This is a genomic window from Streptomyces sp. CC0208 (assembly GCF_003443735.1).
Taxonomy (GTDB): domain Bacteria; phylum Actinomycetota; class Actinomycetes; order Streptomycetales; family Streptomycetaceae; genus Streptomyces; species Streptomyces sviceus.
On sequence record NZ_CP031969.1, the window covers coordinates 4,499,852 to 4,557,210 of the forward strand.

Annotated in this window: 50 protein-coding genes, 1 tRNA gene and 1 riboswitch (2 of these 52 running past the window's edge); of the genes, 21 read left to right on the forward strand and 30 right to left on the reverse strand. The window is 70.1% G+C overall.

The genetic code is table 11. The features are described from left to right. Both D1369_RS20615 and D1369_RS20620 read left to right on the forward strand, forming a co-directional pair. Positions 1-323, forward strand: the 3' portion of a protein-coding gene (locus D1369_RS20615; protein ID WP_007383246.1) for an HAD-IB family phosphatase. 310 nt of this gene lie to the left of the window's left edge; 323 of the gene's 633 nt are visible here — the last part of the coding sequence; its start codon lies beyond the left edge, outside the window; its stop codon occupies positions 321-323. 281 nt (positions 324-604) lie between these two features. Then, positions 605-2,272: a globin domain-containing protein gene (locus D1369_RS20620; RefSeq protein WP_237557642.1), complete on the forward strand. Its 1,668-nt coding sequence runs from the start codon at positions 605-607 to the stop codon at positions 2,270-2,272. A gap of 12 nt (positions 2,273-2,284) precedes the next feature. Here D1369_RS20620 and D1369_RS20625 read toward each other — a convergent pair whose 3' ends face one another. The 5 genes from D1369_RS20625 to D1369_RS20645 all read right to left on the reverse strand — a co-directional run bounded on the left by D1369_RS20625 (position 2,285) and on the right by D1369_RS20645 (position 6,054). Further along, entirely contained in the window at positions 2,285-2,767 is a 483-nt protein-coding gene (locus D1369_RS20625; protein ID WP_028808004.1) for an NUDIX hydrolase, read from the reverse strand. 88 nt (positions 2,768-2,855) lie between these two features. Further along, positions 2,856-3,794, reverse strand: coding sequence for a LysR family transcriptional regulator (locus tag D1369_RS20630; protein WP_007383243.1), 939 nt, complete (start codon positions 3,792-3,794; stop codon positions 2,856-2,858). A 248-nt stretch (positions 3,795-4,042) separates the two neighbouring features. After that, on the reverse strand, positions 4,043-5,182 hold the full coding sequence (locus tag D1369_RS20635) for a cystathionine gamma-lyase (RefSeq protein WP_007383242.1): 1,140 nt from the start codon (positions 5,180-5,182) through the stop codon (positions 4,043-4,045). Beyond that, the gene (locus D1369_RS20640) at positions 5,179-5,670 is read right to left on the reverse strand and encodes a low molecular weight protein-tyrosine-phosphatase (protein ID WP_007383241.1); all 492 of its coding nucleotides are present in this window, start codon (positions 5,668-5,670) and stop codon (positions 5,179-5,181) included. The genes D1369_RS20635 and D1369_RS20640 overlap by 4 nt, the downstream gene beginning before the upstream one ends. A gap of 6 nt (positions 5,671-5,676) precedes the next feature. Next, entirely contained in the window at positions 5,677-6,054 is a 378-nt protein-coding gene (locus D1369_RS20645; protein ID WP_007383240.1) for a phage holin family protein, read from the reverse strand. Between the two features lie 58 nt (positions 6,055-6,112). Here D1369_RS20645 and D1369_RS20650 point away from each other — a divergent pair, with 58 nt between their 5' ends. From D1369_RS20650 to D1369_RS20665, 4 genes are all read left to right on the forward strand, one after another. Next, positions 6,113-6,430, forward strand: coding sequence for a cupin domain-containing protein (locus D1369_RS20650; RefSeq protein WP_007383239.1), 318 nt, complete (start codon positions 6,113-6,115; stop codon positions 6,428-6,430). A gap of 158 nt (positions 6,431-6,588) precedes the next feature. Then, positions 6,589-6,801: a DUF5326 family protein gene (locus tag D1369_RS20655; RefSeq protein ID WP_020119530.1), complete on the forward strand. Its 213-nt coding sequence runs from the start codon at positions 6,589-6,591 to the stop codon at positions 6,799-6,801. A gap of 582 nt (positions 6,802-7,383) precedes the next feature. Further along, on the forward strand, positions 7,384-8,121 hold the full coding sequence (locus tag D1369_RS20660) for an IclR family transcriptional regulator C-terminal domain-containing protein (RefSeq protein ID WP_007383237.1): 738 nt from the start codon (positions 7,384-7,386) through the stop codon (positions 8,119-8,121). 97 nt (positions 8,122-8,218) lie between these two features. Next, a complete protein-coding gene (locus tag D1369_RS20665; RefSeq protein WP_007383236.1) occupies positions 8,219-8,656 on the forward strand; it encodes an SsgA family sporulation/cell division regulator in 438 nt (145 codons plus the stop codon). A gap of 366 nt (positions 8,657-9,022) precedes the next feature. On the opposite strand, the gene D1369_RS20670 is transcribed toward D1369_RS20665, so the two are convergent. Continuing rightward, the gene (locus tag D1369_RS20670) at positions 9,023-10,612 is read right to left on the reverse strand and encodes a YibE/F family protein (protein WP_007383235.1); all 1,590 of its coding nucleotides are present in this window, start codon (positions 10,610-10,612) and stop codon (positions 9,023-9,025) included. 287 nt (positions 10,613-10,899) lie between these two features. Next, a riboswitch (TPP riboswitch) is annotated at positions 10,900-11,089 on the forward strand. Between D1369_RS20670 and thiC the strand changes: the two genes are divergently transcribed. Beyond that, positions 11,082-12,881, forward strand: a complete 1,800-nt coding sequence (gene thiC / locus D1369_RS20675; RefSeq protein WP_007383234.1) for a phosphomethylpyrimidine synthase ThiC — start codon at positions 11,082-11,084, stop codon at positions 12,879-12,881. It overlaps the preceding riboswitch by 8 nt. A gap of 94 nt (positions 12,882-12,975) precedes the next feature. Here thiC and D1369_RS20680 read toward each other — a convergent pair whose 3' ends face one another. The 3 genes from D1369_RS20680 to D1369_RS20690 all read right to left on the reverse strand — a co-directional run bounded on the left by D1369_RS20680 (position 12,976) and on the right by D1369_RS20690 (position 16,420). Continuing rightward, positions 12,976-13,848: a membrane protein gene (locus tag D1369_RS20680; protein WP_037900743.1), complete on the reverse strand. Its 873-nt coding sequence runs from the start codon at positions 13,846-13,848 to the stop codon at positions 12,976-12,978. A gap of 193 nt (positions 13,849-14,041) precedes the next feature. Next, positions 14,042-15,106 carry a metallophosphoesterase gene (locus D1369_RS20685; RefSeq protein WP_007383232.1) on the reverse strand — a complete coding sequence of 355 codons (1,065 nt, stop codon included), beginning with the start codon at positions 15,104-15,106 and terminating at the stop codon, positions 14,042-14,044. Positions 15,107-15,307: 201 nt separating this feature from the next. Beyond that, the gene (locus tag D1369_RS20690) at positions 15,308-16,420 is read right to left on the reverse strand and encodes a LacI family DNA-binding transcriptional regulator (protein WP_007383231.1); all 1,113 of its coding nucleotides are present in this window, start codon (positions 16,418-16,420) and stop codon (positions 15,308-15,310) included. Positions 16,421-16,843: 423 nt separating this feature from the next. Here D1369_RS20690 and hisC point away from each other — a divergent pair, with 423 nt between their 5' ends. The 5 genes from hisC (at position 16,844) to D1369_RS20715 (ending at position 25,303) form a co-directional block, all read left to right on the forward strand. Beyond that, entirely contained in the window at positions 16,844-17,923 is a 1,080-nt protein-coding gene (gene hisC / locus D1369_RS20695; RefSeq protein ID WP_007383230.1) for a histidinol-phosphate transaminase, read from the forward strand. A 154-nt stretch (positions 17,924-18,077) separates the two neighbouring features. Continuing rightward, positions 18,078-19,586 carry a cytochrome ubiquinol oxidase subunit I gene (locus tag D1369_RS20700; protein ID WP_007383229.1) on the forward strand — a complete coding sequence of 503 codons (1,509 nt, stop codon included), beginning with the start codon at positions 18,078-18,080 and terminating at the stop codon, positions 19,584-19,586. Between the two features lie 18 nt (positions 19,587-19,604). After that, positions 19,605-20,609, forward strand: coding sequence for a cytochrome d ubiquinol oxidase subunit II (gene cydB, locus D1369_RS20705; protein WP_007383228.1), 1,005 nt, complete (start codon positions 19,605-19,607; stop codon positions 20,607-20,609). 12 nt (positions 20,610-20,621) lie between these two features. Beyond that, positions 20,622-24,110, forward strand: coding sequence for a thiol reductant ABC exporter subunit CydD (gene cydD / locus D1369_RS20710; protein ID WP_037900741.1), 3,489 nt, complete (start codon positions 20,622-20,624; stop codon positions 24,108-24,110). Between the two features lie 128 nt (positions 24,111-24,238). Further along, positions 24,239-25,303, forward strand: coding sequence for a M23 family metallopeptidase (locus D1369_RS20715; protein WP_007383226.1), 1,065 nt, complete (start codon positions 24,239-24,241; stop codon positions 25,301-25,303). A 12-nt stretch (positions 25,304-25,315) separates the two neighbouring features. On the opposite strand, the gene D1369_RS20720 is transcribed toward D1369_RS20715, so the two are convergent. The 8 genes from D1369_RS20720 to D1369_RS20755 form a co-directional block, all read right to left on the reverse strand. Next, positions 25,316-26,182 carry an HAD family hydrolase gene (locus tag D1369_RS20720; protein ID WP_037900738.1) on the reverse strand — a complete coding sequence of 289 codons (867 nt, stop codon included), beginning with the start codon at positions 26,180-26,182 and terminating at the stop codon, positions 25,316-25,318. A 102-nt stretch (positions 26,183-26,284) separates the two neighbouring features. Next, a complete protein-coding gene (locus D1369_RS20725) occupies positions 26,285-27,187 on the reverse strand; it encodes an LLM class flavin-dependent oxidoreductase (RefSeq protein WP_037900737.1) in 903 nt (300 codons plus the stop codon). Between the two features lie 52 nt (positions 27,188-27,239). Next, positions 27,240-27,695: a hypothetical protein gene (locus D1369_RS20730; RefSeq protein ID WP_007383223.1), complete on the reverse strand. Its 456-nt coding sequence runs from the start codon at positions 27,693-27,695 to the stop codon at positions 27,240-27,242. A 24-nt stretch (positions 27,696-27,719) separates the two neighbouring features. Next, positions 27,720-28,292 carry an RNA 2'-phosphotransferase gene (locus D1369_RS20735; RefSeq protein WP_007383222.1) on the reverse strand — a complete coding sequence of 191 codons (573 nt, stop codon included), beginning with the start codon at positions 28,290-28,292 and terminating at the stop codon, positions 27,720-27,722. Positions 28,293-28,414: 122 nt separating this feature from the next. Further along, the gene (locus tag D1369_RS20740; protein ID WP_007383221.1) at positions 28,415-29,353 is read right to left on the reverse strand and encodes a MerR family transcriptional regulator; all 939 of its coding nucleotides are present in this window, start codon (positions 29,351-29,353) and stop codon (positions 28,415-28,417) included. Beyond that, positions 29,350-30,219, reverse strand: a complete 870-nt coding sequence (locus tag D1369_RS20745; RefSeq protein ID WP_037903459.1) for a metal-dependent hydrolase — start codon at positions 30,217-30,219, stop codon at positions 29,350-29,352. The genes D1369_RS20740 and D1369_RS20745 overlap by 4 nt, the downstream gene beginning before the upstream one ends. Beyond that, a complete protein-coding gene (locus D1369_RS20750; protein WP_118082559.1) occupies positions 30,216-31,973 on the reverse strand; it encodes an SDR family oxidoreductase in 1,758 nt (585 codons plus the stop codon). The genes D1369_RS20745 and D1369_RS20750 overlap by 4 nt, the downstream gene beginning before the upstream one ends. Further along, a complete protein-coding gene (locus D1369_RS20755) occupies positions 31,970-32,812 on the reverse strand; it encodes a M24 family metallopeptidase (protein WP_007383220.1) in 843 nt (280 codons plus the stop codon). The genes D1369_RS20750 and D1369_RS20755 overlap by 4 nt, the downstream gene beginning before the upstream one ends. Positions 32,813-33,061: 249 nt before the next feature. On the opposite strand from D1369_RS20755, the gene D1369_RS20765 reads away from it, so the two are divergent. From D1369_RS20765 to D1369_RS20790, 6 genes are all read left to right on the forward strand, one after another. Next, complete coding sequence (locus D1369_RS20765) at positions 33,062-34,027, forward strand: ABC transporter ATP-binding protein (RefSeq protein ID WP_007383218.1); 966 nt, start codon at positions 33,062-33,064, stop codon at positions 34,025-34,027. Continuing rightward, entirely contained in the window at positions 34,017-34,925 is a 909-nt protein-coding gene (locus tag D1369_RS20770) for a hypothetical protein (RefSeq protein WP_007383217.1), read from the forward strand. The genes D1369_RS20765 and D1369_RS20770 overlap by 11 nt, the downstream gene beginning before the upstream one ends. Continuing rightward, a complete protein-coding gene (locus tag D1369_RS20775) occupies positions 34,922-35,833 on the forward strand; it encodes an ABC transporter ATP-binding protein (protein WP_007383216.1) in 912 nt (303 codons plus the stop codon). The genes D1369_RS20770 and D1369_RS20775 overlap by 4 nt, the downstream gene beginning before the upstream one ends. 11 nt (positions 35,834-35,844) lie before the next feature. Next, entirely contained in the window at positions 35,845-36,564 is a 720-nt protein-coding gene (locus D1369_RS20780; RefSeq protein ID WP_007383215.1) for an ABC transporter permease, read from the forward strand. A gap of 130 nt (positions 36,565-36,694) precedes the next feature. Next, on the forward strand, positions 36,695-36,892 hold the full coding sequence (locus D1369_RS20785) for a hypothetical protein (RefSeq protein WP_007383214.1): 198 nt from the start codon (positions 36,695-36,697) through the stop codon (positions 36,890-36,892). Positions 36,893-37,160: 268 nt separating this feature from the next. Next, positions 37,161-37,248, forward strand: a tRNA-Ser gene (locus D1369_RS20790). Positions 37,249-37,557: 309 nt separating this feature from the next. Here D1369_RS20790 and D1369_RS20795 read toward each other — a convergent pair. The 9 genes from D1369_RS20795 to D1369_RS20835 all read right to left on the reverse strand — a co-directional run bounded on the left by D1369_RS20795 (position 37,558) and on the right by D1369_RS20835 (position 47,353). Beyond that, positions 37,558-38,361 (reverse strand): HAD family hydrolase, encoded by an 804-nt coding sequence (locus tag D1369_RS20795; RefSeq protein ID WP_007383213.1) that lies wholly within the window; start codon positions 38,359-38,361, stop codon positions 37,558-37,560. Then, positions 38,358-39,635 carry a serine--tRNA ligase gene (gene serS / locus D1369_RS20800; RefSeq protein ID WP_007383212.1) on the reverse strand — a complete coding sequence of 426 codons (1,278 nt, stop codon included), beginning with the start codon at positions 39,633-39,635 and terminating at the stop codon, positions 38,358-38,360. Before serS ends, D1369_RS20795 begins: the two co-directional genes overlap by 4 nt. Before the next feature lie 533 nt (positions 39,636-40,168). Then, entirely contained in the window at positions 40,169-41,101 is a 933-nt protein-coding gene (gene pheA / locus D1369_RS20805; RefSeq protein WP_007383211.1) for a prephenate dehydratase, read from the reverse strand. Between the two features lie 173 nt (positions 41,102-41,274). Next, positions 41,275-42,552 carry an iron uptake transporter deferrochelatase/peroxidase subunit gene (gene efeB, locus D1369_RS20810; RefSeq protein WP_118082560.1) on the reverse strand — a complete coding sequence of 426 codons (1,278 nt, stop codon included), beginning with the start codon at positions 42,550-42,552 and terminating at the stop codon, positions 41,275-41,277. 8 nt (positions 42,553-42,560) lie between these two features. Continuing rightward, the gene (locus D1369_RS20815) at positions 42,561-44,459 is read right to left on the reverse strand and encodes a copper resistance protein CopC (RefSeq protein ID WP_007383209.1); all 1,899 of its coding nucleotides are present in this window, start codon (positions 44,457-44,459) and stop codon (positions 42,561-42,563) included. A gap of 13 nt (positions 44,460-44,472) precedes the next feature. After that, positions 44,473-44,925: a copper chaperone PCu(A)C gene (locus D1369_RS20820; RefSeq protein ID WP_007383208.1), complete on the reverse strand. Its 453-nt coding sequence runs from the start codon at positions 44,923-44,925 to the stop codon at positions 44,473-44,475. Next, entirely contained in the window at positions 44,922-45,578 is a 657-nt protein-coding gene (locus tag D1369_RS20825; protein ID WP_007383207.1) for an SCO family protein, read from the reverse strand. The genes D1369_RS20820 and D1369_RS20825 overlap by 4 nt, the downstream gene beginning before the upstream one ends. Positions 45,579-45,653: 75 nt before the next feature. Continuing rightward, positions 45,654-46,391 carry a YcnI family protein gene (locus D1369_RS20830; protein ID WP_037903455.1) on the reverse strand — a complete coding sequence of 246 codons (738 nt, stop codon included), beginning with the start codon at positions 46,389-46,391 and terminating at the stop codon, positions 45,654-45,656. A 122-nt stretch (positions 46,392-46,513) separates the two neighbouring features. Beyond that, positions 46,514-47,353 (reverse strand): hypothetical protein, encoded by an 840-nt coding sequence (locus tag D1369_RS20835; protein ID WP_007383205.1) that lies wholly within the window; start codon positions 47,351-47,353, stop codon positions 46,514-46,516. A gap of 230 nt (positions 47,354-47,583) precedes the next feature. Here D1369_RS20835 and D1369_RS20840 point away from each other — a divergent pair, with 230 nt between their 5' ends. Continuing rightward, a complete protein-coding gene (locus tag D1369_RS20840; protein ID WP_007383204.1) occupies positions 47,584-48,024 on the forward strand; it encodes an ATP-binding protein in 441 nt (146 codons plus the stop codon). A 43-nt stretch (positions 48,025-48,067) separates the two neighbouring features. Next, positions 48,068-48,940 carry an alpha/beta fold hydrolase gene (locus D1369_RS20845; protein WP_007383203.1) on the forward strand — a complete coding sequence of 291 codons (873 nt, stop codon included), beginning with the start codon at positions 48,068-48,070 and terminating at the stop codon, positions 48,938-48,940. A gap of 295 nt (positions 48,941-49,235) precedes the next feature. Here D1369_RS20845 and fxsT read toward each other — a convergent pair whose 3' ends face one another. The 4 genes from fxsT to D1369_RS20865 form a co-directional block, all read right to left on the reverse strand. Next, positions 49,236-53,201, reverse strand: coding sequence for an FxSxx-COOH system tetratricopeptide repeat protein (gene fxsT / locus D1369_RS20850; protein ID WP_007383202.1), 3,966 nt, complete (start codon positions 53,199-53,201; stop codon positions 49,236-49,238). Between the two features lie 26 nt (positions 53,202-53,227). Beyond that, on the reverse strand, positions 53,228-53,623 hold the full coding sequence (locus tag D1369_RS20855) for a hypothetical protein (protein WP_037900733.1): 396 nt from the start codon (positions 53,621-53,623) through the stop codon (positions 53,228-53,230). Positions 53,624-53,915: 292 nt separating this feature from the next. Further along, positions 53,916-56,327, reverse strand: coding sequence for an FxsB family cyclophane-forming radical SAM/SPASM peptide maturase (locus D1369_RS20860; protein WP_037900730.1), 2,412 nt, complete (start codon positions 56,325-56,327; stop codon positions 53,916-53,918). Between the two features lie 36 nt (positions 56,328-56,363). Next, on the reverse strand, positions 56,364-56,558 hold the full coding sequence (locus D1369_RS20865) for a hypothetical protein (RefSeq protein ID WP_007383199.1): 195 nt from the start codon (positions 56,556-56,558) through the stop codon (positions 56,364-56,366). Positions 56,559-56,806: 248 nt separating this feature from the next. Here D1369_RS20865 and D1369_RS20870 point away from each other — a divergent pair, with 248 nt between their 5' ends. Next, positions 56,807-57,359: the 5' portion of an intradiol ring-cleavage dioxygenase gene (locus D1369_RS20870; RefSeq protein ID WP_007383198.1), read on the forward strand. 389 nt of this gene lie beyond the right edge of the window; only the first 553 of its 942 coding nucleotides appear in the window; the start codon lies at positions 56,807-56,809; its stop codon lies off the right edge, out of view.

Below are 57,359 nucleotides of genomic sequence, written 5' to 3' on the forward strand. Positions count from 1 at the left end.
TGGAACGGCTCACCGGTTGGGGAGCTCATGCCGCGTACGGGTCCCGCTTTCCGGCCGTCCCCTTCACCGAGCCTGTAGATCCCGCCGGAGCACTCAGTGCCGCTGCCAAGGTCCTGATCGCGGACCGGCTGTGCGAGCAGTTCGGAGTGACACGGGCCGACTGCGTCGCCTACGGCGACTCATCCTCCGACAAGGACCTGTTCGCCGTGGTGCCGGTCTCGGTGGCGGTCAACGCGGATCATCACCTGTCCGACATCTCAACCCACTCCTATGACGGCATGGATCTGTGGGAAGCGTATGAATTGGTGCGCCATGCCCGGTAATTGGGTCGGCCGGTAGGGTCGACTCCCGTTCCTGTCCCTACGGGAGTGTGACGAGCCCGCGGCCGAGAGCGGGGCAATGCAGCCTAACGGGACGGACAGATCGAAGACCGGCATTCGTGGTTATGCGGCCACGGCGTCTGTACGCGGTGGCACGCTGCAAGGGACCGCGTACAGGGGCTGCATGTAGCCGCTTCGGGCGTGACGTCGAGCGGGAAGACAGCTGTCCGCGGGGGAAAGCAGGACTCTTCCGACAGAGGAAGTGCGCGCAGACCGACCGAAGGATGTTCGAGGCGAGGCACACCATGGACGCTCCGACCGGCATGCCGGCCGACAACGGCACTTCCGGGGACGGGGTCGGCTGGTTCGCTCCACACCATCAGCCGACGGCGGCGCCCGGTGCCGCAGACGAGACGGCAGAGGGAAGCAGGCCGACCGAGCCGCGCCCGGTCGGAAGTCCAGGGGCAGGCACCTCTCCAGCAGCTCCGTCGGCCACTGAAACGGACCCGTCGGCCAAGGCCACGGCGCCGCCGCCCGACGCTTCGGACACAGCGTCACCCGGCACGGAGTCCGGCCGCGCGAAGGCGACTATCGCCGAGGAGATACCCGGCCCGGCCGACGGGGCACAGAGCCCGACACGGACGTACGAGACAGACCCCCTGGCGCAGACACCCCCCTTACCGTGGTCCGCCCCGGCCCAGCCCCCGACGACGCCGGACGAGACCTCTTCCGCACGGGCCCGGGTCCCGGTCCAGCGCTCCTCCTCGCGCCAGGGCACCCTCCCGGCGCTCGACACCACCTCGGCGCCGTTTCCGGGCCTGTCCCCGAGGGACCAGCCGCCCTCCCCGGACGCCGTCCGCATCCGCCGGACCATGGCCGAGGTCGCCCCGGTCGCCGAGAAGGTCACGTCGTACTTCCACGCGCTGCTCTTCGTACGCCACCCCGGTCTGCGCCCGCTGTTCCCCGCCTCCATGGACGCCCAGCGGGACCGCCTGCTCAGGGCGCTGCTGACGGCGGCCGAGCACATCGACAACCCGCCTGTGCTGGTCGACTACCTGCAGAACCTGGGTCGCGGCCATCGCAAGTACGGCACCCGCGCCGAGCACTATCCGGCGGTCGGGGAGTGCCTCATCGGCGCGCTGAGCAAGTACGCCTCCGGCAGTTGGGACAGGGAGACCGAAGCGGCCTGGGTCCGGGCGTACACGACGATCTCGCAGGTGATGATCGACGCGGCGGCCGCGGACGAACTGCGCGCCCCCGCCTGGTGGTTCGCGGAGGTCGTATCGCACGACCTGCGGACCCCGGACGTCGCCGTCGTCACCGTCCGGCCCGACCAGCCCTATCCGTTCCTCGCCGGCCAGTACACAAGCCTGGAGACGCCGTGGTGGCCGCGCATATGGCGGCACTACTCGTTCGCCTCGGCACCCCGCTCCGACGGGCTGCTGTCGTTTCACGTGAAGGCCGTCCCTGCGGGCTGGGTCTCCAACGCTCTGGTGCACCGGGCCCACCCCGGGGACGTCATCCGGCTCGGTCCACCGACCGGGTCCATGACCGTGGACCACACCACCGACAGCGGACTGCTCTGCCTGGGCGGCGGTACCGGCATAGCTCCGATCAAGGCGCTGGTCGAGGACGTGGCTGAACACGGCGCACGACGGTCGGTCGAGGTGTTCTACGGAGCCCGCACCGACCACGGCCTGTACGCCATCGACACGATGCTCAGGCTCCAGCAGTCGCACCCCTGGCTGTCCGTCCGTGCGGTCGTCGACCAGGGGGCTCGTCTTCGGTTCCCGGAGGCCGTACGCGCGTACGGCCCCTGGCACGACTACGACGCCTACCTCTCCGGCCCGCCCGGCATGATCCGCAGCGGTGTGGACACGCTCAGGTCCTTCGGGATCCCGTCGGAACGCATACGCCACGACTCCGTGGAGGAACTCGTCCTGGCCCAGTGACCTCGCGCGAGCTCAGCCCAGGTCCGGTGCGTGCATGGCCCGTACGCCCTCGATGTTGCCGTCCAGATAGTGGCGCAGGGACAGCGGGACCAGGTGGACCGAGGCGATCCCGATGCGGGTGAACGGCACCCGGACGATCTCGTACTCCCCGATGGGCTCGTCCACTTCGGGCCCGTGCCGCAGGGACGGGTTCATCGACTCCAGGTGGCAGACGAAGAAGTGCTGCACCTTCACTCCGGTCGCACCACCGTCGTCGCCGATGTGCTCGACGGTGTCCACGAAGCAGGGCACCACATCGGTGATCTTGGCGCCGAGTTCCTCGTAGACCTCGCGGTGCAGGGCGTCGACGACGGTCGTGTCCGTCGGCTCGACTCCACCGCCGGGAGTCAGCCAGTAGGGATCCATGCCGGGCTTGGTGCGCTTGATCAGGATCAGATCGTCGCCGTCGAGCAGGACGGCACGGGCGGTGCGCTTGACCACGGGTCTTACGGTCATGGGGGGAATGTGGCCCGGATGGTTCCACGTGAAACATCGCGTGCCGTCATCGGTCGCGATCACCGGGCGGAGAACGCGAAACCCCCGCTCAACACCAGTCGGCAGCCGCCCGCAGCAGCCATTCGTGCGCCCGCGCGATATGGGGCATGGCCAGCGTCCCGGTGCGCACCACCAGGAAGTACGTCCGCAGCGGGGGCACGGTGGGCTCGTGGAGCGCGACGACGTCGCCGCGCTCCAGGGCGGCCGCGCACAGATAGCGCGGCAGCACCGCGAGCCCGGCGCCCGCGACCGCGCAGGCGAGTACCGCGCGCAGATCTGGGACGACGACGGTGCCCGGTGCGGCCGGACGGGAATCGAAGACGGAGGCCCAGTAGCGCGAGACGAAGGGCAGCGACTCGTGCACCTCGACCACGGGGACGTCCTCGAACGCGGGGGCGCGCTTGACCCCGGGAACGGTCTTGACGCCGGGAACGGTCTTGACCGCTTCCCCTGAGCCGAGCTGGTCGGCCCAGGTCGGGGCGGCGACCAGGACGTGCTCCTCGTCGCAGAGCGTGCTCGCGGTGAGCAGCGCACCCCGTGGACGGGCCGTGCTGATGGCCAGATCGTGATGTCCGGCGGCCAGACCCTCCAGGGTCTCCTCGGCGTTCCCGAAGGAGGCCCGCAGGGCGAAGCCCTGGCCGTCCTCGCCGGTCAGCTCGGTGAGCGCGGGCAGCGCCCGCTCGGCGGTGAACTCGGGTGGCCCCGCGAGATGCAGCGTGCGCAGGGAGGACTCGTCGTCCAGGCCGGTCTCGGTGATCTCCACCAGGGCGTCGAGATGGGGGGCGGCCTTGTGGGCGAGTTCGTCACCGATGGTCGTGGGGGTCACGCCGCGGGCCTGCCGTAAGAACAGGGGCCTGCCCAACTGCCGTTCCAGGGTACGGATCTGCGAGGTGACGGCCGGCTGCGACAGCCCGAGCAGGGCGGCGGCGCGGGTGAAGGAACCGGCCCGGTGCACCGTCACGAAGGTGCGCAGCAAGGCCAGATCCATGGTGACGTCCCCCTCCCGAGCCCTGCCCCGGTCCCTGACTCGGCCCGGGGCAGGGGCCCAACTATAAATATGTCGATAGGCCCCTGTCGCTACTGTGATTGGACACTGACACAGAGTCAACTAGCCTGGTTCGCGCGGTTCTTGGCGCGCGGGAACCGGGGCGGTCCGAGCCACGAGGGGGGAGGCTCGGACCGTCCGTCGTACGTATCCGGACATGGCGCGTGTCCGGAAAACCGCTGCTGAACGGGTCAGTCGGCCGACTCCTCCAGCGCACGCAGCACATCCGCCACCAGGTCCTCGGGATCCTCCGCCCCGACCGAGAAGCGGATGAATCCCGCCGGCACGTCGTCGCCGCCCCAGCGCCGACGCCGCTCGGCCGTGGAGCGCACCCCGCCGAAGCTCGTCGCGTCGTCCACCAGCCGCAGGGCGTCGAGGAATCGGTCGGCACGCGTGTGCGTGGGCAGCGTGAAGGACACCACGCATCCATAGCGGCGCATCTGCTGCGACGCGATCTTGTGCGAGGGGTCGTCGGGCAGCCCCGGATAGCGCAGCCCGGTCACCTCCGGCCGCTTCCGCAGCGCCTCGGCGAGCACGAGCGCGGTCGCGTTCTGCCGGTCGACCCGCATCTGGAGGGTGGCGATCGACCGGTGGGCGAGCCAGGCCTCCATGGGCCCGGCGATCGCTCCGACGATCTTCCTCCAGCGGCGGACGGCGTTCATGGCCTCGCCCTCGCGTCCGGTGACGTACCCGAGGAGGACGTCTCCGTGCCCCGTGAGCTGCTTGGTGCCGCTGGCCACGGAGAAGTCCGCGCCGAGCTCCAGCGGGCGCTGTCCGAGCGGGGTGGCGAGCGTGTTGTCGACGGCGACGAGCGCACCACGCGCGTGGGCCGCCTCGACGAGCCGCCGGATGTCGCACACGTCGAGGCCGGGGTTGGACGGGCTCTCGATCCACAGCAGCCGCGCGCCGTCGAGGACGTCGAGCTGGGCGTCGCCACCGGTCGGAGCGGTGCGCACCTCGATGCCGTACGCCTCCAGTTGGGCGCGGATCAGCGGCAGAACCTGGTACCCGTCACTGGGCAGGACGACCGTGTCCCCGGCCCGCAGCTGCGAGAAGAGTACGGCGGAGATGGCGGCCATGCCCGAGGCGAAGACCAGTGTCTCCACTCCGTCCTGCCCCGGCGCCTCCAGCTCGCCGATGGCGCGCTCCAGCAGGCTCCAGCTGGGGTTCGTGTCGCGGCCGTAGGTGTACGGGCCGTCGACCTCGCCGGGCAGATGGAAGTGGGCGGCGAAGGCCGGACCGGGCAGGGTCGGTTCGTTCTTGACCGCCTCGGGCAGTCCCGCCCGTACCGCGCGCGTGCCCTCCCCCTGGTCCGCAGCCCTGTCGCTCATGCCACCCGTCCTTCCGTCCGCTCGCGCACCTCGGCGAGCAGACCCTCGCTCGCCGCCTCCACCATCTCAAGGCACTCCTCGAAGCCGTCCAGGCCCCCGTAGTACGGGTCCGGAACGTCCAGCTCATCGCCCGCGGCGGGGTCGTACGAACGCAGCAGCCGTACCTTCCCGGCGTCCTCCGGCGTGGGCGCGAGGCGTCGCAGGGCCCTCAGGTGGCCGGCGTCGAGGGCGATCACCAGGTCGAGGCGGGAGAACCAGGACGGCTGGAACTGCCGGGCCGTATGGGCGCCGTCGTAGCCGTGCTCCTCCAGGACGGACACGGTGCGCGGGTCGGCGCCGTCGCCCTCGTGCCAGCCGCCCGTACCGGCACTGTCCACCTCGACCAGGCCCTCAAGGCCGGCTTCCGCCACGCGGGCGCGGAAGACCGACTCGGCCATCGGGGAACGGCAGATGTTGCCCGTGCAGACGAAACAGACGCGATAGGACATGCTTCCTCAGTCCTCGTCGGGCAGGACCATGTGCAGGGCCCAGGACACGATCGAGATGATCAGGCCGCCCAGCACGGCCGTCCAGAACCCCTCGACGTGGAAACTCAGGTCGAGCTTGTCGGCGAGCCACGAGGTCAGCAGCAGCATCAGCGCGTTGACGATCAGTGTGAACAGGCCGAGCGTCAGGATGAACAGCGGGAAGGTGAGCACCTGCACGATGGGCTTGACCAGGAAGTTCACCAGACCGAAGACCAGGGCGACGACGATCAGCGTCAAGACCTTCTTGCCGGTGCTGCCACCGGTCAGGGTGATCTTGTCGAGCAGCCAGACGGCGACTGCAAGAGCACCCGCGTTGGCGATCGTCTTGACTAGGAAATTCTTCATGTGTCTGATCGTGACAGAAGAGATCGGTTACGGGCACTGACGAGGGCGGACCAAGTCGATGAAGGCATTCCGGTTGGATGAACTGGAGGCGGAGCGCGCCGCCAACGACGGCGCCTACCTCCAGTTCCTGCGTGAGCGGAACATGTCGGTCGGCCTGTACGCGCTCGACGCGGGCGCGCAGGACCCGCAGCAGCCGCACCACCAGGACGAGGTCTACTTCGTGGTCAGCGGACGCGCGGCGATCACCGTGGGCATGGAGACCACCCAGGTGGCGCGCGGCAGCGTGGTGTACGTACCGGCTGGTGTCGCCCACAAGTTCCACCACATCAGCGAGGACCTCAGGGTCATGGTGGTGTTCTCTCCCCCCGAGAGCTGACCCGCGGTCTCGGGGTTCCCTAGGGGATCAGTCAGGGGAGGACAAGGGATGCGAGGCCCCCGCAGCGGCACCTCCCGGCCCTAGCATCGAGTGCAGGACATTGGTGGATCCGGTACCAGAGGGGCCGGACAGTGCCGGACTGCAGAGAGGTAAGTGCGATGGGAGAGATCTTCGCGGGGATGCCGTGGTGGGTGAAGTGGATCGCGGTGCCGGTCATCGCCCTGGTCGTGTTCGGCGGGCTGATAGCCACGGTCGTCGGCTTCGTCATCGGCCTGCTCTTCAAGCTGCTGGTCTTCGTGGCCCTGGTCGGCGGTCTCGTCTACGTCGTACGGAAGTTCATGTCGAGCTCCTCTTCGCGCAGCGACTGGTAAGCATCGGGAGCGGGCGGGGCGACCGGTAACAGGAATGCCCCGTTCCCTCGGGCGAGGGAAGTTTTCCGGACAGGCCGTATACGTGCGGTGGCAGACCGTTAAAGTCCGGAACTCGACGCGGGGACGACCCCGCGAGCGGAGTACACCCCCTCCCGTGTTCCCCGCACGGGCTGCCCCCTCGCGCCCCGGGAGTAACCCTTGGCCACGGTTGACACCGCACCCGCACAGATCGACGCCCGCGCGACGAAGCCTCCGACACGACCGACGGCTCCGACACAGCCGACGGCTTCGGTACGGCCGAACGCTCCAGGAGGCCCGGTAGCCGCTGTCCAGCCCGTCGGCCCCGCCCAGCCGGTGGGCCCCACGCAGCCGACGGCTCCGGGTGAGCCGGCAGCTCCGGTACGGGCGTCAGCGCCGGTCCGGCCATCCGGGCCCGTACGGTCATCCGGGCCCGCCCAATCGACGGCTCCGGTACGGGCGTCGGCTCCCGTGCAGCCCACCACTTCCGTACGGCCGTCCGCCCCCGTCCAGCCGCCCGCGGCGCCCTCCGCCGAACCTCCCGAGCAGGCGCACTCCGGCACCCTGATCGGGTCCGTCCAACGCGCGATGCGCCTGCTCGAATCCGTCGCGGAGCACGAGTACGGAGCCCCTGCCAAACAACTCGCCCGCGAGACCGGGCTGGCACTCCCCACGGCGTACCACCTGCTGCGCACCCTGGTGCACGAGGGCTATCTGCGCCGCGACAAGGGCCTGTTCTTCCTCGGAGAGGCGGCTGAGCGGCTGAGCAGCAGCGGAGCCGAGCAGAAACGTCGCAGCACCGTCGTCGACGCGCTTGCGCACTGGCGCGACCTGATCGGCGTGCCGGTGTACTACGCCCAGTACCGCGACGGCGAGATCGACGTCCTCTGTGTCTCCGACAGCCCCGGAAACCCGGCGGTCGAGGAGTGGGCCGACTTTCGCGAGACCGGGCACGCACACGCCATCGGGCAGTGCCTGCTCGCCCAACTCGACGACGAGAGCCGGCGCGACCACCTCGACCGGTACCCCGTGCAGTCCATCACGCCGTACACCGTGCGCGACGGCCACAGTCTGCTCCGGCGTCTCGAACGGACCGCGCGGATGGGACCGGTGATCGAACGTCAGGAGTACGCACTGGGGACGGTGTGCGCGGCGATTCCGATCACGGTGGGTAACGCCGCGTCAACGATGGCCATCTCATTGCCCGCTCATCAGGCAGACCGATTGATGACCGCCACCCAGCAATTGCAAGCGGAAATCGGGCGTTTGATGGGATCGCTCGCGATCTCTATCAGTATCTGAAAACTCACTCCTTGTGATCTGTCGTACACGTTCAGCAAGATGCCACCAGTGTCAGAGGGATCATTTCGGCCGACGAAGGCAGATGACGGGGTAGGCGATGCGCGAGACCGTACAGGCAGAGGTCATGATGAGCTTTCTCGTGTCCGAGGAGCTCTCCTTTCGCATTCCCGTGGAGCTGCGCTACGAGGCCTGCGATCCGTACGCGGTCCGGCTGACCTTCCATCTCCCGGGCGACGCCCCGGTGACCTGGGCTTTCGGCCGCGAGCTGCTGATCGACGGGGTGGGGCGGCCCTGCGGGGAGGGTGATGTACGGGTCTCACCGGCCGGCTCCGACCTGCTGGGCGATGTACTGATCCGGCTTCAGGTCGGCGGCGACCAGGCCCTGTTCCGCTCGTCAACGGCGCCGATCATCGCGTTCCTCGATCGCACGGACAAGTTGGTGCCGCTGGGCCAGGAGGCCGCGCTGGCCGATTTCGACACCCACCTCGACGAGGCGCTGGACCGGATCCTGGCGGAGGAGCAGAGCGCGGGCTGACAGCTTGCGGTGGTGAGGTGGCGGAACGCTTCAGCGCGGGATGGGAGCGTGCAGGAACGCTTCTGCCGGGTCGGAATCAGAGAGGAGGACAGGGCTGAGCCGGCTCGCTGGTGAAGTGCGCGGTGGGAACCATGGGAACGACCGGGTGGCGGGTCGCTCCGCGTTCGGGGCTGCTCGGCGCACCCTTCTGCGGCAGGCGGGCCTCATCATGGGAGCCGGGAGCCGGGAGCCGGGAGCCGGGAGCCGGGAGCCGGGAGCCGCGAGCCGAAAGTGGGGAGCCGGTAACTCGGAACCGGAGCCTGGGATCAGGGAGACGGGAGCTCCGCCCCGCCCCTGCCTCCCTGCCCCCTGCCTCCAGGCCCCCTCTCACCGCCTGCGCCGCCGCCCCTTCCCACCACGTCCAACCGCCGGGCGACTGCCGGCGGTCCCCGCGCTCGCACTCGTCGCCGGTACGGGCGTGGACGCGCCCGTACCCGCCGCCCCCGTACCCGCCGCCCCCGTCCCCGGTCGGTCGGCCGAGACCACCAGGGCCGCGAGGACCGTGGTGACCGGTACCGAGGCGACGAGGCCGATCGAGCCGACCAGCGTGCGCACGATCTCCTCCGCCACCAGCTCGCTGGTGGCCACGGTCCCCACGCTGGACTGAGCGATGGAGAAGAGCAGCAGCAGTGGCAGCGCGGCACCGGCGTAGGCGAGGACGAGGGTGTTGACGACGGACGCGATGTGGTCGCGGCCGATCCGGATGCCCGCGCGGTACAGCCCACGCCAGCCCATCGTCGGGTTGGCCTCGTGCAGTTCCCAGACCGCCGAGGTCTGGGTGACGGTCACGTCGTCGAGGACACCGAGCGAGCCGATGATGACGCCGGCCAGCAGCAGACCGCTCATGTCGATCGACGGGAACAGCCCGTGGATGAGCCCGGTGTTGTCATCCGTGTTCCCCGTCAGCGCCGCCCAGTTGATGAACAACGAGCCGAGGACGCCGATCAGCACCAGGGAGATCAGCGTGCCGAGGACCGCCACGGAGGTTCTGGCCGACAGACCGTGGCACATGTAGAGGGCGATCAGCATGATGGCGCTCGATCCGACCACCGCCACGAGCAGCGGGTTCGAGCCCTGGAGGATCGCGGGCAGGACGAAGAAGTTCAGCAGCAGGAAGCTGACGGCCAGCGCGATCAGCGCCATGACACCGCGCATTCGCCCGACGACCACAACGGCGAGCGCGAAGATGCCGGCGAGCAGCGCCATCGGGAACCCGCGGTCCACGTCGGTGACCGAGTACTGCAGGTCCCTGGGCGCGGAGGGCTCGTACGCGACCACGACCTTCTGGCCCTCGTGCAACTGCCGCGACTGGTCCGGCTGGACGATCTCCGTGAAGGTGCGGCCCTTGTCCTTGCCGGTGTCGACCCGGATCGTCGCCTTCTTGCAGCTGCCGTTCGCCTGCTGCTCGGCGGACGAGCCCTCGGCGGTCGAGGTGTCCCCGGTCGGGGTCTCCCCCGAGGCGTTCACCGACTTGCAGCTGACGCTCACGACCTTGCTGACCGTCGCGTGCTGGGTCTGCCGGTCGAAGCCGACCCCGGTGCGTTCGTGCGCGGGGGCGCCACCGGGCCACAGCACCGCGAGTCCCACCACCACGGCTACCCCGAACGGGATGAGGATCGCCGCGATGACCTTGCGCAGGTGCTTGGAGACGGGAGTTGCCGGCCCGTGGCTGTGACTGTGCGAGTGGCCGTGCCCACCGCCGGAGCCGGGCCCGCTCTCATGTCCGTGCCCGTGCCCGTGCCCGTCACCGGAACCATGCCCGTCACCGGAACCATGCCCGTCACCGGAACCATGCCCGTCTCCGGAGCCATGCCCGTCACCCGAGCCGCCGCCGTAGCCGTCACCGTCATGGCCCCCGCCATCACCAAAACCGCCGCCGCCACCCGGACCACCACCGCCTTGGACACCGTGGCTCACACCCTGACCGTGGCCATAGCCATGACCACCGCCATGCCCGCCACTGTGCTCACGCTCGCGCTCGTGCCAGCCGCCGGCCCCGCCGGCCCCGTCGGCCCCGCCGTCTCCGAAGCCACCACGGGAACCGCTGCCGGGGCCGTGCCCAGGGCCGTTTCCGGAACCCGGCCGGCGCGGAGGCTCGGAGGGCGGGTACGGGGGCTGATGCGTCGTGGTCACCGCCCGATCATCGCAAGAACGAAAGGGGCCCTCTGTTCACCGCGCCCGAATTGACGCTAGCGTGGAGCCACCTTTGTACACGCGGGAGCTCGGAGCACCGGGCTGAGAGGGCGCTGACCTCCGTCCCAGCGATGTTTCACGTGGAACGTCATCTCAAGCGAGTGACGTTCCCCACGAAACGTCGGCAGACGGAAGCCGCTGCGTCGACCGCCGAACCTGTTACCGGGTAATGCCGGCGTAGGGAGTAGGTCTCATGACCATCAAGGACGCGCGCACGCCTGCCTCCGAGCAGAACGACGAGCAGAACGACCAGCTCGACACGGAGGCCGGGAAGTCCATCGGCTGGCACAAGGCGTACGTCGAGGGCTCGCGCCCCGATCTGCGGGTGCCGGTCCGTCAGGTGCACCTCACCAACGGGCAGTCGGTCACGCTGTACGACACCTCGGGCCCGTACACCGATCCGCTCACCGAGACGGACGTCCGCCGGGGCCTTGTGCCGCTGCGGGAGAACTGGATCATCGCCCGGGGGGACACCGAGGAGTACGCGGGCCGTCCCGTGCGCCCCGAGGACGACGGGATCAAGCACACCTCACCACGGGGCGGCCTCCGCAATCTCGACGCGGTCTTCCCGGGGCGGCCCCGCCAGCCGCGCCGCAGCCGTGACGGCAAGGCGGTCACCCAGCTCGCCTATGCCCGACGCGGTGAGATCACACCGGAGATGGAGTACGTGGCCATCCGGGAGAACGTCTCTCCCGAGGTGGTCCGCGAGGAGATCGCGGCGGGGCGCGCGGTGCTGCCGGCGAACGTCAACCACCCGGAGATCGAGCCGATGATCATCGGCAAGCGGTTCCTGGTGAAGGTCAACGCCAACATCGGCAACTCGGCGGTGACGTCCTCCATCGAGGAGGAGGTCGAGAAGATGACCTGGGCGACCCGCTGGGGCGCCGACACGGTCATGGACCTCTCCACCGGCCGCAATATCCACACCACCCGCGAGTGGGTGCTGCGCAACTCCCCCGTCCCCATCGGCACGGTGCCGCTCTACCAGGCGCTGGAGAAGGTCGACGGCCGCGCCGAGGAGCTGACCTGGGAGATCTACAAGGACACGGTCATCGAGCAGGCCGAGCAGGGCGTGGACTACATGACGGTCCACGCGGGCGTGCGCCTGCCGTACGTACCGCTGACGGCCAACCGCAAGACCGGCATCGTCTCGCGCGGCGGCTCGATCATGGCGGCGTGGTGCCTCGCGCACCACAAGGAGTCGTTCCTGTACGAGAACTTCGAGGAACTGTGCGAGATCCTCGCCGCCTACGACGTCACGTACTCGCTGGGCGACGGCCTCCGGCCCGGCTCGATCGCGGACGCCAACGACGAGGCGCAGTTCGCGGAGTTGCGCACACTGGGGGAACTCAACCGGATCGCGAAGCGTTTCAACGTACAGACCATGATCGAGGGCCCGGGTCACGTCCCGATGCACAAGATCAAGGAGAACATCGACCTTCAGCAGGAGATCTGCGATGAAGCTCCGTTCTATACGCTCGGCCCGCTGACCACCGACGTCGCGCCGGCCTACGACCACATCACCTCCGGTATCGGCGCCGCCATGATCGCCTGGTGGGGTACCGCGATGCTCTGCTACGTCACGCCCAAGGAGCACCTGGGCCTGCCCAACCGGGACGACGTCAAGACGGGTGTCATCACCTACAAGATCGCCGCCCACGCGGCGGACCTCGCCAAGGGACACCCAGGCGCCCAGGAGTGGGACGACGCCCTCTCCGACGCCCGTTTCGAGTTCCGCTGGGAGGACCAGTTCAACCTGGCTCTCGACCCCGACACGGCCCGGGAGTTCCACGACGAGACCCTCCCGGCCGAACCGGCCAAGACGGCTCACTTCTGCTCCATGTGCGGGCCGAAGTTCTGCTCGATGAAGATCTCCCAGGACATCCGCCGACGCCACGGCGACGGTCAGGAGGAGATCGAGGAGGGCATGGCCCAGAAGTCGAAGGAGTTCGCGGCGGCGGGCAACCGGGTGTACCTCCCGATCGCCGACTGACGCGGGCGAACCGTCGGCGGGCGGTCCGCGGGCAGGTCTTCGGCTTGCGCTCCCCGGGATGGGGGCGCAAGCCGAGGGGCTGTGCCGGGTGTTGTCATTCCGGCTGGTGTTCCGGCCCCCCGAAGTCCGGGCTGGTGTAGTCCGGGCTGGTGAAGCTCGGGCGGGCACCGGAGGCTCCGTCGTCCGGGCTGCTGAAGCCCGGGCGGTCGTAGCCGAGGCTGGGCATCCTGTTGGTCGGTGCGGGCGGGGCGGGCGGTGCCGTGTGGTGCAGTGCGGCGGTGCCGGGGTCGGCCAGGGCCTCTCTGAGGAAGGGGAGGAGGCCGCGTGCCAGCAGGGCCTCGCGCCAGGCGTCCCTGGCCCGTGCCACCTCCTCGCTCAGCTCGCCGTACTCCGCGTCCGGCGAGGGCCGGTTGCGCAGGGCGGTGATCAGCAGGCCGCCGGCGGCGACCAGGATCGCTGCCGCGGTCAGGGCACCGAACACCCAGCCGATAGTGATCATGGCGTGGGCGAACGCCGGCGGTGGGCTGAGCATCTGGAGGATGTATCCCACGAGCAGGAAGATCGCCGCGGCGATTCCGGCCAGGACAGGCGTCAGAACGGCGGCGACGGCGACGGCGCCCGCACCGGCGGTCTCGGCGACCTCTCCCATGGTGGTGGCGAGCCCCATCGCACCCGTGCCGGACTCGGCGGGACCGGGTTCGTGCACGGACGACAGGGTGGACGGCGTCGCCGGGCGGCGCTGTTCCTCGCGGACCTTCACATAGTGCTGGTACTCGGTCGCCGCGGCCGCCGTGATGAGTGCGGTGGCGTTGAGCGCCATGGTGCGCAGCTGTTCGGGATTCAGCCGCTGTCCGACCGCGGCCAGTTCGGGACGGTGTGGTGCGGAGCGCAGCGCCTCATCGAGGATCCGCTCGTACTCCTGGCGGTCCTCGCTGTGCAGGTGCTGCGGAACGCTGTTCATGTGCATCCCCCGATGCTCCGTAGGGCTTGGGGCTCGCATGCCAACGAGCCGTCGGGCAGAAACGGAGGGGAGCCTGCTACGGATAAGCAGATGGTAGAGCGGGCACGGCACAGGGTGACAGGGGGTTTCCAGAAATTGGCCTCTGGCCTGCGCGGTCGACGGTCACTCCGTCGTGGGGGAACGACTGCCCTGTGAAAGCTCAGACATCCAGGGGCAGTTGCTGGACCAGCAGCTTTCCGGCCATGGTCACCCCGCCGTCCATCGCGATGGCCAGTCCGTCGGCGTAGACGTGCGGTCCCTCGACCACCGGACCGGATTCCTCCTTGTCGTCCTCGGAGCCCACCTCGCCGAGCAGATAGGGGATCGGGCTGTGGCCGTGGACGATGCGGGTGCCGCCGTACGTGTCGAGCAGGGACCGTACATGGTCGGCGCCGCCCTCGTCGCGGAAGGAGAAGCGCTTGGTGAGCTTGCGGAACAGGTCCCACACCTCGTCCGCGTCATTGCGCGTGAGGGTCTCGCGGACGGTGTCGTTGACTGCCTCGATCGAGTCGCCGTAGTCGAGATAGGCGGTGGTGTCGGAGTGCACGAGCAGATGGCCGTCGACCTCCTCGACGGCGTCGAGGCGGGCCATCCACTGCAGGTGGTGGTCCTGGAGGCGGTCCATGTCGGTCTTCTGCCCGCCGTTGAGCAGCCAGGCCGCCTGGAAGGTGGCGGTGCCCGCGCCGGAGTTGACGGGGGTGTCGCCGAACCGCTTGGCGCCGAGCAGCAGCAGCTCGTGGTTGCCCATGAGCGCCTTGCAGTAGCCGCCGGCCGCGGCGGCCTCCGCGGACAGTCGCATCACGAGGTCGATGACGCCGATGCCGTCGGGCCCGCGGTCGGTGAAGTCGCCGAGGAACCACAGCCGGGCGGTGCCGGCGCTCCAGTTGCCCGCGGCGTCGACCAGGCCCTTCTCGTGGAGTGCGGCCATCAGTTCGTCGAGGTAGCCGTGGACGTCGCCGACGACGTACAGCGGGCCGGGACCGTCCTCCGCGCGCTCGGCGGGATCGGCGGCCGCCTGGAGCCCGTCACCGTGGTCGATGACGGGCAGGTCCTGCTCGGTGGGGGTGTACCCCTCCGGGTAGGCCTCCTCGTGGGCCGGGACGACGTCGCCGGGGTGTGCGCTGTGGGCGTACGGACCGGTCTCGTTGACGTACGCGGGCACCCGGAAGTCGCGCAGCACCGCTGCGCGCTCCACCTCGGGTCCCTGACCGGCCCCCTGAGTCATCAGACCCCTCCACCATCGCGCCGCATCTGCACCGCTTCGGACTGCCTGGTCGCAGCGGCCCGCGGTGTCGTGGGCCCATCATAGGAATGCGGATCGCGCCGTGTGATGACCCAGGGGTGGTGAATCGGAGCAAGACTCCTGTTCGCTGTGGCATTCGCCCCGATTGCGCCGGGCTTCGCCCCTCGCCCGGCCACTCTGCGGCTACTGCTCCTCGGGCGACCGCGGCGGGCTGACCGTCGTACGCGGGGCCCGCCGCTGGGACGAGGTGCGCACGATCAGCTCCGTCGGTATCACCTGCTCGACCGGTTGGTCCGATTCGACCCCTTCGATGGCGTCGATGAGGAGCTGGATCACAGCCGTGCCGATGCGGCGGGGCTTGAGGGAGAGCGTGGTGACGGGCGGTTCGGTGCTGGCGTACACGGTGGACTCGCTGCAGCAGACGATCAGCAGGTCGTCCGGGACGCGCAGGCCGTAGCGGCGGGCGGCGGCCAGCAGGTCGGTGCCGTTCGGGTCGAACAGGCCGTAGACGGCGTCAGGTCGGTCCGGGCGGGCGAGCAGCCGGTCGGCGGCGACGGCGCCCGCGCACGGATCGTGGGCCGGGTAGGCCTCGTAGACCGGATCCTGGCCCACCCGCTCGCACCAGCGCAGATACGCGGTGGTCGACAGATGGGTGTAGGTGTCCGTCGTCGTCCCGGTCAGCAGGCCGATACGGCGCGCGCCGGCGTCGGCGAGATGGTCGAGGATGCCGAGGACGGCGGCCTCGTGGTCGTTGTCGACCCAGGCGGTGACCGGGAGCGCGCCGGCCGGGCGTCCGTCGGAGACCACCGGTAGGCCCTGCCGGACCAGTTCGCTGACGACCGGGTCCTGGTCGGACGGGTCGATGACCACGGTGCCGTCCAGGGCGACGTTCGACCACACGTCGTGGCGCGAGGTGGCCGGGAGGATGACGAGGGCGTAGCCGCGGGCGAGCGCGGCCGAGGTGGCGGCCCGCGCCATCTCGGCGAAGTACGCGAACTCGGTGAAGGTGAAAGGTTCATCCCCGTACGTCGTCACGGTCAGGCCGATGAGTCCCGACTTACCCGTACGGAGGGTTCTGGCGGCGGCCGAGGGCCGGTAGCCCAACCGGTCGGCGACCTCCCTGACATGGCGGCGGGTGGCGTCCGGGAGCCTGCCCTTGCCGTTGAGGGCGTCGGAGACGGTCGTGATGGAGACTCCGGCGGCGGCGGCCACGTCTCTGATGCCCGCCCGGCCCGGCCGACTGCCTCGACGTGAGGTTTCCGCGCGGCTCACCTGGTGCTTCCCTGCTGCTGTCATGGCGAGCCGATAGTAGGGCTCATGCGGTGGGGTAGGGCGGACGCATATGCACGCGTTGACAGGCACGTTTCTGCAAGGTCATTTGATGCCAACTACCTTTGAAACAAAGACAGTTAAACGATCCAATGGCACTACGTGACTTGTCGGCACGCATGAGCCTGCCAAGTCCCCGATGTTTCGAAGAGGTCTCAACTCACCTGCACGGGTGATGCGCGCTACGGCGTGAGCCACCGGCGCATAGATATATGTGACCGCGCCCCCTGATTCGTCTGCCTTCGTACGGTGATGCCCCTGATGCCTGTGGGGCTGATGAGGTTCGTTCTCACCTGTACGCAGCGGGGCCCAATCCTCATAAGGTGAGCAGTATTGGAGCCGGCTGCCGGAGTCGGCCGCCATGTGTCGGTGGTCACGAGGAGGACTGCGGTGAGCGAGACAAGCCCCAAGCTGCGCGCCGAGCTGGAGGGTATCCCCACGTACAAGCCGGGCAAGCCCGCCGCTGCCGGTGGTCCGGTGGCCTACAAGCTGTCCTCCAACGAGAACCCCTATCCGCCGCTGCCTGGCGTGCTGGAGACCGTGACGGCCGCGGTCTCCTCCTTCAACCGCTACCCCGACATGGCCTGCACGGGCCTGATGAACGAGCTGTCCGAGCGCTTCGGCGTCCCGCTCTCCCATCTGGCCACCGGCACCGGTTCGGTCGGCGTCGCCCAGCAACTGATCCAGGCGACCTCGGGACCGGGCGACGAGGTGATCTACGCCTGGCGGTCCTTCGAGGCGTACCCGATCATCACGCAGATCAGCGGTGCCACCTCGGTGCGGGTGCCGCTGACGGCGGGTGATGTGCACGACCTGGACGCGATGGCCGACGCGATCACCGAACGGACCCGGCTGATCTTCGTCTGCAACCCCAACAACCCGACGGGCACGGTCGTGCGGCGGGCCGAGCTGGAACGGTTCCTCGACCGGGTGCCGAGTGACGTGCTGGTGGTGCTGGACGAGGCCTACCGCGAGTTCATCCGTGACCCCGAGGTGCCGGACGGCGTGGAGCTGTACCGCACGCGGCCGAACGTCTGTGTGCTGCGTACCTTCTCCAAGGCGTACGGCCTGGCGGGCCTCAGGGTCGGCTTCGCGATCGCCCATGAGCCGGTGGCCGCGGCGCTGCGCAAGACGGCCGTGCCCTTCGGAGTGAGCCAGCTCGCCCAGGAGGCGGCGATCGCCTCGCTGCGGGCCGAGGACGAACTGCTCGGCCGGGTCGGATCGCTGGTCTGTGAGCGCAACCGTGTGGTGGAGGGGCTGCGGGCCCAGGGCTGGACGGTGCCCGAGACCCAGGCCAACTTCGTCTGGCTGCGGCTGGGGGAGCGCACCGTCGACTTCGCGGCGGCATGCGAGCAGCACGGTGTGGTCGTGCGCCCCTTCGTGGGCGAGGGTGTGCGCGTGACGGTCGGGGAGGCCGAGGCGAACGACATCTTCCTGAAGGCGGCGGAGGGCTTCCGCAAGGAGCTCTAGCTCACACCGGCCGGGCGTCTGCGCTGCTCAGGGCCGGATCACAGGGGGGTTCCCGGCGGTAATCGGGACCCCCCTTCTGTTATCGAAAAGAGGTGCGGCATACTAGCTTGTGAATGTGAACGCTTTCACAAGCGTGTGAGTAAGGAGCGGCACCGTGGACCTGGCTCTGGCGCCGGAGACCCTGGCGCGATGGCAGTTCGGCATCACCACCGTCTACCACTTCCTCTTCGTCCCTCTGACGATCTCGCTCGCCGCCCTCACGGCCGGACTGCAGACCGCCTGGGTGCGCACGGAGAAGGAGAAGTACCTCAAGGCCACCAAGTTCTGGGGCAAGCTCTTCCTGATCAACATCGCGATGGGTGTGGTCACCGGCATCGTGCAGGAGTTCCAGTTCGGCATGAACTGGTCCGACTACTCGCGGTTCGTCGGCGACGTCTTCGGTGCCCCGCTCGCCTTCGAGGCCCTGATCGCCTTCTTCTTCGAGTCCACCTTCATCGGCCTGTGGATCTTCGGCTGGGACAAGCTGCCCAAGAAGATCCACCTGGCCTGCATCTGGATGGTCTCGATCGGCACGATCCTGTCGGCGTACTTCATCCTCGCGGCCAACTCATGGATGCAGCACCCCGTCGGCTACCGGATCAACAAGGAGAAGGGCCGGGCCGAGCTCACCGACTTCTGGGCCGTGCTGACCCAGAACACCGCGCTCACCCAGGTCTTCCACACCATGTCGGCCGCCTTCCTGACCGGTGGCGCCTTCATGGTCGGCATCGCGGCCTTCCATCTGTTCCGCAAGAAGCACATCGCGGTGATGAAGACCTCGCTGCGCCTCGGCCTGGTCACCGTGGTCGTCGCCGGCATGCTCACCGCGATCAGCGGTGACACGCTCGGCAAGGTCATGTTCAAGCAGCAGCCGATGAAGATGGCGGCCGCCGAGGCGCTGTGGGACGGCCAGGACTCCGCACCCTTCTCGATCTTCGCCTACGGCGACGTGGAGAAGGGCCACAACACCGTGGCCATCGAGATCCCGGGCCTGCTGTCCTTCCTCGCCGACGACGACTTCACCTCGTTCGTCCCCGGCATCAACGACGTCAACAAGGCCGAGCAGGAGAAGTACGGGCCGGGCGACTACCGGCCCAACATCCCGGTCACCTTCTGGGCGTTCCGCTGGATGATCGGCTTCGGCATGGCGTCCTTCGCCATCGGCCTCGCCGGACTCTGGCTGACCCGCAAGAAGTTCATGCTCCCGCAGCACCTGAGGGTCGCCGACGACGAGGTGCCGCATCTGGTCCTCTTCAAGAACAAGGCCCTCAGCCCCAAGCTCGGCAGGCTCTACTGGCTCGTGGCGATCTGGACCCTGGGCTTCCCCCTGATCGCCAACTCCTGGGGCTGGATCTTCACCGAGATGGGCCGCCAGCCCTGGGTCGTCTACGGCGTCCTGCAGACCCGGCACGCGGTCTCCCCCGGCGTCTCCCAGGCCGAGGTCCTCATCTCGATGCTGGTCTTCACGGCGCTGTACGCCATCCTCGCCGTCGTCGAGGTCAAGCTGCTCGTGAAGTACGTCAAGGCCGGGCCGCCCGAGCTCACCGAGGCCGACCTCAACCCGCCCACGAAGATCGGCGGCGACACGCGTGACGCCGACAAGCCGATGGCCTTCTCGTACTAGGCCGAGGGAGATCGAGTCATGGAACTTCACGACGTCTGGTTCGTGCTCATCGCCGTCCTGTGGACCGGCTACTTCTTCCTGGAGGGCTTCGACTTCGGGGTCGGCGTCCTCACCAAGCTGCTCGCCCGCGACCGGACCGAGAAGCGCGTCCTGATCAACACCATCGGGCCTGTGTGGGACGGCAACGAGGTGTGGCTGCTGACGGCGGGCGGCGCGACCTTCGCCGCCTTTCCCGACTGGTACGCCACACTCTTCTCCGGCTTCTACCTGCCGCTGCTGGTCATCCTGGTCTGCCTGATCGTGCGGGGAGTCGCCTTCGAGTACCGGGCCAAGCGGCCCGAGGAGAACTGGCAGCGCAACTGGGAGACCGCGATCTTCTGGACCTCGCTCATCCCCGCGTTCCTGTGGGGCGTGGCCTTTGGCAACATCGTGCACGGGGTGAAGATCGACCAGCACTTCGAGTACGTCGGCACCCTCTGGGACCTGCTCAACCCGTACGCCCTGCTCGGTGGCCTGGTGACGCTGACGCTGTTCACCTTCCACGGCACGGTGTTCACGGCCCTGAAGACCGTCGGGGAGATCCGGGAGCGGGCACGGAAGCTGGCGACCCGGGTCGGTCTGGTGACCGCCGGTCTGGCACTGCTCTTCCTGCTCTGGACCCAGCTCGACAAGGGCGACGGCAAGAGCCTGGTCGCCATGGTCGTGGCGGTCGCCGCGCTGGTAGCCGCGCTGGCGGCGAACAGGGCCGGACGGGAAGGCTGGTCGTTCGCGTTGTCCGGTATCACCATCGTGGCCGTGGTCGCGATGTTCTTCCTGACGCTGTTCCCGAACGTCATGCCGTCCACGCTGAACGCGGACTGGAGCCTGACGGTCACCAACGCTTCGTCGAGCCCCTACACCCTGAAGATCATGACGTGGCTGGCGGCCATCGCCACCCCCCTCGTGCTGCTCTACCAGGGCTGGACCTACTGGGTGTTCCGTAAGCGCATCGGCACCCAGCACATCGCTGAGACCGCGCACTGAGGTGTGTTTCACGTGAAACCAATCGACCCGCGTCTGCTCCGGTACGCCCGGGCCACCCGCCTCTTCCTGGTGGCAGTGGTCGGCCTGGGCGGTCTCGGGGCCCTGCTGCTCATCGCCCAGGCGATGCTCATCGCCGAGATCGTGGTCGGCGCGTTCCAGCACGGTCTCGCGGTCTCTGAACTCCGTACTCCCCTGCTGCTGTTGGCAGCCGTCGCTGTCGGCCGTGGACTCGTCTCCTGGCTCACCGAGCTCGCCGCGCACCGAGCGAGCGCGGCGGTGAAGTCGGAGCTGCGGGGGAGGCTCCTGGAACGGGCCACGGCTCTGGGGCCCGGGTGGCTGAGCGGGCAGCGGACGGGTTCCCTGGTCGCCCTCGCCACCAGAGGGGTCGACGCCCTCGACGACTACTTCTCGCGCTATCTCCCGCAGTTGGGCCTTGCGGTGGTCGTGCCGGTGGCGGTGCTGGCGCGGATCGTGACCGAGGACTGGGTCTCGGCGGCCATCATCGTCGGGACCCTGCCCCTCATCCCGGTCTTCATGGTGCTCATCGGCTGGGCCACACAGTCCCGGATGGACCGTCAGTGGCAGCTGCTGTCCCGGCTGTCGGGGCATTTCCTGGATGTCGTCGCAGGTCTGCCCACCCTGAAGGTCTTCGGCCGGGCCAAGGCGCAGGCCGAGTCGATCCGGCGTATCACCGGCGAGTACCGGCAGGCGACCATGCGAACGCTGCGGATCGCCTTCATCTCCTCCTTCGCCCTGGAACTGCTGGCGACGCTCTCGGTGGCGCTGGTCGCCGTCACGATCGGAATGCGTCTCGTCCACGGCGAGATGCACTTGTACGACGGCCTCGTCATCCTCATCCTGGCCCCCGAGGCGTATCTGCCTCTGCGGCAGGTGGGGGCGCAGTATCACGCGGCGGCGGAGGGACTGGCGGCCGCCGAGGAGATCTTCACGGTGCTGGAGACGCCGGTACCGGCGTCGGGCACCGCCGCGGTATCCGCTGGTGCGCTGGCCTTCGAGGGCGTCACGGTCAGGTACCCCGGGCGCTCGGGGGACGCCGTCACGGACGTGTCCTTCGAGGTCGCGCCCGGGGAGACGGTCGCGCTGGTCGGGCCCAGCGGGGCGGGCAAGTCGACCCTGCTGAACGTCCTGCTGGGATTCGTGCGGCCGACCGGGGGGCGGGTGCGCATCGGGGGAGCCGATCTCACCGAGGTCGATCTGCAGGAGTGGCGGTCACACGTCGCATGGGTGCCGCAGCGGCCGCAGCTGTTCGCCGGGACGATCGCCGAGAACGTACGGCTGGCCCGGCCCGACGCCGACGACAGCGCGGTACGGCGGGCATTGGGGGACGCGGGCGCCCTGGAGTTCGTCGATGCCCTTCCGCTGGGGGCCGACACCGGGCTCGGCGAGGACGGGGCCGGCCTGTCCGCCGGGCAGCGGCAACGGCTCTCGCTGGCCCGGGCGTTCCTCGCGGACCGGCCGGTACTGCTCCTCGACGAACCGACGGCGGCGCTCGACGGAGCCACCGAGGCGGAGGTCGTGGCGGCGGTCCGGCGGCTGGCGGACGGGCGGACGGTCCTGCTGGTGGTGCACCGGCCGGCGTTGCTCGGGGTGGCGGACCGGGTCGTGCGGCTGGCGGAGCCTGCGGCACCGGCTCCCGTGGACAGCACGGCCAGGACGTCCACGGCACGCACGGTCGAGGAGGGCGGCCCCGTTTCGGTCGCGCCCGTGATGAGTGAGGCGCCGACACGGGCGGGTGGAGCTCTCGCCCGCGTCCGCGCCATGTCCGGCCCCCGACGAGGCCGGCTCGCGCTCGCGCTGCTGCTCGGCAGCCTCGCGCTCGGCAGCGCCGTGGGACTGATGGCCACCTCCGGCTGGCTGATCTCGCGGGCCTCGCAGCAGCCGCCTGTGCTGTATCTGATGGTGGCCGTGACGGCGACCCGGGCCTTCGGGATCGGGCGGGCCGTGTTCCGGTACGCGGAGCGGCTGGTGTCGCACGACGCCGTGCTGCGCATGCTCGCCGACACCCGGGTCGCCGTGTACCGGCGCCTGGAACAGCTGGCGCCCGCCGGTCTGCGCACGGCCCGTCGGGGTGATCTGCTCTCGCGGCTCGTCTCCGACGTGGACGCCCTCCAGGACTACTGGCTGCGCTGGCTGCTGCCCGCCGGTGCCGCCGTCCTGGTGTCGGCGGCCTCCGTGGGCTTCACAGCGTGGCTGCTGCCGGCAGCCGGTGCCGCGCTGGCCGCGGGCCTGCTGGCCGCCGGTGTCGGTGTCCCGCTCATCACGGGAGCCGTGGCACGCCGCGCCGAGCGCAGGCTCGCCCCCGCTCGCGGGGCACTGTCGACCCGCGTGACCGATCTCCTCACCGGGACCGCCGAGTTGACCGTCGCCGGTGCCCTGCCCGCCCGTACCGCCGAGGCACGGCGGGCCGACGGCGTCCTGACCCGGATCGCCTCTCGTGCCGCCACCGCCACCGCACTCGGTGACGGCCTCACCGCCCTGATCTGTGGCCTGACCGTCACCGCCACCGCCCTGGTCGGCGCTCAGGCGGTTGCCTCCGGGCGGCTCGGCGGGGTCGCCATGGCCGTCGTCGTGCTCACTCCGCTGGCCGCCTTCGAGGCCGTCCTCGGGCTGCCGCTCGCCGTGCAGTACCGCCAGCGGGTGCGCAGGAGCGCGGAACGCGTCCACGAGGTGCTGGACGCGCCCGAGCCGGTACGGGAGCCGGAGCACGCTCGGCAGGCGCCCGCCTCGCCGTTCCCGGTCGTCCTCAGGGGACTGACCACCCGGCACGAGGGCCAGGACGGGGACGCGCTCGCGGGCCTCGACCTGACCCTCGCCCAGGGCCGGAGGATCGCCGTGGTCGGTGCCTCCGGTTCCGGCAAGACGACGCTCGCACAGGTGCTGCTGCGCTTCCTGGACGCGGGCACCGGCACCTACACCCTGGGCGGCGTGGACGCCCACGGGCTGCGCGGCGACGACGTGCGGCGGCTGGTGGGGCTGTGCGCCCAGGACGCCCACCTCTTCGACAGTTCGGTGCGCGAGAACCTGCTCCTGGCCAAGAAGGACGCGGCCGAGAAGGAGTTGCGGGACGCGCTGCGGCGGGCCCGGCTGCTCGACTGGGCCGAAAGCCTGCCCGACGGGCTCGACACGCTGGTCGGAGAGCACGGGGCGTGGCTGTCCGGCGGTCAGCGCCAGCGGCTCGCGCTGGCCCGGGCGCTGCTCGCCGACTTCCCGGTCCTTGTGCTGGACGAGCCCGCCGAGCATCTCGACCTGCCCACCGCCGACGCGCTCACCGCCGATCTGCTGGCCGCCACCGAGGGCCGCGCGACGCTCCTCATCACGCACCGCCTGGCGGGGCTCGAGTCGGTCGACGAGGTGGTCGTGCTCGACGAGGGGCGGGTCGTGCAGCGGGGTTCCTACCCGGAGTTGGCGGGTGCGGAGGGGCCCTTGCGGAGGATGGCCGAGCGGGAGGCGGAGGCGGAGCTGCTGGTGGCTGCGCGCTGAGGCCGGCCGACGAAGGTGGTGCTGCGACGGTCGTGCAGGCGCCGCACTGACCCGTCCGCAGCAACGTGTCCCCCGGCCGTACGCCTTGAACAGGACCGGGTCCGGGTGCCCGGGACAGGATCGCTGACATGCGATCACCTCGCCGTCAGCCGCTGCTCGTTCCGGCTCTGCTGTGTGCGTTCACGGTGCTGGTGGCTCGCCCCACGGACGCAGTCGCCGGCGGTGTGGGCCGCCGCGCGGACGGTGATTCGGGGATCAGCGCGCAGGTGGTGCGGCTGTACCAGGACGCGGCGCTGGCGACCGGCCGGTACGAGGCGGGGAACCAGGAGGCTCAGGCGCAGCGGGCGCGGGAGCAGTGGTTCGAGGAACTGCTCGGCCGGGAGCGGCGGGAGATCGCCGTTCTGCGCGAGGGGCTGGGCCGTATCGCCCGGGCCCAGTACCGCGACGGCGGTGGTCTTCCGCTCACCGCGCAGATCATTTTCGCGACCGACCCCGCCGAACTGATGCGGGGTCAGCACGTCTTCTCCCGGACGACGCTGGCCGTCGACAACGCGGTCGAGAAGAGCCGCAGGGCCGAGGCCCGGCTCGCGGCGGACGAGGCGAAGGCCGCGGCGGTCCGGCGGAGGATGGAGCGGCGCAGCGCCGAACTCGCCACGCTGAAGCGGGACATCGAGCGGACACTCGAAGAGGCCCGGGGACAGTTGCAGGGACAGGCCGACGCCTCGGTGGCGGCCGGTTCGTGCCGGGGTGCCGTGCGCCTGGACCAGCCGCAGCAGGCCGTGGAGAACACCTGGGTCACTCCGGTGGCGGCGTACGAGCTGTCCGCCGGGTTCGGCAGCGGCGGTTCGCACTGGGCGAGCCGGCACACCGGGCAGGACTTCGCGGTGCCGATCGGCACGCCGGTGCGGGCGGTGGGCGCGGGCCGGGTGGTGAAGGTGTCCTGCGGCGGTGCCTTCGGCATCGAGATCGTGATCGAGCACCCGGGCGGCTACTCCACGCAGTACGCCCATCTCGCCGCCGTCACCGTCGACCAGGGGGCGAGCGTCGCGCCCGGGCAGTGGATCGGCCAGTCGGGCACGAGCGGCAACTCGACCGGTCCGCATCTGCACTTCGAGGTGCGGGTCACGCCCGAGGCGGGCTCGGCCGTGGACCCGGTGCCGTGGCTGGCGGCACGAGGGGCGCCGGTCGGCTGACCCGCACGCCCCCTACAGCCGCTCCAGCATCCGCTCGATCACGACGGCCACCCCGTCGTCGTTGTTGGCGTCGGTCTGGCCCGATGCCGCCGCGATCACGTCGGGGTGGGCGTTGCCCATCGCGTACGACTGTCCCGCCCAGGTCAGCATCTCGACGTCGTTGGGCATGTCCCCGAAGGCGACGACCTGCTCGTGCGAGATCCCGCGCTCGGCACAGCACAGGGCGAGTGTGCTGGCCTTGGAGACGCCGGGGCCGCTGATCTCCAGCAGGGCGCTGGGGCTGGACCGGGTGACGTTGGCGCGGTCGCCGATGGCCAGCCGGGAGAGGGTGAGGAAGGCGTCCGGGTCGATCGAGGGGTGGTAGGCGAGGATCTTCAGCACCGGCTCGGCGGTACCGGGACCATCCTCGGCCAGCAGTTCCTCGGCGGGGGCGAGGTTGTCCGGGATCTCCATGTGCAGCTTGGGGTAATCGGGCTCCTGGTGGAAGCCGTACGTCTGCTCCACCGCGTACACCGTGCCGGGTGCCGCCTCCCGCAGCAGCCGTACGGCGTCCAGCGCGTTCTCCCGGGCCAGCTCGCGCACCTTCACGAACTGGTGGGTGCCGGGGCCGCCGTGCAGGTCGACCACCGCGGCGCCGTTGCCGCAGATGGCGAGGCCGTGGCCGTGGACGTGTTCGCTGACGACATCCATCCAGCGGGCGGGGCGGCCGGTGACGAAGAAGACCTCGATGCCGGCCTCCTCGGCGGCGGCGAGGGCCGCGACCGTGCGGGGGGACACCGACTGGTCGTCGCGCAGCAGAGTGCCGTCGAGATCGGTGGCGATCAGGCGCGGCGGTATGCCGGCGGCCGGGGTCTCGGGCTGTCGAGTCGCTGAGGTCACCCGCTCATTCTCCCGCATATGCGTGCACGACCGTGCGAGTGCCCGCACAGGTGAGACATAGATGACGCGGGGGCGGGTCCCACCCGCCCCGGTGCCGCTGTCTCAGCTCAGCTGTGCCGGTGCCTCCATGGCGATCTGCTCGAAGACCTTCTGGTCGGCGGCGAAGACCGAGTCGGGGATCGGCCAGTGGATGACGAGTTCCGTGAAGCCGAGTTCCCGGTGGCGGCCCGCGAAGTCGACGAACGCGTCGAGGGACTCCAGCGGGTGGTCGCGGTCCGGGGTGAAACCGGTGAGCAGGATCTTGTCCAGGGTGTTCACGTCCCGGCCGAGGGCCGCGCAGGCGTCGGTGAGCTTGTCGACCTGACCGCGGAGGGCTTGGCGGGACTGCTCGGGTGTGCCGTTCTCGTACAGCTTCGGGTCTCCGGTGGTCACCCACGCCTGTCCGTGGCGTGCGGCGAGCTTCAGACCGCGCGGCCCGGTGGCGGCCACGGCGAAGGGCAGCCGGGGCCGCTGGACGCAGCCGGGGATGTTGCGGGCCTCGTGCGCCGAGTAGAAGTCGCCCTCGTAGGACACGGAGTCCTCGCTGAGCAGGCGGTCGAGCAGCGGGACGAATTCGGCGAGCCGGTCGGCACGCTCGCGCGGGGTCCACGGGTCCTGGCCGAGCGCGGTGGCGTCGAAGCCGGTGCCGCCCGCGCCGATGCCGAGGGTGACACGGCCGCCGGAGATGTCGTCGAGGGTGATCAGTTCCTTGGCGAGGGTCACCGGGTGCCGGAAGTTCGGCGAGGTCACCAGGGTGCCCAGGCGCAGCCGGTCGGTGACCCCCGCGGCACCGGTCAGGGTGGGCACGGCTCCGAACCAGGGCCCGTCGCGGAAGGTGCGCCAGGAGAGGTGGTCGTAGGTGTATCCGGTGTGGAAGCCGAGTTGCTCCGCGCGCTGCCATGTCTCGCGGCCCCCCTCGTTCCAGCGGCGGTGAGGGAGGATCACGGTGCTCAGGCGCAGACTCATGTGTCCGAGCGTAAGCGCCGGGCCGTGTTTCACGTGAAACAGTGACTCACGGTCACTGTGTGCGGGCGCTGAGCCAGGGGCTGAGGCCGACCGGGATGAACTCCTTGTGCACGCGGTCGCCCGGGAGCGGCACCATCAGGAAGTGGCTGGGCGGGAAGCGGCGAGCCTTGACCCAGGCGTGGCCTTCGTAGAGGGCCCGGAGGAAGGCGGGGACGTCGTCGCGGGCGACGTCGGGGCACTCGACTCCGTCGACGGTGATCAGGGCGTCGTCGTCCGGGAACAGGCGCACATCCACCCGGGGTCGGCCGCCGAGCTCGATGTATGCCTCGTGGGGCAGGGTGCCGTCCGGGTCGGTGGTGACGCCGACGCCTGCCGCGCTGCGGCGTGAGGTCTGGTCGGCGCCGATGTCGTGGGTCACCTCGATGGCGAGGCCGTACTCGGCCGCGAGGGCGCGGAGCGCGGTGACGGCGGCCTCGGTGGTGGGGAGGTGGTCCCTGCCGTTGTCCATGGCGTCGATCATCTCCCACCGGGCTCAGTGCGACTCGGGAAGGCGCAGGTAACGCGGTGGCACGGCCTGGGTCAGCCACACCCCGTTCGCGCTGACGTGGAAGACGTGGCCGTCGCGGTGCATGGCCTGCGCGTCCACGGAGAGCACGACGGGACGCCCACGGCGGGCCCCGACCCGGGTCGCGGTCTCGCGGTCGGCCGACAGATGGACATCGTGCCGGTTCATGGGACGCAGTCCCTCGGCGCGGATCGCGTCCAGGTAGCGGGCCACGGTGCCGTGGTAGAGGTACGGCGGCGGGGTCGCCGGTGGCAGGCCGAGGTCGACGTCGATGCTGTGGCCCTGGCTGGCGCGGATGCGGGTGCCGTCGATCGCGAAGCGTTGCTTGTCGTTGGCGGCGACCACATGGTCCAGCTCGTCCCGGGTGAAGCGGAAGCCGTGCGCGGTGGCCGCGGCGATCAGCACGTCGATCTCGACCCAGCCGGCCTCGTCGAGCGTGAGCCCGATCCGCTCGGGCTGGTGGCGCAGATGCTTCGAGAGGTACTTCGACACCTTGACCGTGCGTCTCTCGTCCCTCTCGCGTGGCTTGTTCTCGTTCATCCCGCCAGAGTGCCGGGAGAGACGTGAATCACGCGAATGATTTTGGGTCGGATGTTTGATCCACAACCAACTGTAGTTATCCACAGGTTACTTGGCGTTTCTGTGGACAACTCCCTGTCATGTCAGCCCTCTTCGTCAAGATCGACTGGGGGACGCCCACTTGACGTGAGCGCATCCAACTTCCTTGCCCGCACCTCCCGTTCAGCCGCCAGCACAAAGAACTCCGCCACCCGATCCGACCCAACAAGCCTTTCCACGGCCCACATCGTCTCCTCGGGCACCGCCACGGAACGTGACACCGGGCGCCCGTCCTGCCTTTCCTCGGACCCGAGGTGCTGGCGCAGCTGCCGTACCGCCAACAACCGCATCGCCCGAGCCAGTTCGGCGTCCACGGTCTGCTGCGCGAGGGGCCGTAGCCGTCGTACCAGTGAGGTCGCTTCGGTGGCGTCCGCGTCGGTCGGTGGGTGCGGTCCTTGCAGGTAGCGGGCGAAGACGTGCTCGGTGGTGAACTCCAGGAAACGGGCGGCGATGTGCTCGACCTGCCCCCTCAACTCCCGCAGATGGCCCGAGATCGCGGACAGCGGCACCCCTGACGCGTGCAACTCGACGGCCACCGCGAGCTCTTGGGGGCTCGGCACGAGGAACGAGTCCTCGTCTCCGGGCACCGGCTCCAGCACGCCGAGTTCCACCGCCTCGGCGACCGCGGCCTCGTCGGGGGTGCCGCCGAAGCGGGCGTCCAGTTCGGCGCGGGAGATCCGGACCGCCTCCTCGTCGGTCCACGGGCCGTCGACCTCGGCGACCAGACCGAGGATGCCGCCGAGGCCGCGGCCGGAGTCGTAGGCCTCCAGGAGCTCCTTGATGGAGGCCAGGCCGTAACCGCGGTCGAGGAGATCGGCGATCTGCCGCAGCCGGGCTAGGTGGGTGTCGGTGTAGATGTTGGCGCGGCCGCGGCGCTCGGGGCGGGGGAGCAGCCCGCGGTCCTGGTAGGCACGGATGGTGCGGACGGTGGCGCCGCTGAGATGGGCGAGGTCCTCGATCCGGTAGGCGGAGGTGTCGCTCACGAGGCCGCCCTCGCCGCCGGCGACCGCTTCAGGTACTCCACCGCACGGCTCAACGACCCTTCCCGTGAGGGGTGGTAGGACCGTCGGAGGTAACGCGGTACGGCCGCCCCCAGATCCCGCCAGGGCGGCAGCAGGCCCTTTCGTACGGCCTTCCCGTGCTCCTTGAGCGAGTAGCGCGGCCGTCCCGCCGGCTGTGGATCGTGACGCATCAGATAGGCCGTCCCCCATACCCACAGGTACAGCATCACCGGGGCCGTCACCGCCATGCCCGCGACCCGGCGGGCGTAGCGGGCTGTGCCGGTGCCGCCGCAGTGCTGGTACATGTCGAAGGCGACCGCGCGGTGTTCGACCTCCTCGGCACCATGCCAGCGCAGCAGGTCGAGCATGACCTCGTCGGCGCCGGCCCGGTCGAGGCCGTCGGCGGCCAGGACCCAGTCGCCGAGCACCGCCGTGAACTGTTCGACGGCGGCGACGACCGACAACCGGAACCGCAGCCACTCGCGCGCGGGAATGGGCGCGTTGAGCGGTGGACGCTCGCCGAGCAGCCGCTCGAAGAGGAAGTCGGCGTACTGGGTGAAGTCGGCGGTGTCGAGCCGCTGCGCCGCCAAGTGGTCCAGTACGTGGGTGTGCTGGACGCTGTGCGTGGCCTCCTGGCCCATGAAGCCCTTGACGTCGGCGCGGAGTTCGGGGTCCGTGATCAGCGGCAGGCCCTCCTTGAAGACCTTCACGAACCAGCGCTCCCCCGCCGGCAGCAGCAGGTGCAGGACGTTGATGACGTGGGTGGCCGTGGGCTCGCCGGGGATCCAGTGCAGCGGAGTGCGGGACCAGTCGAAGGCCACCCGGCGCGGGGCGATCTCGTGGCTCACTTCGGCGGCTCCAGCCGTGCGATCGCCCGCAGTGCCTTCGGCGCCCATCGGGCCAGGGCGTGCGCGCTGCGGGCCTCGGGGGTGACCGGTACGACGGCCTGGTTGCGCACGACCGCTCTCAGGATCGCGTCGGCGACCTTCTCGGGCGGGTAGTTCCGCAGCCGGTAGAGGCGGGCCGTGCGCTTCTGGCGGCGTTTCTCCTCGTCGGCGTCGACGCCCGCGAAGCGCGCGGTGGAGGTGATGGCGGTGTTGACGAAGCCGGGGCAGATCGCCGAGACACCGATCCCCCGGCCCGCCAGTTCCGCGCGCAGGCTCTCGCTGAGCATGAGGACGGCGGCCTTGGAGGTGCCGTAGGCGGACAGCGCCCTGGAGGGCTGGTAGGCGGCCGCCGAGGCGATGTTGACGATGTGGCCGCCTTGGCCGCGCTCGGCCATCTGCCTGCCGAAGAGCCGGCAGCCGTGGATGACGCCCCACAGGTTGACGTCGAGGACTTTCTTCCAGTCCTCGGTGGTGGTGTCGAAGAAGGAGCCGCCGATGCCGATGCCGGCGTTGTTGACCAGGATGTCCACGACGCCGTACTCGGCGGCGACCTTGGCGGCGAGTTTCTCCATGGCCTGTTCGTCGGAGACGTCGACGGTCTCCGCCCAGGCTTCGGGGGCGCCGAGCAGCCGGGACAGTTCGGCGGTGCGGGCGGCGGACTCGGCGTCCCGGTCGACGGCCACCACGCGCGCGCCGGCCTCGGCGAAGGCGAACGCGGTGGCCCGTCCGATGCCGCTGCCCGCGCCGGTGACGAGGACGAGCTGTCCGCCGAACCGGTCCGCGTGCTTCCCGGTCGCCCGCACGGCGGTGCGGCCGCCTTCGACGGACGTCACGAACTCGGTGATCCACGCCGACAGCTGGTCGGGCCGGGAGCGGGGGATCCAGTGCTTGGCGGGCAGCGTGCGCCGGGTCAGCCGCGGTGCCCACTGCTCCAGGCCGTCGTAGAGCTTCTCCGAGAGGAACGCGTCCCCCAGGGGCGTGATGAGCTGCACGGGCGCGTGTGCGTACGCGTCTGCCCGGGGGTGGCGCAGCCGGGCCCGGATGTTGTCCCGGTACAGCCAGGCGCCGTGGGCCGCGTCGGTGGGCAGTGAGGAGGTCGGGTAGCCGTCGGCGGGGACCTTCTCCACGCGCTCCAGCACGCGCGGCCAGACCTTGCCGAGTGGGCCGCGCCAGGCCAGTTCGGGCAGGGCGGGGGTGTGCAGCGCGTACACGTACCAGGACTTGGCGCTCTGGCCGAGGAGCTGGGCGAGGCGGCGGGGGGTGGGGCGCTTCAGGCGGCCCGCGATCCAGTGACCGAAGTGGTCGAGGGACGGTCCGGACATCGAGGTGAAGGAGGCGATGCGGCCCTCGGTGCGCGGGACGGTGACGAACTCCCAGGACTGCACCGAGCCCCAGTCGTGTCCGACCAGGTGCACGGGCCGGTCGGGGCTGACGGCGTCCGCGACGGCAAGGAAGTCGTCCGTCAGCTTCTCCAGGGTGAACCCTCCGCGCAGCGGCTCGGGTGCGGTGGAGCGGCCGTGGCCGCGGACGTCGTAGAGGACGACGTGGAAGCGGTCGGCGAGGTGGGAGGCGACCGCGGACCAGACCTCTTTGCTGTCCGGGTAGCCGTGTACCAGGATCACGGTCGGCTGTCCGGGGTCGCCCAGTTCGGCCACGCAGAGATCGACTCCGCCGGTCCGTACCCGGCGTTCGCGCGCGTCTTCGAGCAAGGTCACTTCTCCTCCGCCCAGCGCCGCACGTGCGGCAGGTCGTCGTCCAGCCAGAAGGCGCTCTGCTCGGGGTCCTGGGAGTCGGTGACGACCAGGATCTCCTCGAACTTGGCGCCCGTGCCCCGGAATCCGAGGTGGGGTTCGACCGCCCACAGGCCCGGTTGCGGCGGGTGGTCGGAGAAGCGGTACGGCGACCACAGGGGCGACCAGCCCTCCCGGTGACCGTGCAGCGCGTCGGCCGCCAGGCCCTTCAGGGACTGGGTGCCGAACCCGAACACCTGCGGTGACCAGCGGCGTTGCTTGACCTGGTCCACCTTGTGGGCGATCACGCCGAAGGGGTACGCGCGGTGCCGGTTGGCGTAGCCCTGCCGGACCATGAGCCGATCGACGTCCTCGTAGATCTCGCGCAGCGACCGCCGCTCACGGACCTCGCGCAGGATCAGCTCGCGGTGCGCTTCCAGGTCGGCCATCAGCCTGTCCTGGACGGGGTTGATCCCGAGTGAGCCGGAGTAGCCGATGTCCGCGGTGAAGCCCTCGTGCACCGGGGCCATGTCCAGGATGAACGGCATCCCGGGCTCCAGCCGGCGGTCGGTGGGGAAGAACTGCAGCGGAACGCGGAAGCCCGTGAACGCCGTGCGGTCCCCGAACCAGGCGAAGGGCAGGTGGAACCAGTCCCGTACGCCCCGCTCGCGCAGCCACTCGCGCTGCATCCGGGCGGCCTGCCGCTCGCTCACGCCGGGCTCCAGGCGGGCCGCGACCGCCTCCGCGCAGTCGTACGCGAGTCGCTGGACCTGCCTGAATCCCCGCAACCGGGTGGAGAGTTCGCTGTTCACTGCTGTGGTCATGCCGCCTCGTCCCCGTCGACTGCGGTACGTGCCCGTAACGTGACACTGGCGAATGTGACAGTCATTAGAGGCTGCGTCAATAGGGCCTGGGCCGGGCTGTGGAAAAGCCGGACGATGTGGAAAACGGAGACCGCGTTGTGGGACCTCAGGGTGACCCCTAGGTGCCCGTACCTCTGGAGTCTGATGCCGATGCAGCTCTGCGGGGTGACGACCTGAGTGGTCCGCGTCACTACTGTCGGGGATGTGACTGTGATCGCGACCGAAAGCCTGAGCAAGCGGTTCCCCCGGGTGACCGCGCTTGACCGGCTCTCCTTGGACGTCGGACCCGGTGTTACCGGACTCGTCGGCGCCAACGGAGCCGGCAAGTCCACCATGATCAAGATCCTGCTGGGTCTGTCCCCCGCGTCCGAGGGCCGTGCCGAAGTGCTCGGGCTCGACGTCGCGACCGAGGGCGCCGCCATCCGTGAGCGGGTCGGCTACATGCCGGAGCACGACTGCCTGCCGCCCGACGTCTCGGCCACCGAGTTCGTCGTGCACATGGCCCGCATGTCCGGCCTGCCGCCCACCGCCGCGCGGGAGCGCACCGCGGACACCCTGCGCCATGTCGGCCTGTACGAGGAGCGCTACCGCCCCATCGGCGGCTACTCCACCGGCATGAAGCAGCGAGTGAAGCTCGCGCAGGCCCTGGTGCACGACCCGCAGCTGGTCTTCCTCGACGAGCCGACCAACGGCCTCGACCCGGTCGGCCGCGACGACATGCTGGGCCTGATCCGCCGCATCTACACCGACTTCGGCATCTCGGTCCTGGTCACCTCGCACCTGCTGGGCGAGCTGGAGCGCACCTGCGACCACGTCGTCGTCATCGACGGCGGCAAGCTCCTGCGCTCCAGCTCCACCACCGACTTCACCCAGACCACGGCGACCCTGGCGGTCGAGGTCACCGACACCGACGCGCACCCGGACGGCACCCGTGCGCTGCGCGAGGCGCTGCACGCGCGTGGGGTGGAGGTCCTCGACTCCCAGAGCGGTCTGCCGGGCGCCGGCCACATCCTGCTGCTGACCGCACAGGGCGAGGAGACCTACGACCTCGTCCGGGACGTCGTCGCCGACCTCGGCCTCGGCCTGGTCCGCATGGAGCAGCGCAGGCACCACATCTCGGAAGTCTTCACGAACGAGGACGAGCAGCGGAAGGAGGCCGTCGGCCATGGCAGTTGAGCACCCGGTCACCGTCCCCTCGGGTGACCAGACCCGCATCCACAACATCGGCTACCGCACCTACGACGGGCCCCGCCTCGGCCGTTCCTACGCCACCCGCTCGCTGTACTCGCAGTCCCTGCGCGGCGCCTACGGCCTCGGCCGCTCGGTGAAGTCCAAGGTGCTGCCGATGCTGCTGTTCGTCGTGATGTGCGTGCCCGCGGCCATCATGGTGGCCGTCGCGGTCGCCACGAAGGCTAAGGACCTGCCCGTCGACTACACGCGCTACGCGATCATCATGCAGGCCGTCATCAGCCTGTACGTCGCCTCGCAGGCACCCCAGTCCGTCTCGCGCGACCTGCGCTTCAAGACGGTGCCGCTGTACTTCTCGCGGCCCATCGAGACGGCGGACTACGTGCGCGCCAAGTACGCGGCGCTGGCTTCGGCGATGTTCATCCTGACCGCCGCCCCGCTGATCGTGCTCTATGTGGGCGCGCTCCTGGCCAAGCTGGACTTCGCCGACCAGACCAAGGGGTTCGGGCAGGGACTCGTCTCCGTGGCGCTGCTCTCGCTCCTCTTCGCCGGTATCGGCCTGGTGATCGCGTCGGTCACTCCGCGCCGCGGCTTCGGCATCGCGGCCGTGATCGCCGTCATGACCATCTCCTACGGCGCGGTCTCCACCCTCCAGGCCATCGCCGACGCCCAGGGCAGCTCCAGCGCCGTCCCGTGGATCGGTCTGTTCTCGCCGGTCACGCTCATCGACGGACTGCAGTCCGCGTTCCTCGGCGCGAACTCGGCGTTCCCGGGAGCGGTCGGCCCGTCGAACGGCGAGGGCGTGGTCTACGTCCTGGCCGTCCTCGGCCTGATCGCCGCGTGCTACGGCCTCCTGATGCGCCGCTACAAGAAGGTGGGACTGTGACCACGCTCCAGATCGACCATGTCTCCCGCTGGTTCGGCAACGTGGTCGCCGTCAACGACATCACCATGACGATCGGCCCCGGCGTCACCGGCCTCCTCGGCCCCAACGGCGCCGGCAAGTCCACCCTCATCAACATGATGGGCGGCTTCCTCGCCCCCTCCACCGGCACCGTCACCCTCGACGGGCAGCAGGTGTGGCGCAACGAGGCGATCTACCAGCACATCGGCATCGTCCCCGAGCGCGAGGCGATGTACGACTTCCTCACCGGCCGCGAATTCGTCGTCGCCAATGCCGAGCTGCACGGCCTCGGCGCCAAGGCGGCCCAGCAGGCGCTGGCCACGGTCGAGATGGAGTACGCGCAGGACCGCAAGATCTCGACGTACTCCAAGGGCATGCGCCAGCGGGTGAAGATGGCGAGCGCGCTCGTCCACGACCCGTCGCTGCTCCTGCTCGACGAGCCCTTCAACGGCATGGACCCCCGCCAGCGGATGCAGCTCATGGACCTGCTGCGCCGCATGGGCGACGAGGGCCGCACCGTGCTGTTCTCCTCGCACATCCTCGAAGAGGTCGAGCAGCTCGCCTGGCACATCGAGGTGGTCGTCGCGGGCCGGCACGCGGCCAGTGGTGACTTCCGCAAGATCCGCCGCCTGATGACCGACCGTCCGCACCGCTACCTGGTGCGTTCCAGCGACGACCGCGCCCTCGCGGCCGCCCTGATCGCCGACCCGTCGACGTCAGGCATCGAAGTCGACCTGGCGGAGGGGGCGTTGCGCATCCAGGCCGTCGACTTCGGCCGTTTCACCGCGCTGTTGCCCAAGGTCGCGCGCGACCACGGCATCCGGCTGCTCACGGTCTCGCCCTCCGACGAGTCCCTCGAGTCCGTCTTCTCGTATCTCGTCGCGGCGTAGGAGGCCCACAGATGTACGACCCCACAGTCGCCCGACTCACGTACCGGGCCCTGCTCGGCCGCCGCCGGGCCCTCATCCTGGGCGCCCTGCCCCTGCTGCTGATCGTGATCTCCGTGATCGTGCGCGCCTTGGTCGGCGCCGACGACCAGACCGCCTCCGACCTGCTGGGCGGGCTCGCGCTCGCCACCATGGTGCCGATCATCGGCGTCATCGCGGGCACCGGCGCGATCGGCCCGGAGATCGACGACGGCTCGGTGGTGTACCTGCTGTCCAAGCCGCTCAAGCGGCCGACGATCATCTTCACCAAGCTGATCGTGGCGATCGCCGTGACGATGGTGTTCTCGGCGCTGCCGACGCTGATCGCGGGCTTCATCCTCAACGGCAACGGCCAGCAGATCGCCGTCGCCTACACGGTGGCCGCGCTGGTCTCCTCGATCGCCTACGCGGCGCTCTTCCTTCTGCTGGGCACGGTGTCCCGGCACGCGGTGGTCTTCGGTCTCGTCTACGCGCTGGTCTGGGAGGCCCTGTTCGGTTCCCTGGTCGCCGGGGCGAGGACCCTGAGCGTCCAGCAGTGGTCGCTGGCCGTGGCCCACAAGGTCGCGGGCGGGGACCTGGTCACCTCGGACGTCTCACTGCCGACGGCCACGGTGCTGCTGGTCGTGGTGACCGTCCTCGCGACCTGGTACGCGGGACAGAAGCTGCGGTCGCTGACGCTGGCGGGCGAGGAGTAGGCAACCCTGACATACCCCTGGACATACCCCTGACGTACCGCTGATGTCCCGCTTACTGACGGGGACTTGATCGTCGTCCGGGCAGACTGGACAAAGGGGAACGTTCGGCTGTGAGTCGAAGGGAACGGGCATGGCAGACGACTGGGACGACCTCGTTCTGGACGAGGACTTCATACGGTCCGCGGGGACGACCGAGCCGTCTGCCCGCGCCCGGATGCTGGCGGCGCGCTGGCGCGACGAGGAGCCCGAACCGCAGCCCTGGCGCTCCGACGAGCCGCCCGCCGGGTGGTTCTTCAGCAAGCGCCGACGGCGGTGGCGGCGCCGGTAGTCTCGAACACACGGCCGCATTTAATCGGTGGCGCCCAACTCGTCGCACAGGCACAGTGGTTGTGTCCACATCGCCGGACGACACTCCGGCGCCACGTTCTGGGAGAGGAGCCGGACGATGTCCCTGCACGACAGTACGTCCAGCTCCCGTCAGGGCAGCCCGCGAAGGACTCCGGTGTAGTTACGCCACCGTGGAGTCCACCCGCGGAAACCGCCCGGGGCGGCCGCTTCGAGCACGCGACGTCGCTCTCGCGTGAGGCCGCCCACCCGGAGGATTGGCCGAGTGGTAAGGCACCGGCTTGCTAAGCCGTGGTCGGGCCTGGAAAGCCCGCGCACGTTCGATTCGTGCATCCTCCGCGAGACGTTGTCACTGGGACTTGGCCGGGGTTTCCTGGCCCAAGTGCTGCAGCAAGAAGAGCTCGGGGTGACCAGACCCGCGCGGATCACCGCACCGGACCACCGCCGGCTCCGGCACCGGCTCCGGATGCAGCGGAACTCCGTGCGGCCGCTGCCCGGGGCATGGTCGAGGAGTGCGGTGGCCGGTGGGCCGGTTGCAGCGTGATCGTCGATCAGCTCGGGACGCAGGGCCACGACCCGGTGGGGCCGGTGCGCGCTCTGTTGTCGTACGACGAGCTCCTGGCCGTCCGGCCGGAGGGACCGTAGGCGTCAGCCCAGCAGGCGCTCCAGCACCACCGCGATCCCGTCCTCCTCGTGGGAGGACGTCACCTCGTCGGCCACCGCCTTGAGCTCCTCGTGTGCGTCCGCCATGGCCACCGCGTACGACGCCCAGGCGAACATCGGGATGTCGTTGGGCATGTCGCCGAAGGCGATCGTGTCCGCTGCCTTCAGTCCCAGGCGGCGGGCGGCCAAGGACAGGCCCGTGGCCTTGGACAGGCCCAGCGGGAGCAGTTCGACGATGCCCTCGCCCGACATGGCGACCGTGACGAAGCCGCCCGCGGCCCGCTGGGCCGCCTCGGCCAGCTCGTCGTCCGACAGCCTCGGATGCTGTATGTAGATCTTGTTCAGCGGGGCGGCCCACAGATCCGACGCGTCCGTGAACGGCGTCGACGGCAGGGCTCCCGTCACCGCGTACCCCGGCCCGACCAGCACATCGCCGTCGAGGCCGTCACGGCTGGCCGCCAGGTACAGCGGGCCGACCTCCGCCTCGATCTTCGCCAGGGCCACCCCCGCCAGCTGCCGGTCCAGGGTCACCGACGTCAGCAGACGGTGCTCACCGGCGTGGTACACCTGCGCGCCCTGGCCGCAGACCGCGAGACCGTCGTAGCCGAGGTCGTCGAGGATGTGCCGGGTCCAGGGGACGCCGCGGCCGGTCACGACGATGTGGGCGGCGCCCGCCGCGGTGGCCGCGGCGAGCGCGTCACGGGTGCGCTGCGAGACCGACTCGTCGGAGCGCAGGAGCGTCCCGTCGAGGTCGGTCGCGATCAGCCGGTACGGAAAGGGCCGGCTCACTTGGCGACCGGCTCCAGCAGTTCCCGGCCGCCCAGGTACGGGCGCAGCACCTCGGGCACCCGCACCGAGCCGTCGGCCAGCTGGTGGTTCTCCAGGATCGCCACGATGGTGCGCGGTACGGCGCACAGCGTGCCGTTGAGCGTCGCCAGCGGCTGGACCTTCTTGCCGTCGCGCATGCGGACGGACAGGCGGCGGGCCTGGAAGCCGTCGCAGTTGGAGGCCGAGGTCAGCTCGCGGTACTTGCCCTGGGTCGGGATCCACGCCTCGCAGTCGTACTTGCGGGAGGCCGAGGAGCCGAGGTCGCCCGAGGCCACGTCGATGACCTGGAACGGCAGTTCAAGACCGGTCAGCCACTGCTTCTCCCAGTCCAGGAGCCGCTTGTGCTCGTTCTCCGCGTCCTCGGGGGCGACGTACGAGAACATCTCGACCTTGTCGAACTGGTGCACGCGGAAGATGCCCCGGGTGTCCTTGCCGTAGGTGCCGGCCTCGCGGCGGAAGCACGGGGAGAACCCGGCGTAGCGCAGCGGCAGCTTGTCGGCGTCCAGGATCTCGTCCATGTGGTACGCCGCGAGGGGGACCTCGGAGGTGCCGACCAGGTAGTAGTCGTCCTTCTCCAGGTGGTAGACGTTCTCCGCGGCCTGGCCGAGGAAGCCGGTGCCCTCCATGGCGCGCGGGCGGACCAGCGCGGGGGTGAGCATCGGGGTGAAGCCGGCCTCGGTGGCCTGCGCGATCGCCGCGTTGACCAGCGCGAGTTCGAGGAGCGCGCCGACGCCGGTCAGGTAGTAGAAGCGGGAGCCGGACACCTTGGCGCCGCGCTCGACGTCGATGGCGCCCAGCGCCTCGCCGAGCTCCAGGTGGTCCTTGGGCTCGAAGCCCTCGGCGCCGAAGTCGCGGATGGTGCCGTGCGTCTCCAGGACGACGAAGTCCTCCTCGCCGCCGACGGGGACGTCGGGGTGGACGAGGTTGCCGAGCTGCAGGGCGAGGCGCTTGGTCTCGTCGTCGGCGTCGTTCTGAGCGGCCTCGGCGGCCTTGACGTCGGCCTTGAGCTGCTCCGCCTTCTGGAGCAGCTCGGCGCGCTCCTCCGGAGTGGCCTTGGGGATGAGCTTGCCGAGCGACTTCTGCTCGGATCGCAGCTCGTCGAAGCGGACGCCGGACGACCTGCGCCGCTCGTCGGCAGACAGGAGGGCGTCGACGAGGGCGACGTCCTCTCCACGGGCGCGCTGGGAGGCGCGCACTCGGTCGGGGTCCTCACGGAGCAGGCGAAGGTCAATCACGCGGCCAAGGCTACCGGTGCGGGGATACGGCCCACGACTCACTATTACCAGCTGTACCGAATCGTGTCTTACATACCGTTATGGGCGAATTGCGGAGCGTGTCAATGAAAGATGCTCAAGGTCCCCGGGGCGAGGCATGTGCGCGTAGTCCTGTTGACTCGACTCCCTTGTGGAGAGCGGGACTTGGCGTGCGGTTGTCCACAGGAATCCACACCCCTCAAAAAGTTATCCACAGGGTGTGCGGAGGATCTGTGGATTTCGGAATTGATCACTCCGAAACCTGGGGATCACATCGAGGATTCCCTGTGCAAACCCACTTTTACCCCCACTTTCGAGTGGAAAGTGGTCACCCCAAAGGATTGCCTAAAGGAAAACGGTGGACGAAGGGTGACGTGCGGGCGGGTGGACATGGATGGGTCCTGAGGGCCGATTTGTCGACAGGTTCGCCTTTTGTTGTCGACTTGTCCCCAGGTCGAGAAGCGGACCTGTGGATAACTCCTGTGGATAACTAAAATCTGCAGGTAGGACCGGTGCTAGAAGCGGCCGTCCTGGCACCGGGCCACCCAGTCCGAGGCCGCCATGAACTCCTCGTCCGAGGTGCCGGGCAGGGGCGCCCGCAGGTCCGCGGGGTCCTTGTCCGCACGTGGGTACGAACCGAGGAAACGCACCTCGCGGCAGATCCGCTTCAGGCCCGTCAGCGCCTCCGCCACCCGGCGGTCGGTGATGTGGCCCTCGGCGTCGATGCAGAAGCAGTAGTTGCCGATTCCCGCGCCCGTGGGCCGGGACTGGAGCAGCATCAGGTTGATGCCGCGGGTGGCGAACTCGCCGAGCAGGTCGCGCAGTCCGCCGGGGTGGTCGTCGCGCTGCCACAGCACGACGGAGGTCTTGTCGGCTCCGGTAGCCGCGGCGGGCCGGGCCGGGCGGCCGACCAGCACGAACCGCGTCTGCGCGTTCTCGGCGTCGTGGATCCCGGTCTCCAGCGCTTCGAGGCCGTACCGGGCGGCCGCGAACTCGCCCGCGAAGGCCGCGTCGTACTGGCCCTCCTGGACCAGCCGGGCCGCGTCCGCGTTCGAGGCGGCCGACTCCCAGTGGGCGTCCGGGAGGTGCCGCTTCAGCCAGTTGCGGACCTGGGGCTGGGCGGCCGGGTGGGCGGAGACCGTCTTGATGTCGGCGAGCCCGGTACCGGGCCTGACCAGCAGCGCGAAGGTGATCGACAGCAGCACCTCGCGGTAGATCATCAGAGGGGCGCCCGCGACCAGCTCGTCGAGGGTGGTCGTGATGCCGCCCTCGACCGAGTTCTCGATGGGCACGAACGCGGCCTCGGCCTCGCCCGCGCGGACCGCGTCCAGCGCTGACTGCACCGACACGTACGGGATCAGCTCCCGGGTCGCCGTCTCGGGAAGTGTCCGCAGCGCGACTTCGGTGAAGGTCCCCTCAGGGCCGAGATACGCATAACTCGCTGGCATGACCTCACCCTAATGGCCCTTGCGGAACGGGACGCACCTGTCTCAAGCGTGCCCCTCCGTGGGGTGAAACGGCGTGACCAAGGGGCCACACGCGACGTTCGCGTGACCTGTTCACCCTGTTCACCCTGTTCACCCTGGTCGCCCCGGTCACCACAGAGACACCGCCCGCCCCCTCACCCCTCCAGCAACCGCTGCCCCACGTACTCACCCTCCGCCGCCCCGCCCGGCACCGCGAACAGACCGCTCGACTCGTGCCGGATGTACTGGGAGAGCGCGTCGCCTCGGTCGAGTTTGCGCTGGAGCGGGACGAAGCCGCGCAGTGGGTCCGCCTGCCAGCACACGAACAGCAGGCCCGCGTCCGGTGTGCCGTCCGCGTCGATGCCGTCGTGGTACGAGAACGGGCGGCGCAGGATGGCCGCGCCCCCGTTCTGGTCGGGCCGGGTGATCCGGGCGTGGGCGTTGACCGGGACGAGCAGATCGCCCTTGGCGTCGGTCTTCTCCAGGTCCATCGCGGTCGTCTCGGTGCCCCCGGAGAGGGCCGCGCCGTTCGCCTTCCGGCGCCCGATGACGGCCTCCTGGGTCCCCAGGGACAACTTCTCCCAGTCGTCCAGCAGCATCCGAATCCGTCGTACGACCGCATAGGAGCCGTTCGCCATCCACGCGGGCGTGCCGGATTCCGGGACGAAGACGCGCTGGTCGAAGTCGGACTCGTCCGGCTTCGGATTGCGCGTGCCGTCCAGCTGGCCCATGAGGTTGCGGGCCGTCATGGGGTGGGCCGTGGCGCCCGGGGTGCGGTTGAAGCCGTTCATCTGCCAGCGGACCTTCGCCGCGCTGCCCGCGTCCTTCTGGACCGCGCGCAGGGCGTGGAAGGCGACCAGGGCGTCGTCGGCGCCGATCTGCACCCACAGGTCGCCGTTGCTGCGGGCCTTGTCGAGCTGGTCGGAGGAGAAGTCGGGCAGCGGGTCGAGGGCGACGGGACGCTGCTTCTCCAGCCCGGTGCGGGAGAAGAAGCTGTGTCCGAAGCCGAAGGTCAGCGTCAGTGAGGAGGGTCCGGCGTCCCGGGCGACATCCGTGTCGTGGGACCCGGTGGCCTCGCCGGCCATCAGCCGCCGAGCCGTTTCCGACCAGCGGCGCAGCAGCGCGGCGGCCTCCTTGCGGCCGGCGCCGGCCGCAAGGTCGAAGGCGACGAGATGGCCGCGGGCCTGGAGGCCCTCGGTGATGCCGGGCTGATGTTTCCCGTGAAACATCACTTCGTCGCTGCCGACCGAGGTCAGCGGAGTCGCCGCGGCGGGTGCGGCGGCATACCCCACGGCCCCGCCGGCCGCGCCGAGGACGAGCCCGGTGGCGCCGACGGTGCCGAGCAGGGCACGACGTGAGATGCCCTGCCCCGAAGCGGGCCTCTCTTCCGTGGCGGCGCCTTCGGCGACGACGGGAAGGGACTGTTCAGCCATGGTGCGGTTCAGCCGATCTGCGCGTTCTTGGAGACGGTCGTCTGGTCGATGTCGGAGGTCCGCACGGTCACGGCGACCTTCCAGTCGCCCGCCATGGGGATCTGCACGTTGCTCGCCGACCAGTGGCCCGTGGCGATGCGGTCGGGGGTGACGGCGAGCGGCCCGATCTTCTTGGCCTCCAGGGTGAGGGCGACCTTCACCTCGGGGATGTCGAAGGCCCGGCCGTTGGTCCGCTGGACGTAGACGTGCATCTCGTTGCCGCCCACGCGCGCGGGGTCGAAGTCGACCGTGACGACGCCCTTGCCGTCCGTGCCGCCGGTGTCGAAGGACATGTCGAGGGTCACCGCCCCGGACCCGGCGGTCGAGGACGAGGAGGAAGAGGAGGAGGCCGCCTTGGCCGCCTTGGCGTCCTGCTCCGTACGGCCGGGCTCGGTCTGCGTCAGCACGGTCGTGACCGCCAGGAGGACGACCGCGACCCCCGCCTCGGCGAGCACCGAGCGCCGCAGCCCGAACCGGTTCGGATCGGCGTCCCGTGTCCGCTTCTGCCGCGCGGTGTCCATGGCGGCCTGCTGCCGGGCGAGCTGAGCGGCCCGCTTGGAGTCGCCGCCCTTGGACTTGCCGGAGCCGGACGCACTCGCAGCGACCCGCTCCTTCTGCGGTGCCCGCTTGTTCTGCCGTACGACGGTGTCGGCCAGCTGGGCCGTCCACCGGCGTGAGATGAACGCGATGCCGACCAGCAGCGCCACCAGCCCGATCTTGACCAGCAGCAGTTGCCCGTACCGGGTCTCGGTGAACGCCGACCAGGAGCCGAGCTGCCGCCAGGACTGGTACACGCCGGTCGCGACCAGCGCGACGACGCTGCCGAAGGCGACCTGGGAGAACCGCCGTACGGCGGCCGACTCGATCGGCGCCTCGGAGCGGTACAGCGCGACGAGCAGCGCGGTCAGCCCGCCGAGCCAGGTGGCGACGGCCAGCAGGTGGACGACGTCGACGGGCATCGCGATGCCCGCCTGGAGGCCGACCGAGGCGTGCTCGGCCATCGCCCAGCTCGCCGCGAGCCCGGCCGCGACGACGGTCCCGCCGATCGCGAGCCCGAAGGTGAGGTCCCGCTTCTCCTCGTCCTCGCGCTTGTCGTACGCCCCGAAGAGCACGGAGATGAACAGGGCCGCCGCCGCGAGCAGCAGCAGCCGGGAGACGAGGGCCGCGCCCGCCTTGGTCTGGAGGACGTTCCCGAGCAGGTCCAGGTCGAAGATGTCCCCGACCTTCCCGGAGCCCGTGTAGGAGCCGCGCAGGAGAAGCAGCAGCAGGGTGGCCGCGGTGAGGGTGAGCCAGCCGCCGACGACGAGCCGCTGCATGGGCCGTACTCCGGCGCCGCGCTGCCAGCAGCCGAGGACGAAGGCGGCGCCGCCGACCAGCACGATGAAGCCGGCGTACGACATGTACCGCCCGAAGCCGTACAGCCAGCCCACGACCCCGCCGCCCGCGGTCTCCCCGGAGACGGAGACCGAGGTGGTCGAGGGGGCGCCGATGGAGAAGGTGAAGGCACCGGCGACGGGATGGCTGTCGGCGGAGACGACCTGGTAGGTGACGGTGTAGGTGCCGTCGGGCAGCCCGCTGTGGAGTTTCACGGCGTATGTCGTCCCGCTGACCTCGGACGGCTTGCCCTGCTGGACGGCCTTGCCCTTGGGGTCGAGGACGCGCAATGAGTCGTTCGACAGGGCGACCTTCTCGGAGAAGGTCAGCGAGACCTGGTCGGGCGCCTTGTCGACCACCACCCCCTGCTGGGGGTCGCTGCCGGTGAGCGCGGCGTGCGCGGAGGCCGGCCCGGCCGTGGTCAGCAGCAGGCCGCACGCGGCCAGGAGCAGCAGTACCAGGGTCCGGACGCGGGGGGTGATGGTCTGCGTCAAGGTGGTCCCTCCCTCAGTGTCCGGTCTTGGGGACGTAGGTCGCCGACTTCACCGGCATCTTCACGACGACGGGGTCGGACTTGGCGAAGTGCAGTTCGACGGTGACCGTCTGCCCCTGCTTCGGAGTCTGCTTCAGCTTGTCGAACATCAGGTGGTTGGCACCGCTTTTGAACACGAGTTGACCGTGGGCCGGGACGGGCAGGCGGGAGACCTGCTCCATCGCGCCGCCGTTGGTCTCGTGCATGGTGACCTCGCCGTCGTCGCTGGTGGCCGAGGTCAGCTCGTCCTTCGACGAGCCCGGGTTGGAGATGGTCAGGTACCCGGCGGCCATGTCGGCGGAGACGGGCTGCGGGATGTAGGCGCCGGAGACGGTGAGGCCTCCCGAGGAGTCGCCGGAATCCGAACAGCCGGCCAGCAGCAGGACCGCCCCGGTCAGGACGGCGAGCCCGGTGGACGCACGTTTCACGGGTTCTGCCCCTTGATGAGCTTGGGCAGGTCCTTGGTGTAGTCGTCGACGGTGGCGTCCTCGCCGTAGAGGACGTATCCCTGGTCGGTCTTCGGGGAGAAGGCGACGACCTGGGTGCCGTGCACCGAGACGGTCTTGCCGGTCTTCTTGTCCTTGTGGGTCGGCTCGATGGAGATGCCGAGGGTGCGGGCGCTCGCCTGGATGGTGGCGAAGTCGCCGGTCAGGCCCACGAACTGGGTGTCGATGCCCTTGAGCCACTTGCCGAGTTCGGCGGGGGTGTCGCGGGCCGGGTCGGTGGTGACGAAGACGACGGTCAGCTTGTCCTGCTCGGACCTGGGCAGCTGCTTCTTCGCGACGGCGATGTTGTTCATCGTCAGGGGGCAGATGTCGGGGCAGTGGGTGTAGCCGAAGTAGATCAGCGTCGGCCTGCCCTTCGTTTCCTTGCGGAGGTCGTACTTCCCGCCCTTGGTGTCGGTGAGGACCAGGTCCGGCTTCTCGAACGGCTGGTCGAGGACGGTGGCCGCCTTGTCCGAGCCGGCCTCCTCCGAGACCACGGAGACGGGCGAGCCGCTGTCGTCACCGCTGCCGCATGCGGAGAGGGTCAGGGTGGCCGCGGCGACCAGCGCGGCCGCGGCGAACATCTTCTTGCGCATATCAAAATGTCCCAGATGTAAGTTTTTCGGTGTGCGCCGGGGTCGTACGACCCCGGCGCGCGTCCCGCGAGAAGGTCAGGCGTCGCTGCGCCGGCGGCCGGCGAGCACGCCGTAGGCCACGCCCAGCGCGCCGACGACGATGCCGACCACGCCGAGGACGCGGGCGGTGGTGTCACTGCTGTCCCCGTCGGCGGGCCCGGTGCTCGCGGCGGCGTTCTCGGTCTTGGCGTCCGCTTCCTCGGCGGCCGTCGAGCCGTGGTGCCCGTCCTCGGAGGCCGCGGACAGGGCGAGCACGGGGGCCGGCGTCTCGGGCTCCTCCGCGCCGTCCTCCTGGACCTCGATCCAGCGCACGACCTCCTTGTTGGAGTACGTCTGGATCGCCTTGAAGACCAGTTCGTCGGCGTCCTCGGGCAGGGCGCCGACGGAGACCGGGAACTTCTCGAAGTAGCCGGGCCGGATGCCGCCGTCCTTGCCGGTGGCGGTCCAGGTGACCTTGGAGACGGCCTCGGTGATCTGCTCGCCGTGCATCGTGAGCGGCTTGGCGAGCTTGGACTTGGTGACCTCGATCTTCCAGCCCGGCATCGGCTCCGGCATGACGGAGGCCAGCGGGTGGTCGGCCGGGAGGTTGACCTCGAGCTTGGTGGTGGAGGCGTTGTCGCGCTCGTTGGGAACCTTGAAGTCCACGACCGCGTAACCGCCCTTGGCGGCGGTGCCCTCGGCGGCCACGCTGACGTGCGCGAACGCGGGCGAGGAGAGAACGACGACGGCGGTGGCGGCGACGGCGCCGGTGGCGGCGAGACGAGAAGCCTTCATGAAGAGCACTCCGCTTCGAAAGGGATACCTGTGAAGAGTGATGCGCGTGCGCACACGCGCGTGCCGCACGACGGCGGCCCTCATCCAGGTCCTTCAGGAAGTGGAGTCGTGGTCGCGTCGCGTCAGGCGGTGAGAACGAGTTCGGCGACGGCCGGCGGGCCGCGCCGGATCACGGTGTGCTGGAGTGCCGCCGTACGTGGTCGGGGCGGTGCGAGCGACGCCGTCAGCGGGGCGCGCGGCCCGGCTTCAGGCGCCCCCGGCAGTCCTGCACGCAGGGCACGTACCAGCGCGAGCGCTCCGCGCAGGGACCGTACGAGCGCTCCTTCGGCGACCGAATGCGCCGAGCACGTGGACAGTTCGGCGAGCCTCAGCAGCGCCAGGTCCCCGTGCCGCAGCAGCCACCCGGCGGCGACGGCCGCGAGGACGTGCCCCAGGATCATCGGCAGGGACGGCCAGACGGAGGTGCCGCTCATGGCGTCCGGGGAGTGGGTCACCGCGGTGGTGCCCGTACCGGGATAGAGCCGGGCGTCGGTGAGGAGCTTCTGCGCCTGCGCCGGGCTGATCGCCGCGGCGGTGGTCCCGCACAGCAGCCGGGCGGCCTGCTGGACCAGCGCGGTGTCGGACACCGACTGAGTGGACGACATGGCTGACATGGACGACATCGACGACATGGACGCCGACATCGCCGTCGTGCCGTGCTGTCCGAGTCCGAAGAGCACATGCAGCACGGTCTGTCCGACCGCGAGCAGCGTCGCGATCCCCGGCAGCGAGCGCGCGCGCCCGGCGAGAGGTGCCACGACGAGAACGACCCCGACGAACCCCGCGCCGAGCGTCCACAGCGGAACCGTGGCGCAGGAGGCTATCGCGTGACCGGCCGCGGCCAGCACGACGCAGACCGCGGCGAACACCGCGGCCCGCAGAACCCGGAGATCTCCTCCGGAGCGCGCGTGGGGGGCAGTCATGGCGGGCTCATCATCGCACTGGGCTCATGAGCGCCATACGGCAGGTCCACAAGATGACGTACGGGGTGTACGACCGGAAGGTCACTTCTGGTGCGGGCTGCCCCACATACACCGTTCGTCGCGCCCGATGCATCGCCCATATGGGCGGCATCACGTCAACAATGTGCTTACACCGGGGCGCGCGCGGCAATACGTAACGGTATGTCGAGCCGCAGCCAGGAGGCTGGAGCATGAGCATCTGGTGGTCACTCCATTTGCGGCGCGAGGCTGCGAGCGTTCCGCTCGCCCGGCGTCTGCTGCTCGGCACCATGGAGACCGCGGGCGTCGACCCGGATGTCTCCTACGACCTCTCCCTCGCCCTCAGCGAGGCCTGCGCCAACGCGGTGGAGCACGGCGGGGAGAGCGGGCGGCGGGACTCCACGGCGGCCTACCGGGTCACCGCCTATCTCGACGGCGAGAAGTGCCGTATCGAAGTCACCGACTCCGGCCCGGGCTTCCCGCCGGTGCGGCCCCGCCCCACCCCCGTGGAGGCGGAGAGCGGCCGCGGCCTCGGTCTCATCCAGGAACTCGCCGACCACGTCCAGATCGGCAACAACCCGGGCCGCGGCGCGGTGGTGAGCTTCGACAAGATCCTCAAGTGGCGGGAGGGCGCTCCGCTGATGGCGGTGTGATCCGACGTCAAGCCACGGGAACGCCGGCCGCGGGGGACTGCCGATGGCGTGGACTGTATGCGCGAGGGACGGGCGGCGGCTGTCGGTCGAGGAGCGGGGCGATCCCAAGGGCCGCCCGGTCTTCCTGCTGCACGGCACTCCGGGCAGCCGACTCGGCCCCGCCCCGCGGCCGTCGGTGCTCTACCGCATGGGGATCCGGCTGATCACCTTCGACCGGCCGGGATACGGCGGTTCGGACCGCAGCCTCGGCCGTACGGTGGGCGCGGCGGCCGAGGACGTGCGCCTGATCGCCGACGCCCTTGGGATCGGTCGGTTCGGAGTGGTGGGCCGCTCAGGCGGCGCCCCGCACGCGCTCGCCTGCGCGGCACTGCTCCCCGAGCGCACCGCCCGGGTCGGCGCCCTGGTCGGGCTCGCCCCTCAGGACGCCGCCGACCTCGACTGGTTCGACGGCATGACCGAGGCCAATGTCCATGCCTACGTCAACGCGGCCGCTGGGCGGCACCGGCTCACCGCCACGCTGGGAAGACGCTCGCTGACGATCCGCGCCGATCCGGCGGCCTCCGTCGCCGAGATGCGCAGCGGGCTGCCCGAGTCGGACCGCCGGATCTTCGCGGACGCCGGCATCCAGGCCATGCTGGAGCGCAACTTCGCCGAGGGCCTGCGCAGTTCCGCCGACGGCTGGGTGGACGACGTCATGGCATTCAGTACTGGCTGGGGCTTCGAGCTCTCGGGCATCGACGCCCCTGTCTTTCTCTGGCACGGGGAGGAGGACATCTTCGCCCCGGTGGAACACACCCGCTGGCTCGGCCGCAACATCCCCGGGGCCCGCGTCGAGGTCGAACGCGGCGCGGCCCACTTCGGGGCACTGCGCGTGATGACCCGCATCATCGGCTGGGCGGCCCGACTGGACGGGTGACGACGCCCGCGCCCGCCGGCACCGGTCATGACAGCCGCGGCATGAACACCGGTTCAAGACGGCCGCGCCCGCCGGCACCGGTCATGCCGGCTGCGGCGTGAACACCGGTTCACGACGGCCGTGCATCGACACCCGTCCACGACGGCCGCGCCCGCCAGCACTGTCCACGACGGCCGCGCCGCCAGCACCGGTCACGACGGCCGCGCCCGCCAGCACCGGTCATGACCGGCGCGCCCGCCAGCACCGGCCCACCACAGTGCGGGACCCGCACCGCACCGCCCCGCACCACCCCGGATCACACCTGCTCCGGCTCCAGATCCTGGTCGATCCGCTGCCAGGCGGTCGCTGCCTCGCTGAGCGGATGGGTCTCGCCCAGCCGCTGGATGAGATCGGCCTCCACTTCCTGGTGGAGGCGGGTGGCCTCCTTGTCCCGGCCCAGCTCGCGGAGGGTGATCGCCAGGTTGACCATGCTGCTGAGGACGTCGGGATGGGTGGGCCCGAGCCGGTTGCGCAGCCCGGTCAGAGCCAGCCGCTCCCCGTGCTCGGCCTCTTCGAGGCGACCGAGGTCGGCCAGCGCGTTGGCCAGGCTGGTTCCCGCGCTCAGGGTGGCCGGGTGGTCGCCGCCGAGGGCCGCCGCGAGGGCGGTGTGGGCCTGCTCGGCCAGTTCCGCGGCCTTCGGCGCATCGCCGAGGGCCCGGTGGTAGGTCGCCAGGTTGTTGATGCAGAACATCGTGAACGGGTGGTCGGGGCCGAAGGAGTTCCGGTATCCCTCCAGCACCTCCTCGACCTGCCGTACGGCCCGCAGAGCACCCTGCTCGGGATCGGTGGCGAGGTAGTCGGCGGCGAGGTTGAGCTGGCAGGCCAGTTCCTCGGGAATGGAGCGGCCGTACCGGTCGCGGTAGCGAGTGTGGGTTTCCCAGGTCTGCTCGCTCAGCTGCAGCGCCTGCGCGGACCGGCCGGCCTTGCGCAGGGACACGGCGAGGCTCTTGTCGACCCGCAGCACCTCCGGCACGTACGGGTTGAGCACCTGGCCGAAGAGCTCGCGTACCTGACGCAGGATCTCCACCGACTCGTCGTACTCGCCGAGTTCCCGCAGGTCGCGGGCGTAGTGGCTGCGGGTCGTGAGGGTGTAGGGGTGCAGCGGGCCGACCAGCGCGGTACGGCGGCGCACGGTGTCCTCGTCGAGCCGCCGGGCGGCCTCGCTGTCCCCCGTGAGGCGGTGGTCGATGGCGAGGTTGTTGGCCGACCGCAAGGTCCGCGAGTGGTCCTCGCCGAAGATCTCGCGGAATCCGTTGTAGTTGCGCTGGTCCAGCTCCAGCGCCTCGTTGAAGCGGCCGAGCGCCCGCAGGTCGGCGGCCACGTTGCCGGAGGTGATGAGCAGGGACGGGTGGCCCTCGCCGAGGAGCCTGCGCTGCCGGGCCAGGGTGTCCTCGTCCATCTCCCGGGCCGCCTGGTACTCACCCTGGGAGCGCAGGATGTTGGCCAGCTCGAAGCGGAGGTTGAGTATCTGCTCGTCGTTGGAGTCCGGGAACTCGGTGCTCCAGAACTCGTCGAGCTGGGAACCCAGGGTGCGGGCGAGATGCAGTTCGCCGCGCTTCCACAGGTAGCGCATGCGGTCCACCATCAGCTGCCGGGGCTCCTCCTCCGCGCACGCGCGGATGTCGGAGGGGACGAGGTGCGGCCAGATCACCTCGAACTCGGGCCACCTGGCGGGGTCGTCCACCGCGTCCTCGGAGGGCCGTATGGCGGCGAGGATGCGGTGCACCTCGTGGACGGTGTCCTCGGCCACCTGCGGGTCCATGCTGTCGCGCACCGCGGCCTGCACCAGCCGGTGCACCTGGATGGAGTTGTCGGTGGCGTCCACCTTGGCCAGCGCGAACCTGTTCAGCGCCTGGATGACCTTGCCGAGCATGTACCTCTCGCGCAGGTCCTTGTCGTAGGGCAGCAGCGCCCTGATCATCGCGTCGCTGCCGACGAGGGCCATCGAGATCGGCTCGGCGGACAGGAAGCTGCACAGTTCGAGCAGCCGGGCCGCCGCGGGTGACTCGTGACGCAGCCGGGTGACGGAGATGTTCCAGCTGGCGCCAACGGCGGACGGGTACTCCACGGCGTTGACGGCGGCCCGGACCGACAGCACCTGGGTGCTCTGCTCACGCAGCTGCTCGATGTACTCCCCCACGGGCGTGGCCGTCGTGGCCAGCCAGGCCGCCGCGACCTCGATCGCCAGGGGCAGGTCGCCGACCGCGTCGGCCACCAGGGCCGCGTCCTCCTCGCCCAGTCCCGGCACCCGTCCGGTGAGGTGCTCGACGCTCTCCTCCCGGGTGAAGACCTCGACCTCCACCGTGCGGACCTGGGCCGAGGCCGGCTTGGTGCGGGTGGTGACCAGGAGGTGGCCGTAGACGTCGTCGGGGATCGGGCCGGTCTGGTCGCTGAAGCGGTTCAGCACGTCGTCGAGGTCCTCGACGTTGTCGAAGACCAGCAGCCAGCGCCTGTACGGATTGCCGGCCCGCAGTGCCTGGAGCGCGGCCACGGCGGCCTCGGACACGTCGTCGCCGATGCCCGGGGCGAGCCGTCGGCCGAGGTCGGCGAGTTTGGGCGCGACCAGGTCGGGCTGTTCGGCGTCCACCCACCACACCAGGTCGTAGTCGGGTTGGAAGCGGTGGGCGTACTCGCGTGCAAGCTGGGTCTTGCCGACCCCGCCGAGCCCGTGCAGCACCTGGGGCAGCCGCTCCCCGGACGAGCCGGTGACGAACTGGCGGCGCACCTGTTCCAGGATCGAGGAACGGCCGGTGAAGAACGGATACCGGGGCTGGACGTTGGACACGCTCGTGCTGCTGTGGGGAAAGCGCGCGCCGTGCGGGCGGGCGGCCGGCTGCGGCGAGCTGGGCCGGCCCAGACCGGTGAGCAGCGTGGTCGCCGCCGTCTCCTCGTCCAGCCGGGCCAGATCGATGGTGCTGCCCCGGTTCGCGTACGGAGTCTGCTGCACGTCCCCGACCCGCAGGGCGACCGGCTGGTGCTGGTGCGGGCCGCCCGAGTGCACCGTGGCCCCCCAGGCGGCCTGGGCCGTCCGGGAACCGAGGAAGGCGGGGGAGACCACGGCGAGCACCCGCTGTGAGCCGCCGGCCAGCGCCTCCGCGCCGAGCTCCGGGGTCGTCATCGACCGCACGTCCTGGGAGGCCACCTCGAAGCGTGCCTCGCGCAGCACCGCCTCCAGCCAGTCCACCCACATGCGGTCCTCGGAGACGTACTGGAGCAGCAGTTTCGACGGCGGCAGGGGGCGGCGGCGGGTGTAGGCCGAGACGTACTGGTTGCGCTTGACCTCGTTGAGGGGCGGCAGGGAGGTCACCCGGCCCGCGGTGACGACGGAGGCCAGCCGCTCGCAGGCGGTCAGCATGGAACTGGCGACCTTGGGCGGGTCACCGAAGGGGGCGAGGATCTCCTCGTAGGCGTAGTAGGGGCGGTAGGGAATCTCCACCGACCCCCAGTAGGCGGTGAGTTCCTCGGGGTCCATGCCGCTGGGCAGGCCGTCGAAGCGCTCACGGGCCAGTGCGCGTCCGGCGTCGACCTTGTCCTTCTCGCCGTCGTCGATGCGCATGGCGACCGGCAGGATGCGGATCCCTTGGTCGCCGTAGCGCTCCTCGATGTCCTGGGCGACCGCGGCGGCGCCCTCGATGCTCTGGTCGCTGAGTGTGTAGCAGACCACCAGGGTGCTGGGCATCTGCACGGTGCAGATGTCGGCGAGGTCGCTGTGGCCGGTACGGCTGTCGATCAGGGTGAAGTCGTAGTACCGCTCCATGTCCGAGCGCATCGCGTCGAAGAACTGACCGCCGCCGTAGCTGCTGTAGAAGCTGTCCCAGTCCATGTTGCCGACGATCGGGTAGTCGCGGTGGCGCATGCCCGCCGACAGGAAGTCCAGGCTGCCGGGCTCCGGGAAGTTCCACTCCAGGGAGATGGCGTGGGGGCGCACCCGGGCGTAGCGGCGGTGCCAGTCCGGTTCGCGGTCGGGCAGGTCACGCAGTGCCTCGCGGCGGTAGTCGTCTATCAGGTTGACCAGGCCCGGAGTGGCCCGCAGTAAGGAGGGCTTCAGGAACGGGTGGAAGAACCTGTGCAGGCCCGGGGCTTCGAGGTCCCAGTCGACGGCGAGCACGCGATAGCCGTTGGCGGCCAGGATCCAGGCCACGTTGGCGAGCGCCATGGTCCGGCCGGTCCCGCCCGTGTACGAGTAGAAGGTGATCACTGAACCTCTGCGGTTCTCGGTCATGCGGTCCTCCGCCGTGTCGGCCCTGTTCATCCCTCGTGCCGCACGCGCAGGCGTGCCGATGTCGCGCTCAGACGCCGTGTCCCGGCCTGGGCAGCCGTGGGGGGATCGAGGGGTGGCCCCTTCGGCGGACAGGTTCTCGCACGGGCCTCGAAGTGGTGGACCGCCTGTCGTACGACCTTCCGGAGTTCGAGCTGGAAGGTATCGAGGGTGCGTATGGCGCCGCCGCGCGACCGGTGGCTCGAATCCAGGGCCCACCGGTCGAGCAGCAGGGCGGGGGTGGTGAGCGGCCCCATCGTGAGGATGCGGTCCGCCCCGGTCTCGAAGTCGCTGACGGTGACCCGGTAGTTCATGGCCAGGGACTCGCCCTGCGCCGCGTACTCCTCCCCGAAGTCCGCGTGTGGGAACGGGAGGTCCCTGGCCATCCGCGGAAGCTGGGCGTGTTCGGCGGGAGTCCATAACGCCGGGAGGACGGCCAGAAAACGGACCCGAGCGCCCACCGGTGACGCGTCGGGGTCGGCGGACTCGGATGCGGGGCGCGGTGTGCGCGCGTGACTGAGGAAGAAGTGCGGTCGCCCGCTGCTGGGGTCCGCCGCGTCCGCTCGCACGAATCCCCCCGACAATCCGCCTGACGGAACTCCAGTGTAGGAACCGCCGGCGGTCTCGGAGGAGCGATGTGGCGAAGTCGGCTGCTGGACCGCCCGTACGAGGGGGACTTCAGGAGCCCTGTGCGGCCGTGCGCTGCTTGTGGTCGGCCGCCGTTTCGCGGGCCTCGGTCAGCGCGTCCGCGCTCACCGGGTCGCTCAGCCGGGCCGTGACTGTTTCGCCCATGGCTCTCACGAAGCGTTCGCCCGGCCGGGTCAGGGCGCCGGAGGCGAGCAGGGTGTCCACCGCTTCCGCGGTCTGCTCGCGCCACCGGGCGAACCGGACTTCGGCCTCGCGCGCCCCGGTGCCGTCCGCCGTCCGCATGCGGGCGCGCCAGTAGTCGACGACGGCGATGTGCGCGTACGTCCCCTGCAACAGCCCTTCCAGCGGGCGCGGATCCGGACGCCAGGGGGCGTAGAACAACTGCTCGCAGGTGGGGTCGTAGAGGTCCATGAGGTCGAGTAGGGCGCCGAGCTTGACGTGCTGGAACTCGTGGACCAGCAGACACGCCAGGGTCTGAGGCGTCTCCGGCCGGGCGATGCCGACCGCGCCGAAGGCGTCCCGGGCCGCCGAGCTGATGTCCGCGCCCGTGGAGGACTCCCGCAGCGGAGTGACGACGCTCAGGCCTGCGGCCAGTCCGGGCGCGTACGCGGGCAGTTCACGCCGGATCCACTGCCACGCGGCGGCGAGATCCTGCTGCCACCTCTCGGCCGCCGCCGCGGACAGCCGTGTCCGCACGGGGTATCCGTGGGCGTCCCGCCAGGGGTCGGTGTCCTCCAGGGCGACGGCCCAGCCCGGCAGGTCGAACCGGTGCCGGGCCCACCAGGCCGGATCCGCGGCGGACTTGAGGCCCACGGTGTGCTCGCGCTCTTCGACCCGCACGGTGAAGCTCTCGCCGCTGGCCTGGGTGACCCTCGCCTCCGTCGCCTCGCCCACGACAAGTGCGCCCAGGGTGGGCAGCCGCAACACCCCGGCGTGGGTCGGTACGGTCACGCCTCCCGCCCGCCCGGACCTCAGCAGCGCGGCCGCGGCGAGTTCCGCCACGCCCCGCATCGCGATCCGCCCGGCTTTCGCGTCGCCGCGCAGGGCGCGCTGTGCCCAGGGGCGCAGATAGGGGTGGGCCAGGACCGCGTCCACCGACTCGGGAGCGTCGGTGTCGAGGACCGCGAGGGTCTCCCAGGCCGCCGTACCGGTCTCGTCGTGCGTGCTCTCGCGCCAGACGGCGGCGAGGAGTTCGCGGTTCACGCTGAGTTCGTGCCGGGCCAGCTGTCGCACCGCGTCGCTACCGCCGCAGCCGGCGGCGATCTCGTCGAGGTGGCCGTCGTCCAGGGCGAGTTGGGGCATCGGCGTCCTCTGGTCCTCCCGGTCGCGGATCCCGGTGATGAGGTGTGCGAGGTCGGCGCAGTAGACCGACGGGTTCATGAACCCACCGGTGCCGTCGGCCGAGTTGTAGCGGTGCGCGTACAGTCCGCCCCCGCACGAGCGGACGACCGGACAGCTGCGGCAGGTCTCGCACAGCCCGTCCAGGCCCTGCTGGCGGGCCCTGATGCCGGGGTGAACGGCCATCTCGTCCAGGGAGTTGGCCGTCACGTTCATACCGGTGCCGGGCGCTCCGTCGTAGGCGGTCTTCAGCGAGTCGGCCTGTTCGATCGCGCCGTCGGTCTCGATGACCGCGAGTTCCACCGGGTCCAGCCCGAGGGACTCGGTGAGGCTGCTCGCACCGCGCAGGGTGCGCAGCACGGAGTCCAGGACCCGGACGCCCATGGGCCGGCCGGCGGCGGTCCAGCGGTCGTGGACGCGCAGCAGCCAGTCGCCGTAGGGGGTGGCCGAGGTGCCGGAGGCGGGGCGGAGCGGGGGCTCGTCCCAGGTGGCGTGGGGGAGCAGGAAGTCGATGCGGGGCGGGGCGAGTTCGGCGAGGGCGTCGTACACGGTGACCGGGTCGTTGCGCAGGTCGACCGTGCACAGGAGTCCGGCGAAGAGGTGCCGGTGACGAGGGCTGTTGAGCAGGTCGATCGCACGCAGGACCTGGGGGTGGCTGCTGCGGCCGTTGCGGTAGCGGCGGTGCAGGTCATTGGCGGCGCGGTGGCCGTCGAGCGAGACGCCGACCTTGATGTCGAACTCCGCGAACAGCTCGCAGAACTCCTCGTCGAGGGTGACGCCGTTGGTGTGGATGCGCAGGTCGAGGGCGCAGAGACCGGACAGGGCGGTGGACAGGTTCTGCGCCGCCAGGCGGAGCTTGTCCCGGCCGGCGAGGAGGGGCTCCCCGCCGTGCAGGACGACGTGAACGGTGTCGAGCCGGTGGGTGCGGGCGTGTTCGGCGATGCGCTTGGCGGTGAGCTCCAGCACTTCGTCCGAGACCACTGCGGGGCGGTCTCGCCAGCTCTGGTCGGCGTGCTCGTAGACATAGCAGTGATCGCATGCGAGATCGCAGCGGCTGTGCATCTTCAGCACGAACTGGCTCAGGGGGTGCGGCGGCGGTGCCATCAGCTCGCAGCGCGATTCATCGTGAAGAAGGCCTGGTCAGACGGCCGACTGGAAGGCCGCCACCGAGATCCGCGAGGGTCCGCGGTCCGGAGTGTCGTGCGACACGACCCGCGTGAGAGTGCCGGACCTGATGTGGTCCAACCGGGCTGCGAGCCGTACCAGCGGGACCCGTTCACCTGTGCTGGGCTGCTTCTTCGACTCTTCGGCCGGATCGTTGGTGGGCGTATCCATGGACGAACCTCGATCTTCCGTGCGCCCGTTGACGGGCGATGGACAGGAGTCGGAATACCGGAGCGGATGCTAAACGCATCTCGAGCACCCTGCATGGTGAAATGCTCGTGAGTGTGAATGACCCCGGACGACGGATCGTGGGTTGACATGCAATCACACAGCGGGGACAAAGGGGGCCGATCAAGCTCTCAGCCCCCGCACAGCCTGCTCCCAACTTACTGCTGGACACCCTTCCTACGTTCCTGCTCATGACGGGAAACCACAGGAACACGAACATCACCCGGCGCCGCGCCCTCGTGGTGACCGGCGGGACGGTCGCGGCGGGCGGGCTCGCCGTCACCGGGTACCAGTCGGCGTTCGCCGACACCACCACCGAGGCGACGGCCACCGCCTCGGCGACCAGTACCGGTGCGTGCATGACGCTCATGTCGAGCGTCACCGAAGGTCCCTACTACCTCGACGGCGCCCTGGTCAGGAAGGACATCACCGAGGGCAAGAGCGGGGTCCCGCTCACCCTGCGGCTGACCGTCGTGGACGCCACCGACGGCTGCACCCCGGTCAAGGGCGCGGCCGTGGAGATCTGGCACTGCGACGCCTGGGGCTACTACTCCGGCTACACCACCGCCAACCCCGGCGGCTCGGCGCCCGCGGAGAGCGAGGACGGCTCCACCGCGAACGACAGCACCTACCTGCGGGGCTACCAGATCGCGAACGCCAATGGGGTCGTGAAGTTCGAGACGATCTTTCCTGGCTGGTACACCCCGCGCACGTGTCACATCCACGTGAAGGTGCACACCGGCG

Excerpts from the sequence above, each read along its gene's own strand:
- D1369_RS20620 (WP_237557642.1), top strand. The coding sequence starts at position 605 with ATGTTCGAGGCGAGGCACACCATGGACGCTCCGACCGGCATGCCGGCC.
- D1369_RS20625 (WP_028808004.1), bottom strand. The coding sequence starts at position 2,767 with ATGACCGTAAGACCCGTGGTCAAGCGCACCGCCCGTGCCGTCCTGCTC.
- D1369_RS20630 (WP_007383243.1), bottom strand. The coding sequence starts at position 3,794 with ATGGATCTGGCCTTGCTGCGCACCTTCGTGACGGTGCACCGGGCCGGT.
- D1369_RS20635 (WP_007383242.1), bottom strand. The coding sequence starts at position 5,182 with ATGAGCGACAGGGCTGCGGACCAGGGGGAGGGCACGCGCGCGGTACGG.
- D1369_RS20640 (WP_007383241.1), bottom strand. The coding sequence starts at position 5,670 with ATGTCCTATCGCGTCTGTTTCGTCTGCACGGGCAACATCTGCCGTTCC.
- D1369_RS20645 (WP_007383240.1), bottom strand. The coding sequence starts at position 6,054 with ATGAAGAATTTCCTAGTCAAGACGATCGCCAACGCGGGTGCTCTTGCA.
- D1369_RS20650 (WP_007383239.1), top strand. The coding sequence starts at position 6,113 with ATGAAGGCATTCCGGTTGGATGAACTGGAGGCGGAGCGCGCCGCCAAC.
- D1369_RS20655 (WP_020119530.1), top strand. The coding sequence starts at position 6,589 with ATGGGAGAGATCTTCGCGGGGATGCCGTGGTGGGTGAAGTGGATCGCG.
- D1369_RS20665 (WP_007383236.1), top strand. The coding sequence starts at position 8,219 with ATGCGCGAGACCGTACAGGCAGAGGTCATGATGAGCTTTCTCGTGTCC.
- thiC (WP_007383234.1), top strand. The coding sequence starts at position 11,082 with ATGACCATCAAGGACGCGCGCACGCCTGCCTCCGAGCAGAACGACGAG.
- D1369_RS20680 (WP_037900743.1), bottom strand. The coding sequence starts at position 13,848 with ATGCACATGAACAGCGTTCCGCAGCACCTGCACAGCGAGGACCGCCAG.
- D1369_RS20685 (WP_007383232.1), bottom strand. The coding sequence starts at position 15,106 with ATGACTCAGGGGGCCGGTCAGGGACCCGAGGTGGAGCGCGCAGCGGTG.
- D1369_RS20690 (WP_007383231.1), bottom strand. The coding sequence starts at position 16,420 with ATGACAGCAGCAGGGAAGCACCAGGTGAGCCGCGCGGAAACCTCACGT.
- cydB (WP_007383228.1), top strand. The coding sequence starts at position 19,605 with ATGGAACTTCACGACGTCTGGTTCGTGCTCATCGCCGTCCTGTGGACC.
- D1369_RS20715 (WP_007383226.1), top strand. The coding sequence starts at position 24,239 with ATGCGATCACCTCGCCGTCAGCCGCTGCTCGTTCCGGCTCTGCTGTGT.
- D1369_RS20725 (WP_037900737.1), bottom strand. The coding sequence starts at position 27,187 with ATGAGTCTGCGCCTGAGCACCGTGATCCTCCCTCACCGCCGCTGGAAC.
- D1369_RS20730 (WP_007383223.1), bottom strand. The coding sequence starts at position 27,695 with ATGGACAACGGCAGGGACCACCTCCCCACCACCGAGGCCGCCGTCACC.
- D1369_RS20735 (WP_007383222.1), bottom strand. The coding sequence starts at position 28,292 with ATGAACGAGAACAAGCCACGCGAGAGGGACGAGAGACGCACGGTCAAG.
- D1369_RS20755 (WP_007383220.1), bottom strand. The coding sequence starts at position 32,812 with ATGACCACAGCAGTGAACAGCGAACTCTCCACCCGGTTGCGGGGATTC.
- D1369_RS20770 (WP_007383217.1), top strand. The coding sequence starts at position 34,017 with ATGGCAGTTGAGCACCCGGTCACCGTCCCCTCGGGTGACCAGACCCGC.
- D1369_RS20780 (WP_007383215.1), top strand. The coding sequence starts at position 35,845 with ATGTACGACCCCACAGTCGCCCGACTCACGTACCGGGCCCTGCTCGGC.
- D1369_RS20785 (WP_007383214.1), top strand. The coding sequence starts at position 36,695 with ATGGCAGACGACTGGGACGACCTCGTTCTGGACGAGGACTTCATACGG.
- pheA (WP_007383211.1), bottom strand. The coding sequence starts at position 41,101 with ATGCCAGCGAGTTATGCGTATCTCGGCCCTGAGGGGACCTTCACCGAA.
- efeB (WP_118082560.1), bottom strand. The coding sequence starts at position 42,552 with ATGGCTGAACAGTCCCTTCCCGTCGTCGCCGAAGGCGCCGCCACGGAA.
- D1369_RS20825 (WP_007383207.1), bottom strand. The coding sequence starts at position 45,578 with ATGCGCAAGAAGATGTTCGCCGCGGCCGCGCTGGTCGCCGCGGCCACC.
- D1369_RS20830 (WP_037903455.1), bottom strand. The coding sequence starts at position 46,391 with ATGAAGGCTTCTCGTCTCGCCGCCACCGGCGCCGTCGCCGCCACCGCC.
- D1369_RS20835 (WP_007383205.1), bottom strand. The coding sequence starts at position 47,353 with ATGACTGCCCCCCACGCGCGCTCCGGAGGAGATCTCCGGGTTCTGCGG.
- D1369_RS20840 (WP_007383204.1), top strand. The coding sequence starts at position 47,584 with ATGAGCATCTGGTGGTCACTCCATTTGCGGCGCGAGGCTGCGAGCGTT.
- D1369_RS20845 (WP_007383203.1), top strand. The coding sequence starts at position 48,068 with ATGGCGTGGACTGTATGCGCGAGGGACGGGCGGCGGCTGTCGGTCGAG.
- fxsT (WP_007383202.1), bottom strand. The coding sequence starts at position 53,201 with ATGACCGAGAACCGCAGAGGTTCAGTGATCACCTTCTACTCGTACACG.
- D1369_RS20855 (WP_037900733.1), bottom strand. The coding sequence starts at position 53,623 with ATGGCCAGGGACCTCCCGTTCCCACACGCGGACTTCGGGGAGGAGTAC.
- D1369_RS20860 (WP_037900730.1), bottom strand. The coding sequence starts at position 56,327 with ATGGCACCGCCGCCGCACCCCCTGAGCCAGTTCGTGCTGAAGATGCAC.
- D1369_RS20865 (WP_007383199.1), bottom strand. The coding sequence starts at position 56,558 with ATGGATACGCCCACCAACGATCCGGCCGAAGAGTCGAAGAAGCAGCCC.